The organism is Sulfitobacter sp. F26169L (assembly GCF_026410285.1).
Taxonomy (GTDB): domain Bacteria; phylum Pseudomonadota; class Alphaproteobacteria; order Rhodobacterales; family Rhodobacteraceae; genus Sulfitobacter.
In genome coordinates this window covers 173,015-228,577 of the sequence record NZ_JAPMLP010000004.1, presented here as the reverse complement: position 1 = coordinate 228,577, position 55,563 = coordinate 173,015, and the positions used below count along the sequence as shown (strand labels likewise).

General features: G+C 56.5%; 63 protein-coding genes, 1 tRNA gene and 1 other RNA gene (2 of these 65 only partly in view). 28 read left to right on the top strand and 37 right to left on the bottom strand.

From position 1 onward, the window contains the following. From smc to OS189_RS10305, 7 genes are all read right to left on the bottom strand, one after another. A protein-coding gene (smc, locus tag OS189_RS10335; RefSeq protein ID WP_267167234.1) for a chromosome segregation protein SMC crosses the window boundary here: on the bottom strand, positions 1-1,645 show its start. Its footprint begins 1,811 nt before the window's first position; only the first 1,645 of its 3,456 coding nucleotides appear in the window; its start codon is at positions 1,643-1,645; its stop codon lies beyond the left edge, outside the window. Between the two features lie 117 nt (positions 1,646-1,762). After that, a complete protein-coding gene (locus OS189_RS10330; protein ID WP_267167233.1) occupies positions 1,763-2,170 on the bottom strand; it encodes a hypothetical protein in 408 nt (135 codons plus the stop codon). Between the two features lie 213 nt (positions 2,171-2,383). After that, a complete protein-coding gene (locus tag OS189_RS10325) occupies positions 2,384-2,944 on the bottom strand; it encodes a F0F1 ATP synthase subunit B (RefSeq protein WP_267167232.1) in 561 nt (186 codons plus the stop codon). Positions 2,945-2,948: 4 nt separating this feature from the next. Then, positions 2,949-3,488: a F0F1 ATP synthase subunit B' gene (locus tag OS189_RS10320; RefSeq protein ID WP_267167231.1), complete on the bottom strand. Its 540-nt coding sequence runs from the start codon at positions 3,486-3,488 to the stop codon at positions 2,949-2,951. A gap of 111 nt (positions 3,489-3,599) precedes the next feature. Continuing rightward, complete coding sequence (locus OS189_RS10315; protein ID WP_011567586.1) at positions 3,600-3,824, bottom strand: F0F1 ATP synthase subunit C; 225 nt, start codon at positions 3,822-3,824, stop codon at positions 3,600-3,602. A gap of 66 nt (positions 3,825-3,890) precedes the next feature. Further along, on the bottom strand, positions 3,891-4,649 hold the full coding sequence (locus tag OS189_RS10310; protein WP_267167230.1) for a F0F1 ATP synthase subunit A: 759 nt from the start codon (positions 4,647-4,649) through the stop codon (positions 3,891-3,893). Between the two features lie 3 nt (positions 4,650-4,652). Beyond that, positions 4,653-5,036, bottom strand: a complete 384-nt coding sequence (locus OS189_RS10305; protein ID WP_267167229.1) for an AtpZ/AtpI family protein — start codon at positions 5,034-5,036, stop codon at positions 4,653-4,655. Positions 5,037-5,325: 289 nt separating this feature from the next. Here OS189_RS10305 and OS189_RS10300 point away from each other — a divergent pair, with 289 nt between their 5' ends. Then, positions 5,326-5,667, top strand: a complete 342-nt coding sequence (locus tag OS189_RS10300; protein WP_267167228.1) for an ArsR/SmtB family transcription factor — start codon at positions 5,326-5,328, stop codon at positions 5,665-5,667. A gap of 306 nt (positions 5,668-5,973) precedes the next feature. Here the strand turns inward: OS189_RS10300 and OS189_RS10295 are convergent, their stop codons facing one another. Then, positions 5,974-6,879, bottom strand: coding sequence for a DMT family transporter (locus tag OS189_RS10295; RefSeq protein ID WP_267167227.1), 906 nt, complete (start codon positions 6,877-6,879; stop codon positions 5,974-5,976). Beyond that, positions 6,879-7,757, bottom strand: a complete 879-nt coding sequence (locus tag OS189_RS10290) for a LysR family transcriptional regulator (protein WP_267167226.1) — start codon at positions 7,755-7,757, stop codon at positions 6,879-6,881. The genes OS189_RS10295 and OS189_RS10290 overlap by 1 nt, the downstream gene beginning before the upstream one ends. 291 nt (positions 7,758-8,048) lie before the next feature. On the opposite strand from OS189_RS10290, the gene ffh reads away from it, so the two are divergent. From ffh to OS189_RS10235, 11 genes are all read left to right on the top strand, one after another. Next, positions 8,049-9,542 (top strand): signal recognition particle protein, encoded by a 1,494-nt coding sequence (gene ffh / locus OS189_RS10285; protein ID WP_267167225.1) that lies wholly within the window; start codon positions 8,049-8,051, stop codon positions 9,540-9,542. After that, positions 9,539-10,048 (top strand): GNAT family N-acetyltransferase, encoded by a 510-nt coding sequence (locus tag OS189_RS10280; protein WP_267167224.1) that lies wholly within the window; start codon positions 9,539-9,541, stop codon positions 10,046-10,048. The genes ffh and OS189_RS10280 overlap by 4 nt, the downstream gene beginning before the upstream one ends. After that, the gene (locus OS189_RS10275) at positions 10,045-10,347 is read left to right on the top strand and encodes a chorismate mutase (RefSeq protein WP_267167223.1); all 303 of its coding nucleotides are present in this window, start codon (positions 10,045-10,047) and stop codon (positions 10,345-10,347) included. Before OS189_RS10280 ends, OS189_RS10275 begins: the two co-directional genes overlap by 4 nt. A 13-nt stretch (positions 10,348-10,360) precedes the next feature. After that, on the top strand, positions 10,361-10,762 hold the full coding sequence (gene rpsP, locus OS189_RS10270) for a 30S ribosomal protein S16 (RefSeq protein ID WP_267167222.1): 402 nt from the start codon (positions 10,361-10,363) through the stop codon (positions 10,760-10,762). Between the two features lie 19 nt (positions 10,763-10,781). Next, positions 10,782-11,411, top strand: a complete 630-nt coding sequence (bluB, locus tag OS189_RS10265; protein WP_267167221.1) for a 5,6-dimethylbenzimidazole synthase — start codon at positions 10,782-10,784, stop codon at positions 11,409-11,411. A 145-nt stretch (positions 11,412-11,556) separates the two neighbouring features. Beyond that, positions 11,557-12,093, top strand: coding sequence for a ribosome maturation factor RimM (gene rimM / locus OS189_RS10260; protein ID WP_267167220.1), 537 nt, complete (start codon positions 11,557-11,559; stop codon positions 12,091-12,093). A 2-nt stretch (positions 12,094-12,095) separates the two neighbouring features. After that, entirely contained in the window at positions 12,096-12,887 is a 792-nt protein-coding gene (locus OS189_RS10255) for a hypothetical protein (RefSeq protein ID WP_267167219.1), read from the top strand. Continuing rightward, on the top strand, positions 12,877-13,665 hold the full coding sequence (locus OS189_RS10250; protein WP_267167218.1) for a hypothetical protein: 789 nt from the start codon (positions 12,877-12,879) through the stop codon (positions 13,663-13,665). The genes OS189_RS10255 and OS189_RS10250 overlap by 11 nt, the downstream gene beginning before the upstream one ends. After that, positions 13,662-14,459, top strand: coding sequence for a tRNA (guanosine(37)-N1)-methyltransferase TrmD (trmD, locus tag OS189_RS10245; protein WP_267167217.1), 798 nt, complete (start codon positions 13,662-13,664; stop codon positions 14,457-14,459). Before OS189_RS10250 ends, trmD begins: the two co-directional genes overlap by 4 nt. Beyond that, a complete protein-coding gene (locus tag OS189_RS10240) occupies positions 14,452-15,198 on the top strand; it encodes a polysaccharide deacetylase family protein (RefSeq protein WP_267167216.1) in 747 nt (248 codons plus the stop codon). The genes trmD and OS189_RS10240 overlap by 8 nt, the downstream gene beginning before the upstream one ends. A gap of 3 nt (positions 15,199-15,201) precedes the next feature. Next, complete coding sequence (locus OS189_RS10235) at positions 15,202-16,050, top strand: GNAT family N-acetyltransferase (RefSeq protein WP_267167215.1); 849 nt, start codon at positions 15,202-15,204, stop codon at positions 16,048-16,050. A 53-nt stretch (positions 16,051-16,103) separates the two neighbouring features. Here OS189_RS10235 and OS189_RS10230 read toward each other — a convergent pair whose 3' ends face one another. Both OS189_RS10230 and ppk2 read right to left on the bottom strand, forming a co-directional pair. After that, positions 16,104-16,346 carry an HP1242/YdcH family protein gene (locus OS189_RS10230; RefSeq protein ID WP_267167214.1) on the bottom strand — a complete coding sequence of 81 codons (243 nt, stop codon included), beginning with the start codon at positions 16,344-16,346 and terminating at the stop codon, positions 16,104-16,106. Then, on the bottom strand, positions 16,346-17,233 hold the full coding sequence (ppk2, locus tag OS189_RS10225) for a polyphosphate kinase 2 (RefSeq protein ID WP_267167213.1): 888 nt from the start codon (positions 17,231-17,233) through the stop codon (positions 16,346-16,348). The genes OS189_RS10230 and ppk2 overlap by 1 nt, the downstream gene beginning before the upstream one ends. 298 nt (positions 17,234-17,531) lie before the next feature. Here ppk2 and rplS point away from each other — a divergent pair, with 298 nt between their 5' ends. The 4 genes from rplS to OS189_RS10205 all read left to right on the top strand — a co-directional run bounded on the left by rplS (position 17,532) and on the right by OS189_RS10205 (position 21,176). Beyond that, positions 17,532-17,906 carry a 50S ribosomal protein L19 gene (gene rplS, locus OS189_RS10220; protein WP_267167212.1) on the top strand — a complete coding sequence of 125 codons (375 nt, stop codon included), beginning with the start codon at positions 17,532-17,534 and terminating at the stop codon, positions 17,904-17,906. A gap of 5 nt (positions 17,907-17,911) precedes the next feature. Beyond that, positions 17,912-18,133, top strand: coding sequence for a 50S ribosomal protein L31 (gene rpmE / locus OS189_RS10215; protein WP_267167211.1), 222 nt, complete (start codon positions 17,912-17,914; stop codon positions 18,131-18,133). A 216-nt stretch (positions 18,134-18,349) separates the two neighbouring features. Further along, positions 18,350-19,159, top strand: coding sequence for a division plane positioning ATPase MipZ (locus tag OS189_RS10210; RefSeq protein WP_267167585.1), 810 nt, complete (start codon positions 18,350-18,352; stop codon positions 19,157-19,159). A 340-nt stretch (positions 19,160-19,499) separates the two neighbouring features. Next, complete coding sequence (locus tag OS189_RS10205) at positions 19,500-21,176, top strand: ABC transporter substrate-binding protein (RefSeq protein WP_267167210.1); 1,677 nt, start codon at positions 19,500-19,502, stop codon at positions 21,174-21,176. 102 nt (positions 21,177-21,278) lie between these two features. Here OS189_RS10205 and OS189_RS10200 read toward each other — a convergent pair whose 3' ends face one another. From OS189_RS10200 to clpS, 8 genes are all read right to left on the bottom strand, one after another. Beyond that, complete coding sequence (locus OS189_RS10200) at positions 21,279-22,595, bottom strand: TRAP transporter large permease (protein WP_267167209.1); 1,317 nt, start codon at positions 22,593-22,595, stop codon at positions 21,279-21,281. A 3-nt stretch (positions 22,596-22,598) separates the two neighbouring features. Beyond that, entirely contained in the window at positions 22,599-23,180 is a 582-nt protein-coding gene (locus tag OS189_RS10195) for a TRAP transporter small permease (RefSeq protein ID WP_267167208.1), read from the bottom strand. A gap of 58 nt (positions 23,181-23,238) precedes the next feature. After that, complete coding sequence (locus tag OS189_RS10190) at positions 23,239-24,246, bottom strand: TRAP transporter substrate-binding protein (RefSeq protein ID WP_416237479.1); 1,008 nt, start codon at positions 24,244-24,246, stop codon at positions 23,239-23,241. A gap of 286 nt (positions 24,247-24,532) precedes the next feature. Then, positions 24,533-24,609 (bottom strand) — tRNA-Met (locus OS189_RS10185). A 73-nt stretch (positions 24,610-24,682) separates the two neighbouring features. Beyond that, complete coding sequence (gene hemF / locus OS189_RS10180; protein WP_267167206.1) at positions 24,683-25,573, bottom strand: oxygen-dependent coproporphyrinogen oxidase; 891 nt, start codon at positions 25,571-25,573, stop codon at positions 24,683-24,685. Positions 25,574-25,648: 75 nt separating this feature from the next. Continuing rightward, positions 25,649-26,449: an SDR family NAD(P)-dependent oxidoreductase gene (locus tag OS189_RS10175; RefSeq protein ID WP_267167205.1), complete on the bottom strand. Its 801-nt coding sequence runs from the start codon at positions 26,447-26,449 to the stop codon at positions 25,649-25,651. A 20-nt stretch (positions 26,450-26,469) separates the two neighbouring features. Then, positions 26,470-27,462, bottom strand: a complete 993-nt coding sequence (locus tag OS189_RS10170; RefSeq protein WP_267167204.1) for a class I SAM-dependent methyltransferase — start codon at positions 27,460-27,462, stop codon at positions 26,470-26,472. A 3-nt stretch (positions 27,463-27,465) separates the two neighbouring features. Continuing rightward, entirely contained in the window at positions 27,466-27,804 is a 339-nt protein-coding gene (gene clpS / locus OS189_RS10165; RefSeq protein WP_267167203.1) for an ATP-dependent Clp protease adapter ClpS, read from the bottom strand. Between the two features lie 107 nt (positions 27,805-27,911). On the opposite strand from clpS, the gene OS189_RS10160 reads away from it, so the two are divergent. The 3 genes from OS189_RS10160 to OS189_RS10150 all read left to right on the top strand — a co-directional run bounded on the left by OS189_RS10160 (position 27,912) and on the right by OS189_RS10150 (position 30,679). Next, positions 27,912-28,634 carry an HAD family hydrolase gene (locus tag OS189_RS10160; RefSeq protein WP_267167202.1) on the top strand — a complete coding sequence of 241 codons (723 nt, stop codon included), beginning with the start codon at positions 27,912-27,914 and terminating at the stop codon, positions 28,632-28,634. Further along, a complete protein-coding gene (locus OS189_RS10155) occupies positions 28,621-28,956 on the top strand; it encodes a hypothetical protein (protein WP_267167201.1) in 336 nt (111 codons plus the stop codon). The genes OS189_RS10160 and OS189_RS10155 overlap by 14 nt, the downstream gene beginning before the upstream one ends. A gap of 226 nt (positions 28,957-29,182) precedes the next feature. Further along, positions 29,183-30,679, top strand: coding sequence for a D-alanyl-D-alanine carboxypeptidase family protein (locus OS189_RS10150; protein ID WP_267167200.1), 1,497 nt, complete (start codon positions 29,183-29,185; stop codon positions 30,677-30,679). Here the strand turns inward: OS189_RS10150 and OS189_RS10145 are convergent. The 6 genes from OS189_RS10145 to OS189_RS10120 all read right to left on the bottom strand — a co-directional run bounded on the left by OS189_RS10145 (position 30,676) and on the right by OS189_RS10120 (position 38,261). After that, positions 30,676-31,551, bottom strand: coding sequence for a LysR family transcriptional regulator (locus tag OS189_RS10145; protein ID WP_267167199.1), 876 nt, complete (start codon positions 31,549-31,551; stop codon positions 30,676-30,678). The two genes, OS189_RS10150 and OS189_RS10145, sit on opposite strands and share 4 nt — an antisense overlap. 268 nt (positions 31,552-31,819) lie before the next feature. Beyond that, entirely contained in the window at positions 31,820-33,400 is a 1,581-nt protein-coding gene (locus tag OS189_RS10140; RefSeq protein WP_267167198.1) for an ABC transporter ATP-binding protein, read from the bottom strand. Then, positions 33,400-34,506, bottom strand: coding sequence for an ABC transporter permease (locus OS189_RS10135; RefSeq protein ID WP_267167197.1), 1,107 nt, complete (start codon positions 34,504-34,506; stop codon positions 33,400-33,402). Before OS189_RS10135 ends, OS189_RS10140 begins: the two co-directional genes overlap by 1 nt. After that, positions 34,506-35,651, bottom strand: a complete 1,146-nt coding sequence (locus OS189_RS10130) for a microcin C ABC transporter permease YejB (protein ID WP_267167196.1) — start codon at positions 35,649-35,651, stop codon at positions 34,506-34,508. Before OS189_RS10130 ends, OS189_RS10135 begins: the two co-directional genes overlap by 1 nt. A 3-nt stretch (positions 35,652-35,654) precedes the next feature. Then, complete coding sequence (locus OS189_RS10125) at positions 35,655-37,589, bottom strand: extracellular solute-binding protein (RefSeq protein WP_267167195.1); 1,935 nt, start codon at positions 37,587-37,589, stop codon at positions 35,655-35,657. A gap of 171 nt (positions 37,590-37,760) precedes the next feature. Beyond that, entirely contained in the window at positions 37,761-38,261 is a 501-nt protein-coding gene (locus OS189_RS10120; protein ID WP_267167194.1) for a c-type cytochrome, read from the bottom strand. 129 nt (positions 38,262-38,390) lie between these two features. Here OS189_RS10120 and OS189_RS10115 point away from each other — a divergent pair, with 129 nt between their 5' ends. Further along, a complete protein-coding gene (locus OS189_RS10115) occupies positions 38,391-39,245 on the top strand; it encodes a prephenate dehydratase (RefSeq protein ID WP_267167193.1) in 855 nt (284 codons plus the stop codon). On the opposite strand, the gene OS189_RS10110 is transcribed toward OS189_RS10115, so the two are convergent. Continuing rightward, entirely contained in the window at positions 39,242-39,706 is a 465-nt protein-coding gene (locus OS189_RS10110; RefSeq protein WP_267167192.1) for an SRPBCC family protein, read from the bottom strand. The two genes, OS189_RS10115 and OS189_RS10110, sit on opposite strands and share 4 nt — an antisense overlap. A 107-nt stretch (positions 39,707-39,813) precedes the next feature. Beyond that, positions 39,814-40,782 carry an NAD(+) diphosphatase gene (nudC, locus tag OS189_RS10105; protein ID WP_267167191.1) on the bottom strand — a complete coding sequence of 323 codons (969 nt, stop codon included), beginning with the start codon at positions 40,780-40,782 and terminating at the stop codon, positions 39,814-39,816. A 117-nt stretch (positions 40,783-40,899) separates the two neighbouring features. Between nudC and OS189_RS10100 the strand changes: the two genes are divergently transcribed. Both OS189_RS10100 and ffs read left to right on the top strand, forming a co-directional pair. Further along, a complete protein-coding gene (locus OS189_RS10100; protein ID WP_267167190.1) occupies positions 40,900-42,729 on the top strand; it encodes a bifunctional metallophosphatase/5'-nucleotidase in 1,830 nt (609 codons plus the stop codon). Between the two features lie 37 nt (positions 42,730-42,766). Continuing rightward, positions 42,767-42,864: signal recognition particle sRNA small type (ffs, locus tag OS189_RS10095), an RNA gene on the top strand. A gap of 101 nt (positions 42,865-42,965) precedes the next feature. Here the strand turns inward: ffs and ypfJ are convergent. Then, positions 42,966-43,802 (bottom strand): KPN_02809 family neutral zinc metallopeptidase, encoded by an 837-nt coding sequence (gene ypfJ / locus OS189_RS10090; RefSeq protein WP_267167189.1) that lies wholly within the window; start codon positions 43,800-43,802, stop codon positions 42,966-42,968. A gap of 60 nt (positions 43,803-43,862) precedes the next feature. Between ypfJ and OS189_RS10085 the strand changes: the two genes are divergently transcribed. From OS189_RS10085 to recR, 4 genes are all read left to right on the top strand, one after another. Beyond that, complete coding sequence (locus OS189_RS10085; RefSeq protein ID WP_267167188.1) at positions 43,863-44,225, top strand: DUF202 domain-containing protein; 363 nt, start codon at positions 43,863-43,865, stop codon at positions 44,223-44,225. 67 nt (positions 44,226-44,292) lie between these two features. Next, entirely contained in the window at positions 44,293-46,041 is a 1,749-nt protein-coding gene (locus OS189_RS10080) for a DNA polymerase III subunit gamma/tau (RefSeq protein ID WP_267167187.1), read from the top strand. A 64-nt stretch (positions 46,042-46,105) separates the two neighbouring features. Continuing rightward, positions 46,106-46,450 (top strand): YbaB/EbfC family nucleoid-associated protein, encoded by a 345-nt coding sequence (locus OS189_RS10075; protein ID WP_267167186.1) that lies wholly within the window; start codon positions 46,106-46,108, stop codon positions 46,448-46,450. A gap of 60 nt (positions 46,451-46,510) precedes the next feature. Then, the gene (recR, locus tag OS189_RS10070; RefSeq protein WP_267167185.1) at positions 46,511-47,104 is read left to right on the top strand and encodes a recombination mediator RecR; all 594 of its coding nucleotides are present in this window, start codon (positions 46,511-46,513) and stop codon (positions 47,102-47,104) included. Between the two features lie 79 nt (positions 47,105-47,183). Here recR and OS189_RS10065 read toward each other — a convergent pair whose 3' ends face one another. The 3 genes from OS189_RS10065 to OS189_RS10055 all read right to left on the bottom strand — a co-directional run bounded on the left by OS189_RS10065 (position 47,184) and on the right by OS189_RS10055 (position 50,568). Continuing rightward, the gene (locus tag OS189_RS10065) at positions 47,184-48,362 is read right to left on the bottom strand and encodes a type III PLP-dependent enzyme (RefSeq protein ID WP_267167184.1); all 1,179 of its coding nucleotides are present in this window, start codon (positions 48,360-48,362) and stop codon (positions 47,184-47,186) included. A 238-nt stretch (positions 48,363-48,600) separates the two neighbouring features. After that, entirely contained in the window at positions 48,601-49,692 is a 1,092-nt protein-coding gene (locus OS189_RS10060; protein WP_267167183.1) for an endonuclease/exonuclease/phosphatase family protein, read from the bottom strand. A 111-nt stretch (positions 49,693-49,803) separates the two neighbouring features. Next, complete coding sequence (locus OS189_RS10055; RefSeq protein WP_267167182.1) at positions 49,804-50,568, bottom strand: DUF1013 domain-containing protein; 765 nt, start codon at positions 50,566-50,568, stop codon at positions 49,804-49,806. 127 nt (positions 50,569-50,695) lie between these two features. Here OS189_RS10055 and OS189_RS10050 point away from each other — a divergent pair, with 127 nt between their 5' ends. Next, positions 50,696-51,334 carry a ribonuclease T2 family protein gene (locus OS189_RS10050; protein WP_267167181.1) on the top strand — a complete coding sequence of 213 codons (639 nt, stop codon included), beginning with the start codon at positions 50,696-50,698 and terminating at the stop codon, positions 51,332-51,334. 59 nt (positions 51,335-51,393) lie between these two features. Here OS189_RS10050 and OS189_RS10045 read toward each other — a convergent pair whose 3' ends face one another. From OS189_RS10045 to OS189_RS10025, 5 genes are all read right to left on the bottom strand, one after another. Further along, positions 51,394-52,380, bottom strand: coding sequence for an NAD(P)H-quinone oxidoreductase (locus OS189_RS10045; protein WP_267167180.1), 987 nt, complete (start codon positions 52,378-52,380; stop codon positions 51,394-51,396). A 95-nt stretch (positions 52,381-52,475) separates the two neighbouring features. Then, positions 52,476-53,021, bottom strand: coding sequence for a biotin transporter BioY (locus OS189_RS10040; RefSeq protein WP_267167584.1), 546 nt, complete (start codon positions 53,019-53,021; stop codon positions 52,476-52,478). Positions 53,022-53,023: 2 nt separating this feature from the next. Continuing rightward, entirely contained in the window at positions 53,024-53,638 is a 615-nt protein-coding gene (locus OS189_RS10035) for a CbiQ family ECF transporter T component (protein WP_267167179.1), read from the bottom strand. Then, positions 53,613-54,344 (bottom strand): energy-coupling factor ABC transporter ATP-binding protein, encoded by a 732-nt coding sequence (locus OS189_RS10030; protein WP_267167178.1) that lies wholly within the window; start codon positions 54,342-54,344, stop codon positions 53,613-53,615. Before OS189_RS10030 ends, OS189_RS10035 begins: the two co-directional genes overlap by 26 nt. A 107-nt stretch (positions 54,345-54,451) precedes the next feature. Further along, positions 54,452-55,156 carry a COQ9 family protein gene (locus OS189_RS10025; protein WP_267167177.1) on the bottom strand — a complete coding sequence of 235 codons (705 nt, stop codon included), beginning with the start codon at positions 55,154-55,156 and terminating at the stop codon, positions 54,452-54,454. A 109-nt stretch (positions 55,157-55,265) separates the two neighbouring features. Here OS189_RS10025 and rpsU point away from each other — a divergent pair, with 109 nt between their 5' ends. Then, entirely contained in the window at positions 55,266-55,472 is a 207-nt protein-coding gene (rpsU, locus tag OS189_RS10020) for a 30S ribosomal protein S21 (RefSeq protein WP_109564695.1), read from the top strand. A 78-nt stretch (positions 55,473-55,550) separates the two neighbouring features. On the opposite strand, the gene OS189_RS10015 is transcribed toward rpsU, so the two are convergent. Beyond that, positions 55,551-55,563: the 3' end of a DUF2165 family protein gene (locus OS189_RS10015; RefSeq protein ID WP_267167176.1), read on the bottom strand. It continues 479 nt past the right edge of the window; 13 of the gene's 492 nt are visible here — the last part of the coding sequence; its start codon lies off the right edge, out of view; the stop codon is at positions 55,551-55,553.

The window sequence follows — 55,563 nt, the reverse complement described above, 5'->3', positions numbered from 1 at the left end:
ACCAACCTGACGGGCCGTCCGCCTCTACCTCCGGCGCGCGAAGATCATCCGCCAGCGCAGCACCAAGCGCTTTTTCAAACCCGTGCTCTACCTGAAGGCGGTCAAGTATCTGGCCCCCTTCTGCCGTGTCCCGCTCTACCAGTTTAGCCAATGCCCCCGCCTCGGCGCGCAAGGCATTCATTTCTCCTTCGGCTTCAGAGCGCTCCGCGCGCGCTTCGGCTTCGCGGGTTTGTGTCTCCGCACGCATTTCCTCGGCATTCAGCAGCGCTTCATCCGCAGCCTCTGCCGCAGCAACCGCCGCCACTTCCGCTGTCGATGCCGTTTCAAAATCACTTGCAGCTTTTTCCAGCGCCGCCTCACTGGCCTGCACCGCCTCTTGCGCACGCAAAGCTTCCGCTTCCGATCGTGCCTGCGTCTTGCGGCTGTCATCCAGCAAACGCTCGGCAGAGCTGTATCGCGCGGCCAGCCGTGCCACATCTTCGGTCTGCTGACTCAGATCGCCTTCGCGTTCCTGCAATACTGCGGCGGCTTCGCGGGCCACTTCGGACGCAAGCTCAAGCGCTTCGGCATGCCCCTCACCGGCTTTGGCAAGTTCACGGGCTTCCCATTCCAGACGTTCGATTGTATCGCCTGCATCGCGGTTAAGTCCGCCCTCACGCTCGATGTCGCGTGCCAGCTGCGCAATCCGCCCTTGGAGCGTTTCAATCGTTGCGTTGGCGCGGTTCTCCTGATCGCTCAACGTATCGCGCTGCACCACCAACCGCTGCACAACCGCCGCTGCAATAGCATCTTCTTCACGCAATTCAGGCATTACATCTTCGGCGTCCTGCCGCGCCTGGGCGCAAGCGCGCACGTGGCCTTCGGCCTGCATGGCCGCCAACACCCGGCTGCGCAATTCTTCTTCGGCACGCGCGCGCGCGTCATCCGCCTCGCGCCAGCGGCGGTACAGTAACGTGCCTTCGGTCCGGCGCAATTGCTCTCCGATGTCGCGATACCGCGCGGCTTGTCGTGCCTGCCGCCCCAGCTGCGCCAGTTGAGTGGCCAGTTGCTCAATCACATCATCTACGCGCGCCAGATTTGTTTCCGCGCCGTTCAGCTTTAGCTCTGCCTCGTGGCGGCGGGCATAAAGACCCGAAATGCCAGCAGCTTCTTCCAGTATCCTGCGGCGGCTTTTGGGTTTTGCGTTGATCAATTCGCTGATCTGGCCCTGCCGTACCAACGCGGGGGAGTGTGCCCCCGTTGAGGCATCGGCAAACAACATCTGCACATCACGCGCGCGCACATCCTTGCCTGCCGCCTTATACGCACTGCCTGCATCCCGTGTGATGCGGCGTATGATTTCAAGGGAGTCGCTGTCGTTGAAACCCGCAGGGGCCAAACGCTCGCTGTTGTCGATCTGCAAAGACACTTCGGCAAAATTGCGTGCGGGGCGTGTCGCGGCACCCGCAAAAATCACATCTTCCATGCCACCGCCCCGCATCGCGGTCGGGCGGTTCTCCCCCATGACCCAGCGCAGCGCTTCCAGCAGGTTCGACTTTCCACACCCGTTCGGCCCCACAACACCCGTCAGACCATCCGCAATGATCAGATCGGTGGGGTCGACAAAGCTTTTGAAGCCAGTCAGCCTGAGTTTCGAAAAGCGCATATGCCGCCTGTGTGGTGATTCCGAACCGTTACGCAAGTGACGGCGTTCGCCGCTACCTGTCAACAGGCACACCCTATCTACAGGCGGATTCCCGCAGTTATCCACAAGATATCGTGGTTAGAACACTGTTACACAGTCAACCTCAACCGAGGTGGCGCCCAATTGCGTCAACTCACTTCCCCTGATTGGCACACACTCCAGCCCGACAGGCAGCACCGGTTTTTTGCGGCGTTTACCCTTGCCGCAGCGCAAAAGGCCTGTCGCCTGCGCCTGATCCCCACGAACCTCTTTCACCTCGCAGCCGCTGACCATTGCCATGGCTCGCCCCGCCCGTTCACGGATTACACCAAAGCGGGGCGCGTATTCCGTTGAAGTCCGGATCGCTTCGGCTAATTCATTCCGCACACGCACGTCAAACGTGGACCCGTCAACCGTAACGGTGGTTGCAGGTAGCCCGCGAAAATGGGGGCCAGCAGTGTTGCACGCCCCAAGCGCAAGGATGAGGGGGATTAAACATCGGATCATATCAACCAAAAAGCCACATGTCCCGTTAACAAGACGTTAAGATGCGTAAGCTTTCCGGGACAGCTTCGCCGTGCCCTGCGGTACGATGATAATGCGCTTTATTGGCGGCACTACGGACCGTCGTCCAATTTCTGTGCAGAGCTTCGGATAGCCCGCCAAAACAAAAAGCCCCGATCTTTCGATCAGGGCTTCGTTATCTTATTAGGCAGAGTTTTAGTGGAGCTTTGCATCCACCTGCGCAATACCTTCGTCGATCAACTTGTTCGCTTCCGCGGCTGTCATCTGTTTGCCGATGATCTCACGCGATGCAGCGATCGCAATGACAATGGCCTGATCGCGTACTTCCTTGATCGCAGCGGCCTCGGCAGAACCGATTTGCTCTTCGGCAGCGGCCAGACGGCGCTCGACTGAAACCGCAAGATCGGCGCGTGCCTGCTCTCCTGCTGCAGCGGCTTCATCCTTGGCTGCAGCCACAATACGATCGGCCTGCTCGTGCACCTCTTTTTGCTTGCGCTCGTAGGAGGCGAGAAGCGTTTGTGCGTCTTCGCGCAGCTTGCGGGCCTCTTCGAGTTCGGTTTTGATTCCCTCGGCACGGCCATCAAGCATTTTGCCAATCAGTGATGGGACTTTGAAATAGAACAGCACCGCGATGAACAGCAGGAAAGCAAGCAGCACCACAAAATCTGTGTTGCCCAGCGAAAAGAACGGGCCAGACGCTGCAAAGGCCGGTGTAGCCCCCAGCAGCGCGATGACGGATGTGAGCGTGAAACGCATGACGTTATCCTTTCATCCGTGAGTTAACTGCTGCGGTGACGGTTTTGGCATCTGCCTTGCCACCCATTGCAGCAACAATTTCTTTGGCCGTGTCTTTGGCAACCGCTTTCACGTTCTCCAAAGCACCGGCACGAATTTCCGAAATGGCTTTTTCGGATTCCGCAGATTTCGCAGCAATCTGTTCGTCGGCTTTAGCAATCGCCTTGTCCAGATCCGCCTGCATGTCTGCTTTTGCCTCTGCGATGATGCGCTGTGCTTCTGCACGGGCATCTACCAGCGCCTTGTCATAGGCAGCCTCGGCCTCAACCGCTTTGGCCTTCAGGTCCTCGGCGGCGGCAATGTCGTTTGTAATTGTGCCCTGACGCTCTGCCAGAACAGCGGCAATGCGCGGCAGTGCCACGCGCGACAGGATCAGATAAATTGCGATAAGCGCAAGTACCAGCCAGAAAATCTGGTTTCCCCATGTGGCGAAATCCAGTTGCGGCATGCCGGGGCCTGCTGCTTCCGCAGTACCAACGGCGTCTGTTGCGATTTCAGTTGCCATCATGGCCTCCTGTCAAAACATCGTTCTCTAAGGGACGTAGTAAAGTCCTGTGTCCAGAGGGCGGTACAGCGTACCACACCGCCCCCAGCATAGGGATTAAACGTCTGTCGCTTATACAGCGAACATCAGCAGAAGTGCTACGAGGAACGCGAAGATCCCCAGCGCTTCGGCGAACGCGATGCCGATAAAGAGTGTTGCAGTCTGCGATGCAGCTGCGGATGGGTTGCGCAATGCGCCTGCCAGATAGTTACCAGCTACGTTACCAACACCGATTGCGGCTGCGCCGGAACCGATTGCTGCCAGACCTGCGCCGATGTGTGCGAGTTCGCCTTCCATGAGTATTCTCCTATGCGTTGGAAGTTTGGATAGTGATGGAGACAGGCAAGACCTGCCCCCAAGTCGTTAGTGTGCGGGGTGCAGTGCATCTTTGAGATACACGCATGTCAGGATGGTGAAAACATAGGCCTGAATGAAGGACACGAGGACCTCCAGGCCATACATCGCCGTGATCCCGAGGATCGCGATAGGCGATACAGCAACCAGTGCCGCAAAACCCGCGAATACTTTGATAACCGCGTGGCCGGCCATGACGTTGCCAGCCAGACGAATGGAGTGGCTAACGGGGCGCACGAAGTATGAAATAAGCTCGATCACTGCCAACACGGGGCGCAAAGCCAATGGTGCGGAAGCAACCCAGAACAAGCTCAGGAATGCTGTGCCGTTTTTCACAAAGCCAAGAACCGTGACAACAATGAACACTGCCAAAGCCAACACAACCGTCACAGCAAAGTGTGAAGTAGGCGTGAAGGCTGTCGGGATCAGGCCAAGGAAGTTGGCGCAGACAATGAACATGAACAGTGTCATTATATAGGGGAAGTATTTCACCCCTTCTTTACCGCAGATGTCTTCGACCATTTTGTAAACGAAGCCATACGCCAGTTCGGCAACCGATTGCATCCGACCCGGAACAACTGCGCGCTTGGACGTGCCTACAACCAGTAGCAGGAAAACCGCTGCGACTGCAAAGCTGGTCCAGAGGGCCGCATTGGTAAACGTGTACCAGTTTACAGCACCATCGCCACCGAGCGGTGACACGATGAACTGATCCATCGGATGAAAGACCAGACCGCCTTCTTCCGCGCCTTGTGCTTCTGTTGCCATCTTCTAGGCCCCTTTATCCTGCTCACCCTCTTGGGGTGGTTTCGCCGTTCCGCCCCTCGGAAGGGGATATTCATCTCCGGCCTCTTCGGCCATCTTTTTGTCCTGCATCTCCTGCGCGGAGCGGAGCATTGTTTTTACTCCGGCCGCGAGGCCCAACATGACAAACAGCACCATAAATACAGGCAGTGTTCCAAAGAACAGGTCCAACCCGTATCCGATGCCAAAGCCGATCCCCAGACCGGCCACTAGCTCTATTACCATCCGCCAAGCCATCTGGGCCTGTGAATGATGCTCCTCAACGCGGGACTGGGGTGCTTTCGCACCTTTGGCCGCTGCGATCCGCGCCTCAATCGCGGCCATTTCCGCCTTACGATCTTGGTCTTCCATGCACACTGCCCCGCTGGGATGTCTTGCGCAGTAGCTAATGCGCACGGCGATCCGAGTCAACGACATCTGGATAGCATGTAAGCCCTTGAAATATATTAGGTTACAAAACTTCGCCCACAACCACACCGGTTCAAGATCCTGGATTCAGGGCCATTCCGGGGACTTCCCTCATTCAACCGAAAGGTTGACCTTTGCCATTGGGAACCATTGAAGGTAAGGATATGCCCCAAGGCACAACACCCCTTCAGTAGGGTATTCTCAACCGCGATTCTGGACACATATTACCGACATGGCCCCGACACTGGACAGCACATTTTCCGCACTGGCTGATCCGACGCGCCGCGCGATCCTTGCTATGTTGCTAGAGGATGATATGGCCGTGACCGACGTGGCAGAGCCGTTTGACGTCTCGCTTGCAGCAATTTCAAAACATCTGGGTGTACTGACGGCTGCGGGACTGATTACCCAGGAAAAACGGGGACGTGTAAAGTGGTGCAAGCTGGAACCCGACGCAATGCGCGCAGCATCGGTGTGGATGCAGGGTTTTGGCCAGTTCGAACCGGTCAACCTTGACGCATTCGAGCGGTTCCTGAAACACGAACTGCCCGACGCCGCGGAAAATGGCAGCTAAAAAAGAAAAAAGGGAGCATTGCCCCCTTTTTTCATCAAAATTTCTTTTCAGTCGTTACAAAACAAACTGGACAATCGCCAATACGATTACAACAAGTCCGACAAGATAAATAATTCCACGCATGGTGAATTCCCTTCCTTAAAGTTTCGAGAGATTGGTTTAGTAGACACCCAGCAGGCTCAGGATAACGAGCACAACAACGACGAGGCCGACGAGATAGATAATGTTTCGCATGGGTGTTTTCCTTCAATGAACTAAAAACAGAACGTCAGGCTAAGGCATACGGTTCCACAAAATCGAATTTTTTTAGTTTAGTGATGCAGGTTTGGGCACATCTTCATCCCGCAGAAGCAACAATAATGCCAGTATCGTTAAGACAAGACCCGTGCCAATCATCAAATGTGGCAGGCCTCTGCCCAGCGCGATTTCCCAACAGATCACCCAACTGGGTACCAGATAGGTATAGGCCATCACCTTGGCCGAGGGCAGGCGTAAGGTGGCGAACTGTACCAACACGAAGGAGATCGCGCTTGCAAAAAACGCGACATACAGGATTGTGATCCAGACCATAGGGCGCAAGGCGGTCCAATCGGTTGCACGGATGTCGCCGGCCCCGACCAGCGCCATCAGAATTGCTCCGGCCACCAGTGTGCCAAACGAAAATACTACCGCGCTTTCACCTCGGTTAAGCCGTCGGATCAGTGGCGTATAGATGGCATGGGCGACACAGCCGAAGAAAAAGATCACTTCCCCCCGCCCGATATCAAATGCCAGAAGTGCCGATATATCCGCGCGAAATATCACCCAAAGCGCGCCAGCCGCGCCAATGCACAATGCGGCAAGCATACGGGGCGTGGTGCGCTGGCGCAGCATAAACCACGCAAAAACTCCCGACATCGCAGGCACCAGTGTGAAAACAGCCGCCGAACTGACAGGTGCAGATGTTTTCAGCCCCTCGAACATCAGCACAAAATAGATTGCGAACAGCCCGCCCAGCACCAGATAGCGCCACGGTGCGGCAAATGCCGTGCGTGGAATACCCGTTGTAGCTGATGCAAAGATCCCCACCACGACCCCGGCAATCACAAACCGCACCGTATTCAACGCCAGCGGCGCGATCTCGTTCGCAACCAATGACCCCAGTGAAAATGACCCCGCCACCAGTGCGGAGAATAGCAACATCGCCAGATGCCCCTGCGCCTGCGGCGTCATCAAAGCGCACCGTCCTTGATGCGGGACTTCAGAAACTGCAGCAGCGCCTGCACTTTGCTTGTCCGGTGCAAATCCATATGAGTCACCAGCCAGAGTGACGTTGACCATTCCGGAAGCGGCTTCATGACCTCTACCAGTTCAGGGTACGTCGCTGCTTCTTGCGGAGTTAAAAAACCGATCCCCGCGCCACTGACAACAGCAAGCGAAAGCGCCTGCACATCATTACTGCGGAAGGTTACATTTTCACGTGCCACGTTGTTTGACAGCCATCGAAAGCAGGGTGCGCGGCTTTCACTATCTTCGTGGCCGACAAATTTATGGCTCCCGAAGCTCTGCGGTCCCTTGGGCAAACCATACGCGGCAACATAGCCGTTAGATGCATACAGTCCCATCGGCTGCTCTGTCAGCGCTTGGGCCACGTTGTCGGGCTGTTCCGGTGCAGGGCCTGCACGTATCGCCACATGCGCTTCTCCATATTCAAGCCGGAACAGGCGGTCATCTGTCAAATACCGCATGACCACGCCGGGATATTCCGCCTGAAACGCCACCAGCACTGGTGCGATCCGCGGCGCAAGCGAATTTAGCGAGGTCACAACCAGATCACCGGACACCTTGGTGCCGCTCCCCTTGATCCGGCTTAACAACTGGCTGAACTGGTCCTCGGTTGCTTGCGCAACACGCAAAAGGTCTTCGCCCACCTCGGTTGGGGTATAGCCGCGTGCATGACGCTGGAATAGCTTGACACCCAGACGTTGCTCCAGCGCGTCGATATGACGGATAACCGTGGCATGGTGCACGCCCAGCACTTCAGCAGCGCCGCTTACTGTGCCCTTGCGCGCCACCTGATAGGCGGTTCTGACCTCATCCCAGTTTTCCATGCGTGAATCCTTGGTACACTGGCAAACAACAACCCGCCTACCTTCCTTCATTCACACAAAAGTGCAAGTGCCGCACCGCTTGACTCAGCCGCGTCTTGGGCCTAAACGCAACCCAAATCTCCGGAAGCAATGCCTTCCGGTCCTGGATATTTTCAGGATCGCCCCCAGTCAGCGTGTTACGCCCACTGGGGTAAAACCTATTGTCCCGCAACGATGGGGCATTTGTGAATTCCGGCGGTCGTTCCTACATCGGGAACCAAACCGCAACCGATCGTAAAGGGGCACCCGCCCATGTTTGAGAATCTCAGTGAACGCCTGTCCGGTGTTTTTGACCGCCTGACCAAACAGGGCGCATTGTCTGAAGAAGACGTAAAAACCGCCCTGCGCGAAGTACGCGTGGCCCTGTTAGAGGCGGACGTTTCCCTGCCCGTTGCACGTGACTTTGTGAACGCTGTGCAGGAGAAGGCCACCGGTCAGGCCGTGACCAAATCCATCACGCCCGGTCAGCAGGTTGTTAAAATCGTGCATGACGCGCTGGTTGACGTGCTGCGCGGCGAGGGCGAACCGGGTGCGTTGAAGATTGACAACCCGCCGGCCCCGATCCTGATGGTCGGCCTTCAGGGTGGCGGTAAAACCACCACCACCGCAAAACTTGCAAAGCGCCTGAAAGAAAAAGACGGCAAGCGCGTGTTGATGGCATCGCTTGACGTGAACCGCCCCGCCGCGATGGAGCAGTTGGCGATCCTTGGTGTGCAGATCGGCGTCGATACGCTGCCAATCGTAAAGGGTGAAAACCCCGTTCAGATCGCCAAACGCACCAAAACGCAGGCAAGTCTTGGCGGCTATGATGTCTATATGCTCGATACAGCGGGCCGCCTGTCAATCGATGATGAACTGATGGCGCAGGTTGAGGCCGTCCGCGATGTCGTAACCCCGCGCGAAACGCTGCTGGTGGTGGATGGTCTGACGGGTCAGGACGCGGTGCAAACCGCTGAAAACTTCAACCAGCGTATCGGCATCACCGGTGTCGTCCTCACCCGCATGGATGGTGACGGGCGCGGCGGTGCCGCCCTGTCCATGCGCGCCGTGACAGGCCGCCCGATCAAATATGTCGGACTTGGCGAAAAGATGGACGCGCTTGAAACATTCGAGCCGGAGCGCATCGCGGGCCGTATCCTTGGCATGGGCGACATTGTCGCGCTTGTCGAAAAAGCACAGGAAACCATCGAGGCCGAACAGGCCGAAAAGATGATGAAGCGCATGGCGAAGGGTCAGTTCAACATGAACGACCTCAAGATGCAGCTTGAACAGATGATCAAGATGGGCGGCATGCAGGGCATGATGGGCATGATGCCCGGCATGGGCAAAATGGCCAAACAGGTCGAGGATGCGGGCCTTGATGACAAGATCCTCAAACAGCAGATCGCCCTCATCAACTCTATGACCAAGAAAGAGCGCGCAAACCCCGCGATCCTTCAGGCCAGCCGGAAAAAGCGTATCGCCAAAGGTGCCGGTATGCAGGTCAGTGACCTGAACAAATTGATGAAGATGCAGCGCCAGATGTCCGACATGATGAAAAAGATGGGCAAAGGCAAAGGCGGCATGATGAAAGCCGCGATGAAACAGATGATGGGCAAAGGCGGCATGGACCCCGCCGCAATGGCCCAAGGCATGGACCCCAAAGCACTGGAAGCCGCCGCCAAACAAATGGGCGGAAAGCTTCCCGGTATGGGCGGTGGCATGGGCCTGCCCTCCGGCCTGTCAGGTTTCGGGAAGAAAAAGTGACCAGCGTTCCTGTCATCACAACAGATCGTTTGATCCTGCGCGGTCCGCGTGAAAGCGACTTTGAGGCGTTCGCAGCCTTCGGCGCATCCGAGCGTTCCAAGTGGGTCGGCGGCCCCTATCCGCGCATCCGCAACTGGGGCGGATTTCTGGCGACCTACGGCCATTGGGCAATGCGCGGCTTTGGCATGTGGATGCTTGAACACCGAGAAACCGGCGGAACAGCAGGGCGGGTCGGCATGATCTTTAACGATGGCTGGGACGAGCCCGAACTGGGCTGGAGCGTTTTTGAAGGCTTTGAAGGTCAGGGCATCGCTTTCGAGGCGGCAAGTGCAGCGCGGCGTTATGCGGCACAGCATCAGAACCTTGATGGCGTCATCAGCTATATCAATCCTGAAAACACTCGCTCTATCGCATTGGCAGAGCGCCTTGGCGCGCACCACGAGCGTGACAGCGAGCTTCTCGGCAATACCACCCGTATCTACCGCCACCCCAAGGAGGCATCATGACCGACACTGTCAAACTTGCCGCCGAAATCCTGAAAGGCCACCGTGCCAGCATTGATCGTCTGGACGCGATCCTTGTTTATACACTGGGCGAGCGGTTCAAACACACGCAGGCTGTGGGGAAACTCAAAGCCGAACACGACCTTCCCCCGTCCGACCCTGCCCGTGAAAGCGCGCAGATCGAGCGGCTAGAAGATTTGGCGAAACGGGCCGATCTGGACCCCGAATTCGCCAAGAAGTTTCTCAACTTCATCATCGCTGAAGTCATTCAGCATCACCACGAACACAAAGATAACTTGTAAGGAAACCAATCTCATGGCTATGAAAATTCGCCTCGCCCGCGGTGGCTCCAAAAAGCGTCCGTTTTACCGTATCGTTGCAGCAGACAGCCGCATGCCACGCGATGGCCGCTACATCGAACGTCTGGGCACCTATGCGCCCCTGCTGCCAAAAGACAGCGAAGACCGCGTCAAGCTGAACATGGAGCGGATCGAGTACTGGCTGGGTGAAGGCGCACAGCCGACAGACCGTATCCAGCGCATGCTGGAAGCCGCAGGCGCACGCCCCAAGACCGAGCGCAGCAACCCCAAGAAGGGTACACCGGGCAAGAAAGCGCAAGAGCGCGCGCAGGAGAAAGCCGACAAGGCAGCCGCCGCAGCAGAAGCCGCAGCAGCACCTGCACCCGAAGCAGCAGCCGACGAAGCGGCCGCTGAATAAGACCGGAGGCCGGTCCGGCATGTATGCGTTTTCGGATGATTTCCGTGCCGGACTGACCGACCTGATGCGCTGGCGCCGCGATGTGCGCCAGTTCCGCTCAGATCCAGTGGAGGAGGCACTTGTACAAGAGTGCCTTGCCACGTTTTCCCTCGCCCCTTCTGTTGGCCTTTCAGAGCCATGGCGTATCATCCGCGTCCGCGCGGCCCCCGCCCGTGCCGCGATGCTGGCCAATTTCCAGGACGCCAACGCCCGCGCGCTTGCCGGATATGATGGCGAACAGGCAGAACGATACGCCTCGCTCAAGCTTTCGGGGATGAGCGAAGCACCTGAACAATTCGCGGTATTCTGCGACGAGGAAACCGGAAAGGGAGCGGGCCTTGGCACGGCATCAATGCCGGAGATGCGCCGCTATTCGGTTGTGGGAGCGATCACTTTGATGTGGCTTCATGCGCGCACGCGTGGACTCGGCATCGGATGGGTATCTGTACTGGATCCCGCGCTAGTGTGCCGTGATCTTGATGTGCCAAAGGGCTGGTCCCTTGTGGCATATCTTTGCCTTGGCTGGCCGCGCGATGTATCCCTGACACCAGAGCTTGAAACAAAAGGCTGGGAAGCGCGCGCCGCATCCCTGCATATCGAGGACCGTTGATGCTGAGACTGCTAAAATTTTTCATTGTCCTCGGCATCGGCGCCTTTTTGGGTGTTCGGTTTAACAGCGCCTTGATGAAGGCAGAATGCGCCGCGGGCGAGGGCCAGTGGACAGGTACAATTTGTGTAAATTCGGAGTTACTGCAATGAGCGACAGCCATATCTGCGTCGGTGTTATCTCGGGTTCTTATGGCGTGAAGGGCGAATTGCGGGTCAAAAGCTTTTGCGCGGTCCCCGAGGACATCCAGAACTATTCACCGCTAAGCGACGAGACAGGCAAGCGCGCGTTTGCGCTGGCCATTTTGCGCCCCATCAAAGGCGGCTATGCGGCACGTCTGCCGGAAGTTGCAAACAAGGAAGATGCTGACGCCCTGCGCGGTACCAAACTGTTTGCGAAGCGCACGCAGCTGCCCTCCCTGCCCGATGACGAGTTTTATCACGCCGACCTGATCGGCCTGGACGTTTTCGATACCGGGGGTGCGCTGCTGGGGCGTGTAAAAACCGTGCAGAATCACGGCGCGGACGACCTCCTCGAACTGCAACTGAGCGGATCATCCACCACGACGTTTCTGCCCTTTACCAAGGCCGCCGTTCCGACCGTCGATCTGGCGTCGGGCCGGATTGTGGCCGACCCGCCCGAAGGTATCCTGCCCGTGACAAAGCCCGACACCAGCGAGGGCTAAGGATGCGGCGGATAATCGTTCACGCCGGATTTCACAGAACAGGCACCACCAGCCTGCAACAGACACTACGCGCCAATCGTGCAGCGTTGCGCCCCGATATTCGCCTGGTTCTGCGCCCCGGCATGACCGCCCTGTGCGAGTCCGCGCGCGGCTACAGCCGCTCGCGTGAGGATTACGATCTGGGACTGGTCAAATATGAGGCCGCCCTGCTGGCCGAATCGCTACAGCAAGAAGACGCATCAACGATCATAATCTCCTCCGAAGACCTGAGCGGCCATATGCCCGGCCGCCACGGTTTGCACGGCTACGGGGCAGCACCCGATTTGATGCATGCGCTGTCTGTCGCGTTTCAGTCGGTCCTGCCCGAAGATAAACTCGAATTCTATTTTACTACCCGCACACCCGATGCATGGTTGCGCAGCTGTTATGCCCAGCACTTACGCGCATCGCGCATGATCTGGGACGAAGCGGATTATATGAAACGGCTGAAATCCTCTGCGGATCATAAAAACATCATTGATCTGATCACGCGCGAACTGCCTGACCATCAAATACGCACGGCGGCACTGGAAGACCACGCAAACCGCCGTTTGGGCATTGTCGAGGCGTTGCTGGATTATCTGGCGCTGTCTGATGATCGCCGTCTGATGCTGAAGGGCGCAAACGCCAAAAACACGGCCCCGAACGAGGCGGTAAAACAACAGCTTCTCGCCCTGAACCGCTCCGCACTTGCACCCGATGATCTGCGCGCGGCCAAACACGCTTTGCTGTCAGGAGGACAGGATGCCGCGTAAAATTGTTATTCATGCAGGGTTCCACAAGACCGGAACATCTACGGTGCAGGCCGTATTGCGTGCCAACCGCAAGGCATTGATGCCCGCCCTTGCCATCCGCCTGAAAGGGCAGATGAAGGAACTGGTCAGCGCCACACGGGGCTATTCCACTTACGGCACAGATGATGCACTGGACAAAGTCAGCCGCCGCTTTGACGCACTGCTTGCCGATCTTCCCGGAATGCCGCGCCGCACCCTGCTGCTGAGTGGTGAAGAACTGTCAGGCCATATGCCCGGACGTGGTGCGCTGGCCGATTATAGCGCCGCACCTGTGCTGATGTATCTGTATTGGCAACGCGCGCAGGCGGCTTTTCCTAATGCGCCCGTTTCGTTCTGCTTTGCCACCCGCGCGCCTGATCAATGGCTGCGATCCGCATGGGCAGAGCATGTAAAATCATCGGGCATGACGCTTGATTTTGCGGATTTCTGCGCAAAATACCCGCACGCAGCAGGTCTGCCCGATATCATTCAGGATATCACCCGCCGCGTCCCTGCGCCTGTCCACAGCTACGCACTTGAAGATTGCGCAGGCCTGCCGCTTGGCCCCGCAGATCCGGTGCTGGACCTGTGTGAAATTCCCGATGGTATTCGCGCAAGCCTTTTGCCACAGCCGCCGCAGAATACACGCCTTGGTGATGAGATGCTGGCGGCCTTGTTAGATATCAACCGAAGCCATAAAGACACCGGTGCCCGTAACGCCGCAAAGGCCACATTGCTGGGCAAAGGACTGGATACATGACGCCGCCCAACCGATCACATGGCAAACAACGCGTAACGCCAACAGCTAAGCCGCGCGAACTGATGCGCGATGCACCCGATTATGCTCACGTCTGGCAGGCCCGCATCATTACCTTGTTCCCCGAACTGTTTCCCGGCGTACTGGGGGCGAGCCTTACGGGCCGCGCACTGCAGGAAGGACGATGGCAGCTACAGGCCCACGACCTGCGCGAATACGGCCTGACCAAACACCGCAATGTCGATGATACTCCGGCAGGCGGTGGGGCCGGTATGGTGCTGCGCGCAGATGTTGTCGGCCCTGCCATCGAAGCGGTCCAGACACACGCAAAAGGGCGCTGGCCGATCCTCTATATGTCGCCGCGCGGCAAACGGTTTGATCAGGCGATGGCACGCGATCTGGCAAAATGCGACGGGGTTACCATCCTGTGCGGCCGTTTCGAGGGCGTCGATGAGCGTGTCATCGAACATTACGACGTTACCGAAGTGTCGCTGGGTGATTTTGTAATGACTGGCGGTGAACTGGCCGCGCAGGCGATGATCGATGCCACCGTTCGCCTGTTGCCCGGTGTGCTGGGAAATGCTGAAAGTACAGTCGAGGAAAGCCATTCTGCCGGCCTTCTGGAACATCCCCAATACACAAAACCCGCCGAGTGGCAGGGCCGCGAAATCCCTCCTGTGCTGATGTCCGGTAATCACGGTGAAATTGAAAAATGGCGCCGCGAGATGTCGCACAAGCTGACGCGCGAACGCAGGCCCGATCTGTGGGCGCAACACGAAAGCGCAAAAGATGACTGATTGGAAGCCGCTGGAAGACGAATTGGAACAATGGCGCAACGCAGGGATAATGCCGCGCCTGTGGTGGCGTGATGATGATGCGCAGACCGTCACCCCCGCGCTTGAGCGGCTGCTGGCGCTTTCGCAAAACCACGCCGTGCCTGCGCATCTGTCGGTGATCCCTGACGGGCTTGGCCCCGATCTGGCACCGCGTTTGCGCGACACAGATTACGCTTTTGTGCTGCAACACGGGCTGCGTCACATAAACCACGAACCAAAGGGCAAGCCCGCGTCAGAGGTGGGTGATACCCGCGATCTTGCATTGCAAAAAGATGATCTGCAACGCGGCTGGGAGATGTTGAAAACCGCAAACATGCCGCACCTGCTACCCGCATTTGTACCCCCTTGGAACCGGATCGGTGATGCAACCCGCCTGCGCCTTCCCGAATGGGGGTATTCCTTTTTGTCCGCTTACGAGGGCCGCGGCGATGCAGCACCAGTGGCAGGACTGACCCATACCGATGCGCATCTTGATCCAATCCGCTGGAAACATAACCGCGTGTTTCGGGGCGGCGACAAAATGCTGGCAATGCTGCTGGCGCATCTGCAAGAGCGCCGCCAAAGCGATCCGACCGGGCCAATCGGCTATGTCACCCACCACCTGCAAACGGGCGATGACATCTGGGATTTCACCGATGAGCTGTTTCGCCGCACACAAGGCATGTGGACGACTGTGCCGCAGATGCAAAGGGAGCGTTAAGCCATGGTCGATATCAAATTCGCTACACCCGAACAACGCGAAGAGGTTGAGGCGTTTATGCACGGCGCGTTCCCGCGCGCCAAATGGGGCGCCGATGGCTGGACCCGCCTGCTTGCCAATCGCTGGGGCGGACCGCAGGGCGAATTTGCCGTCACTGCCTGGGATGGCGCAAAACTGGTGGGCGTGATGGGCATGAACGACAGCCTACGTCACACCCCGCGCGGCCCGCAACGCTACCGCAACCTTACATCTTGGTATGTATTGAAAACCCACCGTGGTATAGGACTTGGTGAAAAGTTGATGCATCTTGCCATGGCTGATCCGCAGATCACTGCCACAAACCTCACAAGCGCCAAGGGCGCGCTGAAGCTGGTGGACCGGATCGGTTTCAAAGTACTGGACGCACAGCGCCTTGTCTGGCGCGATTCCGGCACTGCGCCTTTGTCCCACACTCTTTCCCCCTTGGCCGATGCGACGCTGAACAGCGTTGACGCCCAAGTACTCAAGGACCACGCCGATCTGAACCTGAAACAGGTTGTGATTGAAACACCGGACGGTCCGGTCACGCTGGTGTTGTCAATCAAACAAAAGGTCGATGAATACATCACCCACGAAGTTGTTTACGTGGGGCAGCCCGATCTGTTGGCACGCTACGGCAGCGCTATCGCTGACACTCTGCTGCCACCCCAAGGTGCTGTATTCAGCGTAGATAGCCGCCTTGCCAACGGGGCCAGTGCGGATGCTGTCGAAGCAATTGAAGTGCCCCGTTTTTACAAAGGCACCATGATGCTGCCCGCAGAGATTGATCACATGTATTCAGAAATCGTTTTGATGGACATGAAGCTTTACTAACGTCAGCGGACAAACCGGGGCATTGATGCAATCGCATAATCCCCCGGTTTCGCTTATGCGTTTTCGCGCAAATAGGCGTATATCTCGTCCTTCAAAACCATCCGCTCACGGCGCATTTTGATCATGTTATCATCACTGGTCGGCTCAACATCGGTTTCGGCGCGGTGAATTGCGCGGTTTACGGTGTGGTAACGATCGGCAAGGTTATCAAAGTGCGCGTCAGACTGGCGCAGTGCGGTGATCTGTTCGGCCTGCTGTGGAAATTCTTCGAGCAGTTCATGCGGGGTGTGTGACATCACGTTTTTCCTTTTTCGGATTCAGGGTGTAGCGAAGGCGACAGGATATGACGGCTGTTTTCAAAAAGCGTGTTCGCCTGATGGAAAATCTTGGAGTCAGGTGCCTGCACCACTTCGGGGTCTTTACCCGGATAATCCCGTTGGGACAGGAAGTGGCGCATACAAGTCAGACGCGCGCGCTTTTTGTCGTTGGAGCGTATCACCGTCCACGGTGCATCGGCGGTATCTGTGTAAAAGAACATTGCCTCTTTTGCTTCGGTGTAGTCATCCCATTTGCCCAGACTGGCGCGGTCGATCGGTGACAGTTTCCATCGTTTGAGCGGGTCTGTCTCACGTGCAATAAACCGCTGTTTTTGCTCTTCTTGCGTGACAGAGAACCAGTATTTGAACAGATGTATCCCGCTTCGCGTCAGCATCCGCTCGAATTCGGGCGTCTGGCGCATGAATTCAAGGTATTCTGCGGGCGCGCAAAAGTTCATGACGCGCTCGACGCCTGCGCGGTTGTACCACGAGCGGTCGTACAGAACCATTTCACCTGACGTTGGCAAATGCTTGATGTATCTTTGAAAATACCACTGGCCGCGCTCTTCATCGGTTGGTTTGCTCAGGGCCACAACGCGCGCGGTGCGGGGATTGAGGTGTTCGGTAAAGCGCTTGATCGTGCCGCCCTTACCTGCCGCATCACGTCCCTCAAACAGCAAAACAAACTTTTGCCCAGTTTCCTGAACCCAGTGCTGAACCTTCAACAATTCCACCTGAAGCGCGGACTTTTCTTTCTCGTACGCGCTGCGCGAGAGTTTGTTTTTATAAGGATAATCGCCTTTCTCGAACCCGATGATTGGCGTTTCATTTCCGCTACGGGATGTGTTTTCTGGCGTATCGCTCATCCGCCGCCCCTTCCTGTCCTGATTGCACAATCACTATGGATATTGCTGGCAAAAGCGCATTGACCCAGATCAACAACTCAGCCCTTGATCCGCAGGGTCATCACGCCTATACGCGCATCATTCCCCAGTGGCCCAGTGCGACTCAGGGGTGTAGCGCTATGCGCAAACCAAGCAAAGACGATGCTACCTCCGGTGGGCTGCACCCTGATCCGATCAGGCCAGACCCGACAGACAGACCGAAGCTCTGGGATCATATCAAAAACTTCGTGGCATACCACGAGCATCATAGGAGCATCAGATGAACCTGATCGCACAAATCGAGGCGGAACATATCGCCGAACTCGGCAAGGAAATCCCAGATTTCCGCGCTGGTGACACAATCCGGGTCGGTTTCCGGGTTACAGAAGGCACACGCACCCGTGTGCAGAACTACGAAGGCGTCTGCATCAGCCGCAAGCACGGCAAAGGTATTGCCGGTGCATTCACAGTTCGCAAAATTTCCTTCGGCGAAGGTGTAGAGCGTGTATTCCCGCTGCACTCCACCAACATCGACAGCATCACCGTGGTTCGCCGTGGTCGCGTGCGTCGCGCCAAACTGTACTATCTGCGCTCGCGTCGTGGCAAATCCGCACGTATCGTCGAAAACGCAAACTACAAACCGCTTAAGGGGTAATTCCGATGAAAACCGATACACATCCCGATTATCACACCATCAACGTCAAAATGACCGACGGTACGATCCTGCAAATGAAATCAACATGGGGCAAGGAAGGCGACCAGCTGTCGCTTGACATCGATCCAACCGTTCACCCTGCGTGGACAGGCGCCTCTGGCCGTCTGATGGACACCGGCGGCCGCGTGTCCAAGTTCAAGAACAAATACGCAGGTCTGGGCTTCTAAACCCGTTTCGCATTTATCTGCAAAAGGCGTGCCCGATGGGTGCGCCTTTTTTCGTTTACCTCGCCCGACAACTGGTGCGCCTAAACATATGTGGCCTGCAGGCCTACGTGATGGCGCAATAGGGCGTTCAACGCTTTCCAAAGGCTGGATCCCTACATATAGTGCCCCAAACAATATCCTGCACAGGCAGCAGGCATGGCAAAAAGGGCATCGGGCATGGCGCATATTATCGTCGTCGGAAACGAAAAAGGTGGCGCGGGGAAATCGACAGTTTCCATGCATGTGGCCACCGCCTTGGCACGGATGGGCCACAAGGTCAGTGCGCTTGATCTGGACCTGCGTCAGCGGACTTTCGGCCGCTACTCCGACAACCGGCAATCGTTTCTTAAGGAATCCGGCCTCGACCTTCCCAGCCCCCGCTGCCACGAACTGCCCGAAGTAAACGCCGCCGATCTCCAGCCCGGTGAAAACGTTTATGACCATCGTCTGTCCGCCGCCGTTGCCGAGCTTGAACCAAACAACGACTTCATCCTGATCGACTGCCCCGGATCACACACCCGTCTTAGTCAGGTCGCACACAGTCTGGCCGACACACTGATCACGCCACTGAACGACAGTTTTATCGACTTTGATCTGCTGGCGCACATTGATGCATCCGGCGACAAGATCACTGGCCCGTCAGTATACTCCGAAATGGTCTGGAGCGCGCGCCAGCTTCGTGCGCAGGCGGGTTTGCCGCCGATTGACTGGGTAGTCGTACGTAACCGAATGGGCGCACAGCGCATGGTCAACAAGGATAAAATGGAACGCGCCATCAAAAACCTCAGCAAACGCATCGGTTTTCGTATTGCGCCGGGCTTCAACGAGCGGGTGATTTTTCGCGAGCTTTTCCCGCGTGGTCTCACATTACTTGACCTCAAGGATATCGGCGTCAAGCAGCTGAATATCTCCAACATTGCTGCACGGCAGGAATTGCGCGATCTAATCAAGGCACTCAAGCTGCCGGGTGTTGATCCGGACTTCTAAATCGTTTGAGTCAGAACGGTCGCGCCAGCTTCAGGCCGGAGTAAACAGATTTATTCGTAAGACGTCGCAGAGCAGCAAATATCCGGCGCTTCGTGCTGCTGCATGCAAATCCACCCCCCTGACAACTGTTTAACATTGCCGCGCTTCTCACGCACAGTTTTCAACGTTGGGGTTGACGGATAGGCCATATCCCACAATCATTGCCGAACTTAGCTCCCGCGGACACACGCAAGGGCCGTAAAAAGCAGGGACAACCTGTCATCACCAGACCCGAAAATCGGGCATTATGTGGCTGCACACCCGATCTTGTGCTGCCGCTTGTACAACAGAGAGGAAGAACATGACATTCACCACACGCACCGGCACGCCACTGCCCCAGAGCATTCTGGACAGCGCAGAGCATGCAAAAGCCGATCCGGTAAATCGTCGCGAGTTTCTGGCGCTCGCCAGTACCTTCGGCGCGTCGGCGGCGACGGCCTATGCCATGATCGGCATGGCCGCACCCGCACAGGCGGCATCGCACGCAAACAAGGAAATGGGCGGTACGGTACGTATCCAGATGGAAGTGCGCGCGCTCAAAGATCCGCGCACATACGACTGGTCACAAATCGCGAACTTTTCGCGCGGATGGCTTGAATACCTCGCCATTTATGAAAACGACGGTACATTCACACCCGGCCTGCTGGAAAGCTGGGAAATCAATGATGATGCAACCGAATATACCCTGAACGTCCGTAAGGGCGTGAAATGGAACAACGGTGATGATTTCACCGCCGAAGATGTGGCACGCAACATCACGGGCTGGTGCGATAAATCTGTTGAAGGTAACTCCATGGCGGGGCGTTTCTCGACATTGATCGACGCAGACTCAGGAAAAGCAGTTGATGGCGCGATCGAAGTGGTCGACAGCCACACCGTAAAACTGAACCTGCCTGCCCCCGACATCACCCTGATTGCCGGCATGGCCGATTATCCTGCCGCTATTGTGCACAGCTCTTTCAGCGTTGACACCATGACCGATAACCCCATCGGCACGGGCCCCTATCTGCCTGAATCCCTTGAGGTTGGTGTAAAAAGCGTCTTGGTCAAAAACGCTGATCATACGTGGTGGGGGACAGACGTGTTCGGCGGTCCCTACATCGACCGGCTGGAGTACATCGACTATGGCACCGACCCATCAGCCTGGATCGCCGCTGCCGAAGCTGACGAAGTTGACGCATTCTATGACATGGAAGGCGATTTCATTGATATCCTGTCCAGTCTTGATGGCTGGGTAGAGCATTCGATTGCCACTGCAGCGACGATCGTTATCCGCCCGAACCAACTGGCCGAAGTGGATGGCAAGCGCCCTTACGAGGATGTTCGCGTGCGTAAAGCCATTTCAATGGCGGTCGACAACAACGTTTTGTTGGAGCTTGGCTATTCAGGTCGCGGCCTGACTGCCGAAAACCACCATGTGGGGCCTATGCATCCTGAATATGCAGAACTGCCCGTGCGCAAGGCGGACCCCGCCGCAGCAAAGGCGCTGATGGAAGAAGCAGGTATGCTTGATTTCGAACACGAGCTGTTTTCAATCGACGACGCCTACCGGAAAGACACAACAGATGCCGTTGCCGCACAGTTGCGTGACGCGGGTATCAAGGTAAAGCGGACCGTTCTTCCCGGATCGACCTTCTGGAACGACTGGACAAAGTACCCGTTCTCTTCAACCAACTGGAACCCGCGTCCTTTGGGGGTACAGATCTGGGCCCTTGCATACCGTTCGGGAGAGGCGTGGAACGAATTCGGCTGGGCAAACGAAGAATTCGATGCCCTGCTGACCGAAGCGTTGGCTACACCGGATGTTGAAAAGCGCCGCGCGATTATGGCGAAGGGTGAAAAGCTCATCCAGGACGAAGGCGTAACGATCCAGCCTTACTGGCGGTCACTCTACAACCACACAAAGGAAGGTCTCGAAGGTGCAGCGCACCATATCTCGTTCGAGTTCCATCCCGCGCGGATGGCGTGGACTTCCTGAGGCCGGCTTACACCATATGACGAAAAAAGGGCTGCGCATTGTGCGGCCCTTTTCATTCTCTATGGCTGCTAAAAACGCTGACTGCCCGAACAGCCCTTCGGATCACCCCAGAAGGAACAGGGTGATCGACGGGAAGGCCACCAAGATGGCAACACGAATTATATCAGAACCGACGAAATAGAGGATGGTCTTGTAGGTGTCCGTCATCGGTGTGTCACGATCCATGGAATTGATGATAAACAGGTTCATCCCCACAGGCGGCGTGATCAGCCCGACCTCCACAACAATCAGAACAAGAATCCCGAACCAGATCGCCACATGCTCGGCGCTCATCCCGAAATCCATTGCAGAGATCACGGGAAAGAAAATCGGCACTGTCAGCAGGATCATTGAAAGACTGTCCATCAGACAACCGAAGATCAGATAGAACACCAGAATGATGCACAGGACCAGCCACGGGCTGAGGCCCTGGGTCACAACCCAATCCGCCATAAATTGCGGAACGCCCGACAGCGCCAGAAATCCGTTATAAAATCCGGCCCCCAGCACGATGAAAAAGATCATCGCCGTTGTGCGCGCCGTGCCAATCAGGCTTTGCCCAAGAACACCCCACCCCAGTGAGCCAGACACAAGAGCGACAAGGCCGGTTCCGGCAGCCCCTACGGCGGCTGCTTCGGTTGGGGTGAACCACCCCAGATATATGCCGCCAACCACCAGAAAGAAGATCGCTATGACAGGCCATGTTTTGCCAAGCGCCGCAAATCGCTCTCCCATCGGAACGGGCGGGCGTGTGCCTGCTGCCGCCGGGTGCAGCCGCACGTAGATCGAGATCGTCAGCACATAGCCCAGTGCCGCCAGAATTCCAGGAATGAACGCTGCAAGAAACAGTTTGGCGATGTTCTGTTCTGTCAGGATTGCATAGATCACAAGGATCACCGACGGCGGGATCAGGATGCCTAAAGTACCACCTGCTGCTAGTGTCGCCGTTGAAAATCCGCCCGAATACCCATAGCGTTTCAGCTCAGGCAGAGCGACCTTTGACATCGTCGCAGCAGTCGCAAGGGAGGACCCGCAAATCGCCCCAAACCCTGCACAGGCACCAACAGCAGCCATCGCGACACCGCCCCGCCGATGGCCCAGAAAGCTTTCCGCGGCACGGAACAGCGCCTGTGACATTCCTGATAGCGTGGCAAACTGCCCCATCAACAAGAACAGCGGAATGATCGTGAGGGAGTAGCTGGAGAAAGTTGTATATGTCTCCGACTTCAACTTGGCCAGCAGCGGCGCTGGGTTGCCACCCATCGCTATGTACCAGCCGCCAAATCCGCACAGCAGCATGGCAAGGCCGATCGGCGCGCGTAAAAACACCATCAGCAGCAAAACGGGAAAGGACCAGAAACCCAGTTCGAGATTGCTCATGGTCTAGTGTTCCCCATGCTCGGACGGCAGCAGATCGTACCCGCCCGACGCCTCGACGATGCGCGCAAAAGCGCAGTAAACAGACACGATGCACGCAACCACACCCGCAGCAAAGCTGAACGCATAAGACCACCACACCGGAAATTGCAGGAAGATTGTTGTTTCACCGTTACCGTAATAGCGCTCCAGTCCGCCATAAAGCCGCCAGACGATCAACAGGATCACAGCTGTCAGAACAATTTCCCAAAAGGCAACGATCCACCGGTTAATCGCTTTGGGCAGCACCGAGGTGAATACATCAACTGAAGCGTGCGCGCCGTAAAACTGGCAGACCGGAAGAAAAGAAAAGATCGCAAACGCAACGCCAGCTTCCAGCAGTTCGTAATTGCCGTTAATTTCGCCCACGCCCAGATCGAGCAGAAACTGTGAAAATCCGGTAAGCTGCGTTTCGAAGAACTCCCGATGCAGGAATTTATTTATAGAGCGCCCGAGAATGGAGAGCGTTGTCATTACAACCAAAGCAATAAGCACAGCGCCCCCGATCAACGCAGTGACACGGGAAAGAGTTTTGATCAATTGGTGCATGCATGGCCTTTGGGAAAAGAGTCACTGCGCCCCCTTGCGGCGCGCAGTGACCGGTCGCTTATTTGTCGTAGGCATCCATCAGCGCGCGGGCTTCGTCGATCAGTGCCTGACCATCAATGCCTTTGCTTTCCATATCAGCCAGCCATTTGTCATAAACTGGCTGTGACGCGTCTTTCCAAGTCTGCACATCATCCCCGGAAACCGTGATAATTGTATTGCCCGCATCCACTGCCGCCTGACGGGCGGGTCCATCGGAATCAGCCTGTGTGCCACCTGCAAGGATCGAAAATTCCAAACCCGAATTATCATCGATGATTTTCTGCAAGTCGGGATCGAGGCTGTCATAGCGGTCTTTGTTCATTGCCAGAACAAACCCCAATGTATAAAGCGCCCTGCCCTCGAATTCAGTATGGTTTTTGACAAGTTCCGGCACCTTCAGCGCGCCGGTAACTTCCCAAGGGATTGTTGTGCCATCAACAACTCCCTTGCTGAGCGCTTCGGGGATTGAAGGAACAGGCATGCCGACTGGCGTTGCGCCCAGTTCTTGAAGCAATACGCTGGCCAGACGTGATCCGCCACGCATTTTCAGCCCTTCCATGTCCGCAGGCGTTTCAACTGGTTTGTTGGAGTGGATAACGCCTGGACCGTGAACCCAAGTTGCCAGAATTTTCAGATCCTTGAATTCGGTATCTTTCATACTCTTTTCAAACATCTGCCAATAAGCAGAAGATGCCGCGCGTGCGTTGGTCATCATAAACGGCAATTCAAAAACTTCGGTGCTGGGGTAACGACCGGGGGTGTATCCCACAACCGTCCATACGATATCCGCCACACCGTCAATCGCCTGATCCATCAATTCCGGCGGTGATCCTCCCAGTTGCATGGAGGCGTAACGTTCGATCTTGATGCGCCCTTCGCTGGCCGCTTCGATACGGTCGGCCCATGGATACAGGATCAGGTTCGGCACATTTGCCTGCTCCGGCAGGAATTGGTGCAAACGTAATGTCACATCTTGCGCCATGACTGGTATTGCCGTCGCGCATCCAATCGCAACAGCACCCAACATGCCAAAAACGGCTTTGCGTGTGAAAGTCATATTTATCTCCCCGTGGTAACTGCCTTTGCGGCAGGTTTTATAATTATGCAAAGGCTATGAATTCTCCCTGCTTTTGTCACGTAACAATTTTCCACGGAAAGAATTTTGTATGTAACGGATCAAAGAGAATGTCGTGAGCATATCCACGGCCAGTCAGCGCAGTGAGCAACCAGAATCAGCGGATTGTCCTGCGCCGGAAAATATGAATACAGACATCCTGCAGATGCGCATTAACACATTGATAATATGAGGTATTTGGTGGCGTTACCTGGATTTGAACCAGGGACCTAACGATTATGAGTCGTTCGCTCTAACCAACTGAGCTATAACGCCGTGCGCCGTGAACTATGATAGCAGTCAACCTACGTCAAGGCAGAAACCGCAAGAAAGCTATGGCTATTTTGGGTCAGACCCACTTCGCCATCGGCGGCAGGCTCATCAACACGGCATTTGCATCATGTCCTGTCTCCAGTCCGAATTTGGTGCCACGGTCGTAAACCAGATTATATTCGGCATAAAGCCCACGGTGAATCAGTTGCGCATCCTTGTCAGCGTCTGTCCAGACCTGCGACCTCCGCTTCTCCACCAGCGGCAGGTAAGAAGGCAGAAAGGCGCGGCCGATGTCCTGGGTCAAGGCAAAATCCGCCTCCCAATTGCCACTGTTCTGATCATCCATAAAAATACCGCCAACTCCGCGCGCACGTTTGCGATGGGGAATGTAGAAGTACGCGTCAGCCCACTTCTTCAGCCTTGGATAAATATCGCTTCCGTGCGGGTCGAGATGTTGCTTCTGAGTGTCATGGAAATGCGCCGTGTCTTCATTGTATTCAATGCAGGGGTTCAGGTCTGATCCACCGCCAAACCACCACGCACCCGGAGTCCAGAACATACGCGTGTTCATGTGAACGGCAGGCGCATGGGGATTCTGCATATGGGCGACAAGGCTGATTCCGGACGCCCAGAACCGCGGGTCATCCGCCATCCCCGGAACACCGCGAGCGGCCATCGCCTTTTGTGCACGCTCGCCCAACGTGCCATAGACGGTCGAGATATTCACACCGACCTTTTCAAACACGCGGCCGCCACGCATCACGCTCATCAATCCGCCACCGGCGTCAGAGCCGTCATCGGATGTGCGGGTGGTATTCGTAACCTCGAAGCGGCCTGCACCCAAATCGCTCAACGGTCCTTCGGCATGGGTATCTTCCAGCTTTTCAAAAGCGGCGACGATATCGTCCCGAAGGCTGCGAAACCATCCGCTTGCGCGGTCTTTTTCCGCCTGAAAAGATGCTGTCATTGTCTTGCCCTCTGTCAGAATATCTGCGCGCTATAGACCATACTCGCGCACGCGTGAACAGGGCAGCCGGTGCTGTTAATGGGCCGGTACGCTCACTGCGTCCAGCAGCGACCTGCCACCGTCAACGACCATCACCTCACCGGTCATAAAGCTGGAGCTTTCCGCCGCCAGAAATTGTATCGCCTCGACCAGCTCGGAAGGAGACGCAATGCGCCCGAGCGGCGTGTGGCTGCGGATATCATCCCGCCACTCACGGTTTTCGGCAACCGATGCTTTCAGCGATGCCGACATCACGGAACCAAACGCCACCGCATTCACACGGATGCGGTGTGGTGCCAATGCCAGCGCCATAGAACGTGTCATCTGATCGAGAGCCGCCGAAGCGATGGAATATCCCATCAGGTCGGGATGGGTGTGGTGCGCTGCAACCGAACTCAGGTTAATGATAGAGCCGATCTGCCCGTCTGGCTGGCCCTCGGCCTGTTTCATCATCCGTTTGGCCACTTGCTGCGTCAGGCGCATCGCTGTGATCAGGTTCTGGTCCAGCAACGTCTCGACAGAGGTATCCTCGACATCAAGCGCGTTGGTCGGCATCACCTGCCGTGACGCATTGACCAGAATATCGACCTGATCGAAAGCATCGATAGTCGCGGACACCAGATTGGCAATGGTCAGGCGCTGGCGCAGATCGCCTTTGAAAAAACGGATACTGCCTTCGTCACGCGCCTCGCCCAACTCGTCCTTGAGCCGTTTTTCATCCATATCGGCACACATGACATTGGCACCTTTATCAGCAAAGCCTCGCGCAATGGCGAGGCCAATACCATTGGCCGCACCCGTGACGATCGCGGTCTTGCCTGAAATTGAGAATGACATGGCGTATCCTTTAGCCGCAATCAGCGGCGCTTGCGCAGTGGCCGCGCGGCGTGAAATAGCTTGAACCGCGCATCACCGCCGATTTCCTCGACCTGGATAAAACGGGTTTTCAGCTCCGCTTCATAGGGCAAATGACGGTTCGCTACCATCCAAAGATGCCCCTGCGGAGCGAGCAACCGCGCAGCGGATGCGACAAAAGCCTGTCCGATCTGCGGCTCTGATGCGCGGCCTACATGGAACGGCGGGTTCATGACAACTGTATCCATCTTGTGCGCAGGCGACCAATCGGTGCCATCTGCCCAATGGAATTGCGCGCGCGGGTCGGTCACGTTGCGGCGGGCACATTCCAGCGCCATATAATTTGCCTCAACCAGATGAATGGCTTCGACCCCCTCGCTCTGCAGAATATGCGCTGACAGAAACCCCCAACCAGCGCCCAGATCACAGACCTGCTTGCCCAGTTTTTCCGGCAATGCATCCGCCAGCAGTGCCGATGCCAAATCAACACCGTCCGCCGAAAAAACACCGGGCGCGGTCCAGAAACCGCCCTCGGTCAATTCGGGGCCAGCGGCCCAATCGGCAAAACAATCAGCCGCAGGCGGATCAATCCAGAACAGTTTGCCGTGGGCCTTGGTGACAGGCCCATGCACGGTTACACGGCTTTTCATTGCTTTCAGGATGCCTTCGATGCCGTCGGTCTTCTGACCATCAATGACAACAACGCCCCCACTCACCTCGCAGGCCTGCTGGATCAGCGCACGCGCCTCGCGTTTGGCGCGGGGCAGACATACAATCGCTGCGGCGTATGGCCCCTCGCTCATCGTGCTGACACTGTACCCGCGCGCAGACCATGCGGCGTAGGCGGGGTAAAAATCATGAATGATTTTCACACGCTCTTTGGCTATTCCGTCAATGTCAATTTCGGCTGTAGGGGCAAAAACGGCGATATCGCCTTCATCGGGCCAAATCAGGCCGCCACTATCCAGTGCCAGTGGCAATCGCGAATCGAGCATCGCTTATTCTTCTTTTTCCATAGTGCATTGCAACGGGTGCTGATGGCGCCGCGCAAAATCCATAACCTGGGCCACCTTGGTTTCTGCAATCTCGTGGCTGAACACACCCACAACAGCCAGCCCCTTTTTATGCACGACCAGCATTATTTCAAACGCCTGCGCATGGTTCAGCCCGAAAAAGCGTTCCAAAACATGCACAACGAATTCCATCGGCGTGAAATCATCATTCAACAGCATCACCTTGTACAACGGTGGCCGCTTGGTTTTTGGCTTCACCTTTGTCAGCAATTCGGTGTCATCACCGTCCTGCGGACCTGCCATATACGTGGGATCAAGGTGCATTGCTGCTCCTGCGGTGGTTACATGTTACTCAGGGTATTATCCCGTCTATATAACGTGACGCTATCGTTATAAAAGAGGTGCGGCGCAGAAAAGGAAGTATCTCCCTTATGTCGGACAGACTTACCACAATCGCTTTCGACGCAGATGATACACTGTGGCATAACGAGCGCTTCTTCACTCTCACCCAGAAACAATTTGCCGACCTGCTGTCTGACTATACAGACCGTGACACATTGATGGCCCGTCTGCTGGAAGCGGAGCGGCGTAATTTACCCCACTACGGGTTTGGCATCAAAGGGTTCACCCTGTCGATGATCGAAACCGCGATCGAAGTAACCGAAGGCCGTGTACCTTCATCGGTGATATCGCAATTGCTGAATGCAGGTCGCGACATGCTGAGCCATTCCGTCGATCTTCTACCGCATGTTGAAGACACCATCAAATGCCTTCAGGGCAATTTCAAGATACTGGTAATCACCAAAGGCGATCTAATGGATCAGGAGCGTAAACTGACCCAATCCGGCCTGCGCGATCTGTTTGACGGGATCGAAATCGTATCTGCCAAAACACCGCCCGTTTATACACGTATTTTCGAGCAATACGGGACCGGGGCCGATCAGGGCCTGATGGTCGGCAACTCAATGGCGTCGGATGTCGTGCCGATGATCAATGCTGGTGGATGGGGCGTGTATGTGCCCCACGGTCTGCCGTGGGAGATTGAACACGCTGCGCCCCCGCAGCATCCAAAATATCACGAAATTAACGATTTAGGCGACCTTCCCCGCCTGATCCAGACCCTGACCAAAGGAAGATATCATGCCTCAAGCTGACCTGAGCTATTCATCCGAAATACAACTGGACCCCAGGACCATATTGGCCACAATCGAATCGGTCATCGCATCGCACGACGATACCGCGGGCGCGTGTAAAGGCCGTGCGCATCCGCTGGCGCAGACACACCACAAGCACGTGCTGCTTCGTGTGCGACTGCTCGACAAACCGCACCGCGACGAGGCATTCATGCAACGCCTGACAGACGCGCTGGGGAACGCGATCACACCCCTTATCCCCCCGCCTGCGGTTCTGGGGATCGAGCTGGGCTTTCTGGAACGTAATTATGCCTCTTGGTCGCTGCCTGAATCACCTGATTGAAAATGGGGCAAGCCGTGCCTAATTGCCGCCACATTGTTGCCACAATGGCCTGTGTAGTGGTTTACGCCTAAATGCCCCCAAGATATGCGATGCTGCGCTGCAGAATGAGGCGTAAATCCGCACAAAATAAGGGTTATCAGCGGCAAAAATCCATGCTACATTTTAGTTAACAAAAACACGGTCACCCGAAAAATCGGGGACCAGAGGCAGAATTAGGCAGGTTATCATGAAGGTGCGGCGCTCACAGCCGGCCCGTTTCGGGCTATTCATTCTTGCGGCTATTTGGCTGTTTGTTCTTGTCCCGATGAGCGCAAAGGCGGCGCCCTACGCGGCGTATGTCATTGACGCGAGAACGGGCGAAGTGCTGCATGCTCGTAATGCCGAAACGCGCCTGCACCCCGCATCCCTGACCAAAATGATGACACTATATATCGCATTCCAAGCGATCGAACGCGGTGAAATCTCGCTCGATACGAAGGTGAAAATCAGCCAGAATGCCGCAGCGGAGCCACCTAGCAAGCTGGGCCTGAAAACCGGCCAGACCATCGCCCTGCGCTATCTGATCCGTGCTGCCGCTGTGAAATCAGCCAACGACGCCGCAACGGCCATTGGCGAGGCGATATCGGGTTCTGAGGCGAAGTTTGCCCGCCGCATGAACCGCACCGCCAAACAGCTGGGCATGACCCGCACCACGTTCAAAAACGCCCACGGGCTGACGGAATCGGGGCACCAATCAACCGCGCGTGATATGACGGTGATGGGGCGCCACCTACTGTATGATTATCCGCAATACTACAATCTGTTCTCGCGCATCACCGCGGATGCCGGTGTGCGTAAGGTGAGCCATACCAACCGCCGCTTTCTGAATTCGTACAAAGGTGCAGACGGGATCAAAACAGGCTATACACGCGCAGCAGGTTTCAATCTGACTGCCTCTGCCGAACGCGGCAACGAGCGTGTAATCGTAACCGTATTTGGCGGGAAATCCACAACATCGCGAAACGCCAAAGTTGCCGAATTGATGGATCTGGGCTTTCGCCGCTCCCCCTCCAGCGCGCCACTTCGCAAACCCCAAGCGCCAGCATATGTGGCCGAAGCCAAGCCGGAAGCGGCACCCGGCGCAAAAGGGAAGACAATTCGCCTGATCCGCGCTGTGAAAACGTCCCATCGCCCCAAACTGCGCCCGACAACCGAAGAATCGCCTGTTTTGGTTGCAAGCGCTGATGACGGCATAAGTGACGTTCTCAGCTCTGCCATTGCCGAGGCGGTTGCGCAGGCGGTGGAAACACCGGAAGCACCCGTCGAGGTCGCCGTTGCATCCGCAGCCTCTATCGTGTCACAACCATCACAGGTTGTTCTTGCCGCCGCGAAAGCGTCTGTCCGTCCCACCTTGCGTCCAAAGGGTCTGGTCCTGATAGGCGAGCAGCCGAAATCCAACAAAGCCGCAGCGCCACAAGAAGTGATCACCCGCGTCTCAACCTCTGGTGGGCGGCAATGGGGAGTGAATGTTGGTCGTTACGGCAGCCGCTATGCCGCGGAAAAAGTGCTCATCAAAACCGCACTGGCAGAGATGGCCACGCTCGACGGATCGCTCAGGAAAGTCATTCGCAAACCACAGGGATTTGATGCAAACTTTCTGGGGATGACGCGCGAAACTGCTGATCTGGCTTGCCGCAGGCTGAAAGCACGCAATGTCAGCTGCTTTATGATTGGGCCAGGTTAAGGCGTTTGCGCCTGACGCTTTAGCCACGCCACAAACGCTTTCAACGGTGCGCGCATAACGCCCTTGCGCGTGACAATGTAATATCCTGACGCTTCGGCATGTTCTTCGTGCAGCACGCGCAGGCGGCCTGCTTCGATATCACGTTCGACAAAGCGGCGCACTGTAACCGCGATCCCCTGTCCGTCCCGTGCACCATCCAGCATCAGGTTTCCGGGCACCCGCAGCATCCCCGCAGCACCCTTCTTCAGCCCATGTTTTCGCAGCCAGCTTGTCGATTCAGATGTGCCTGCTTCTTCGATCCACGGCACGCCTCCTAGCGCGCCGAGATCGGTATAGGTGCGATCACCGAAAAGCGCAGGCGCGCCAACCACCACCATCGTGCTTTCCCACAATATTGACGCTTCGACGCCTGCCCAGCCACCACGCCCGAACCGGATCGCAAGGTCGATCCCGTCCGGTTCCAGTGTGACAAGTTCCGCCGTGGGATCAATCATCAGATCAATTTCGGGATGCGCGGCGCGAAATCCGCCAAGACGCGGCATCAACCATGATGCGGCAAAGGTTGGCGTTACCGAGATATGAAGCGCGCGTGCATCACGAGCATCGGTTACCGCACTGACCCCCTCCCCTATCAGGGCAAAGCCGCCAGCCAGCGCCCGCGCAAGTCGCTCTCCTTTGTCGGTCAGCACCAACGCACGACCCGACCGGTCCAGCAGCGCAACGTTCAGATGCGCCTCCAGCGCGCGCAACTGCTGGCTGATGGCTGCGTGTGACACCCCCAATGCATCGCCGGCCGCAACAACATTCCCGCAGTGCGCGAACGCTGCAAATGCACGCAGCGCCGAAAGCGGCGGAAGGCTACGCCACTCCATATGTTACCTGAACTTACATGTGGTCATAAACCATGACTCGCATCGCGCGCCGTCTGCGTCAAGAATAAGTACACCTTAGAGGAGAACGACGATGATCAATATCTACGCTCAGGCCTTTATGCATGCGACAAGAACGGGATGTATTAGGGTAAGGGATGTTCCGCCTGTCACAAAATCCAGGCGTCATCGCTGGTCCGCGCCGCGCAAGACACGTTGTATAAACCCCGGCAACTTGTAAGTTTTTAAAGGAACGCAGGTCGCATCCGCCCTACGTTGCGGCCTGCAGCAATGTGCGCGTATATTCCGTTTGTGGATTATCATAGAGCGCGTCAACATCGCCATATTCCACGATATCGCCGCGTTTCATTACCATCACACGGTGCGACATGGCGCGCACCACCCGTAAATCGTGGCTGATAAACAGATAGGCGAGGCCATATTTCACCTGCAACTTGCGCAACAGATCGACAATTTGCACCTGCACTGTCATATCCAGCGCGCTTGTCGGCTCGTCCAGCACCAGTAATCGGGGGCGCAGTACCATCGCGCGGGCAATGGCGATGCGCTGACGCTGGCCGCCGGAAAATTCATGCGGGTAACGGTCCATCGTGGCAGGGTCCAGTCCGACCTCGACCATCACATCATGCACCAATTCGCGCTTGTTGCGATCAGGATCAACCTTATGAATGCCGAGCCCCTCGGCGATGATCTGCATACATGTCATGCGGGGTGACAGGCTGCCAAACGGGTCCTGAAACACAATCTGCATATCTTTGCGAAGACGGCGTAGTTGCCTGGTGGACCACTGACGCACATCGTCGCCCATAAAGGTAATTCCGCCCTCGGACGCGATCAATCGCATAATCGCAAGCGCCAGCGTGGTCTTGCCAGAGCCGCTTTCGCCCACAATGCCGATCGTTTCCCCTGCGCGCACGCTGATCGTGGCGTCGTTGACCGCCTTCACATGGCCTACGGTACGCCGCAGCAGACCTTTCTGGATCGGAAACCACACTTTCAGGTTTTGCGTTTCCGCTATTGTTTTCGCGTCATCGGCCACAGGGGCCGGACTGCCGCTTGGCTCGGCACTCAACAGTTTTTGGGTGTAGGGATGCTTGGGCGTGTCAAAGATTTCAGCAGTCGGCCCCTGCTCTACGATTTCGCCGTGCTGCATGACACAGACACGGTCGGCAATCCGGCGCACCACGCCAAGGTCGTGGGTAATGAACAGCAGCCCCATGCCTTCGCTGTCCTTCAAATCTTTTAACAGATCAAGAATTTGCGCCTGAATGGTTACATCCAGCGCCGTTGTCGGCTCGTCCGCGATTAACACGTCAGGCTTATTAGCTAGGGCCATCGCGATCATCACACGCTGGCGCTGCCCGCCTGATAATTGGTGCGGGTATGATCCCAGACGGCTTTCGGCGTCGTGGATGCCCACTTTTTCCAACAGTTCAAGAATACGCTGTTTCAGGGCATCGCCTGTCAGCCCCTGATGCAGGGTCAGCGATTCCGCGAGCTGCTTGTCGATGGTGTGCAGCGGGTTGAGCGAGGTCATCGGCTCTTGAAAAATAAAGCTGATGTCGTTGCCGCGCACCTTGCGCAGCAATGCATCGTTGGCACCGATCATTTGCTGCCCGTCATAGGTGACAGAACCCTCAACAACAGCCGTATCCCCCAACAAACTTACAGTGCTGAGCGCGGATACGGACTTGCCCGATCCGCTCTCGCCCACCAGCGCAACGGTTTCCCCCCGCTCGACATGAAACGAGATACCTTTGACCGCCTGCGTCAGCTTGCCGTCCTGCCGGAACGACACGGACAGGTTTTGTACATCCAAAAGCGCAGCCATCAGGAAAACGTCTTTCTGGGATCGAACGCGTCACGTATCCCTTCAAAGATAAAGACCAGTAGCGACAGCATGATCGCAAAAGTGAAAAACGCTGTGAACGCCAGCCATGGGGCTTGCAGGTTCTGTTTGGCTTGCAACGTCAACTCCCCCAATGACGGGGCAGAGGACGGCAGGCCAAAGCCCAGAAAATCAAGCACAGCAAGCGACGAAATCGTGCCGGTGATCAGAAACGGCAGCATCGTCAATGTCGCCACCATGGCATTGGGCAGCATGTGACGGAACATGATAGTCATGTTCCCCACCCCCAGCGCCCGCGCCGCGCGCACGTATTCCAGATTGCGCGCGCGCAAAAACTCGGCCCGCACCACGCCCACCAGAGCGGTCCAGCTGAACAACACCAATAAAAACACCAACAGCCAAAAGCTGCGCCCCAATATCGCAAACATGATAATGATCACGTAGAGCGATGGCGTAGAGGTCCAGATTTCGATCACCCGCTGGAAGATCAGGTCAAGCCAGCCGCCAAAAAATCCCTGCACGGCCCCTGCGGCAATCCCGATGATTGTAGACAGGCCCGTTACCAAAAGCGTGAAGACGATAGACAATCGAAACCCGTGGATGACACGCGCCAGCACATCGCGTTTGGTGCCATCGGTGCCCAAAAGGTTCTCGCGGTTGGGCGGCAGCGGTGCCGCCCCGGGGCGGTCAACAGCGGTATCATAGCTGTAGGGGATCGGCGGCCAGATCGCCCAACCTTTTGCAATCGTTTCGCCTTCGATCACACCATCAGCGGCATCTTCGATATACCCCTCAGGATCATCAAAACACAGTTCCGACCCGCCGGTTGCAATCAGGCACTTCACCTCTGGATCGCGATACGCCGCTTCGGTCTGGAAATCACCACCGAAGGCAGTTTCGGGGTAGAATTTGAATATCGGCGTATAATACTCACCGCGATAATTCACGAGGATCGGCTTGTCGTTGGCCAGAAACTCCGCAAACAGCGACAGCGTGAACACCACAGCAAAAATCCACAGCGACCAATAGGCCCGTCTGTTGCGTGTAAACGTACGCCAGCGGCGTTGATTCAGTGGAGAGAGCGCCATCAGCCTTCCCTCTTTTCAAAATCAATACGCGGGTCAACCAGAACGTACATCAGATCAGAAATGATCCCGACCACCAGCCCGATCAGGCCGAATATAAACAACGTTCCGAACACAATCGGGTAGTCCCTTGCAACCGCCGCCTCAAACCCCAAACGGCCCAAACCGTCGAGCGAGAATATCGTTTCGATAATCAGGCTGGAGCCGAAGAACACACCGATAAACACCGCCGGAAAGCCAGCGATCACAATCAACATCGCATTACGGAAAACGTGACCGTAGAGCACTTTGCGCTCTGACAGCCCTTTTGCACGGGCTGTCATCACATAGTGCTTTTTGATCTCGTCCAGAAAACTGTTTTTCGTCAGCAGCGTCAGGGTGGCAAAAGCCGAAATGGTTGAAGCCAGCACAGGCAATGTGATGTGCCATACGTAGTCCTTTACCTTGCCCCATGCGCTGAGTTGATCAAAGTTGTCAGAGGTCAGGCCACGCAGGGGGAACAGCTCGTAACATGTCGGGTTGAAGGTGGCGCCACCGGGCCAGATATCGGCCAGACCGGGGATGCGGAAACAATTTGCCGGCACAAAAAGCACGAGCAACAGGATCGCAAACAAAAAGCCCGGAATGGCATAGGCCGCAATAATTGCACCCGAAGTCCACGTATCAAAGCGCGATCCGTCTTTTACTGCCTTCCTGATGCCCAGCGGTATCGAAACCATATAGGCGATCAGCGTCGACCACAGGCCAAGCGTAATTGAAACGGGCAACTTTTCCTTGATCAAATCAATGACAGATATCGAGCGGAAATAGCTCTCTCCGAAATCGAACATCATATAATTGCCCAGCATCCTGAAGAACCGCTCGACCGGCGGTTTATCAAAACCGAATTCTCTTTCCAGCTCCGCAATAAATTCAGGTGGCAATCCACGTGATCCGACATAATTGTCAGACCCGCCCATATCGACGGTGTTGGCATCCGTGCCCGATCCGGCAAAGCCGCCGAAAACATCGCCACCGCCCTGAATCCGCGCAATCGCCTGCTCAACAGGTCCGCCCGGCACAAACTGCACCAACGCGAAATTGACCAGCATGATGCCGAACAACGTCACCGGAATCAGCAACAACCGTCTGAGAATATAGGCGCCCATGAATTACCTCAGCGCGCCTGCCGCACGCAATTTTTCTGCTTTTTCTGCGTCATACCACCAGAAATCAAGGTAGCCCAGCGCATAGGCAGGTTGATCTTCGGGGTGATCGTACTGATCGTAATAGGCAGTCCAGTAAACATCGTTGTACCACGTTGGAATCATGAAAAATTCATGGCGTAATGCGCGGTCCAGCGCGGTCATCGCGGCCTGTTCTTCCTCGCGGGTTTCGGCCCGCAATGACGCTTCGATGATTGCATCTACCATCGGGCTGGCCAGCCCTGCGGGGTTGAACAGCGAAAAACTGGCCGCCTCGGACCCGTAGCGCTGCGACAGGCCTGTACCTGTCCCCAAGAAGGCCGCGTATTGATCGTAAACCAGATCATAATCACGGTCCCGTTCGCGTGCGGTGTATTGCGAGCTGTCTACCTTCTCCAGTACAGCCTCTATTCCGAAGCTTTCCAGATTGGACATGAAGTTTTCGATAACGGCCGACAATGTCGCCGAGCCGGACGAGTCGTGCAGGAAGGTCAGGCGCAACGGCGCGCCATTGGCGTTACGGCGCTTGCCATCACTTCCAACCAACCAACCTGCTTCATCCAGCAACTTCATCGCCTTGCGGGCATTGCGACGGTCAAACAACCGCGCCGCGCCGGAGGTATGCGGCATGCGTACTTCCTCTGTCAGCATGTCAGGCGCGATCACATCGCCCAGACGTTGCAGCAACGCCAGTTCGGTGCCTTCCGGCACGCCGGTTGCCATCAGGGGCGTGTCTTGCGTGAATGACGCCCGCTGTTTGAACAAGCCGTATTGCAGCGATTCGTTGATCCATTCAAAGTTGAACGCGAGCGATACAGCCTCGCGCACGCGTTTGTCCTGCAACACCTCACGCCCCAGATTAAACACGATCCCCGACGGCGTGGGGGGCGACCCGTCTTCAATTTCCTCTTTCACGACAAAACCTTCAGCAACCTTGGGAAAATCATACGCGGTCGCCCATTGTTTCGAGTTTCCTTCATTGCGGAAAGTATATTCACCGGATTTAAACGCCTCGAAGGCCGAGTTTTCGTCGCCGAAGTACTCCACGCGAATACTGTCGAAGTTGTTGCGCCCGACGTTGAACGGCAGATCATTCCCCCAGTAATCAGGGTTACGCTTGTAAACGATGCGACGATTCACATCGACATCGCTGATCATGTACGGACCAGACCCCGGCGAAACTTCAAGACGGCTTTCATCCAGTCGCGCGCCGGTTTCCTCGTACCACTTTTTCGACCACGCAGGCACGCCGCCGACCTGTTCGATCAGGCTGCGGCGTGATATGCCTTTGGTGAAATAGAATTTGATCGTGTGATCATCAATGACTTCGACTTTGGGGATTTGTTTGCGCACATAATCAGCATAGGATTTCAGCCCCTGTTCCAGCAAAAGGTTGTGAGAAAAGGCTATGTCATGCGCCGTGACCGGATCACCGTTTGAAAAACGTGCCTCGGGACGCATGTGAAAAATCACCCAATCCTTGCTTTCGGGGTACTCAAGGCTTTCGCACAGCAGGCAATAGGACTCAGAATATACGTCCGCAGGCGCCGGCTCACGGCCAACCCCCTCGCCCAGCAGACTTTCGTACATGACAGTGCTCAGCGCGCCACCACGGCCCTTGCGTGAATAGGGATTCATCGAATCAAACGTGCCCAACGTCGCGATCGAAATCTCGCCGCCCTTGGGGGCATCGGGATTTACGTAGTCAAAATGCGGATAATCCGCGGGATAGGTCAGATCACCATAGAAGGAATAGCCGTGGCTTTTGATTATTTCACCTTCCTCCCCGGCTTGCAGGCCATCGCCCCAAACCGCGATACACACCGATACTGCAAGCGCAGACCAAAGCTGCACCTTACGCAGGCGGTTTTTCTGAACACGTGCGTGTACGGATGAGATCATGGAAAGGCTCCTCGGGGCAATCTGCATAGGTCGTCGGAAACATAGGCTAATGGGGCGACAAGCCAAGATACAAGTTGCAAGTCTGTGATTTGGCAGAAATCTGGCACCAAACATGAAAAAGGCCGCCCCGAGGCGACCTTTTTCAAATTTCCAGACATCCCTAAAACAGGATCATTCATCAAGACTGTCGAGATACGCAATCACGGCGGCGCGATCTTCCGGCTTTTTCAAACCTGCAAAACCCATTGTTGTGCCCGGCGCCCATGCACTCGGCTTTTCCAAAAATGCGCTCAGGTTCTCGGGCGTCCATACATCCGCGCTCTGCTCAAGCGCACCAGAATATTCGAATCCCTCCACCGCATCAATGTTACGGCCCACAACACCATACAGATAAGGGCCGGTTGCATTCGCACCCTCCTCTACCTTGTGACATGCTGTGCATTTGCGGAACACTTTTGCGCCGTCGTCAGGCGAGGCTGCTGCAAGCAGGTCCGCAAACGGCACCAGATCTTCTTCCTCGGCAGGCTCTGCGCCTTCGACTTCGATCACATAGGAAGGCTCGCCGTGCAGAGAGGTATGGTACAACTCTTCGCTGCCCCATTTGCCCAGCAATAGCACCAGCCATGCGCCCAGCACACCGGCAGCAACTTTCGTAAGGGTCATTGTATCCATGGGTCCGTCCATCGCTTTGAGTTGTTCTATTGTTTGACGGGTTATCTATTGCTTTCCCTCGCTGCAAGCAAGGTGTAGTTAGCGCGACCAATCGACCAACTGTGCATGTTTTTACGAAGGACCGGTGTGATGACCACAAACAATCCGCCCCGCATCGCATTTCAGGGGGCCCTTGGCGCCTATAGCCATGAAGCATGCCTGCAGGCGCGCCCCGATGGAGTTCCCGTGCCATGCACTACTTTTGAGGGTGTTCTGCGCGCGGTACGCGAAGGCCGCGCCGATCTGGCGATGCTGCCTGTTGAAAACACCACGTATGGCCGCGTCGCCGATATTCACCGTCTGCTTCCCGAAAGCGGTATGCACATTATCGAAGAAGCTTTTGTGCGCGTGCGCATCGCCCTGATGGCGCAAGAAGGCGTGTCTCTTGAGCAAATCAAGCATGTGCGCGCCCATCTTGTGCTGCTGCCACAGGCGCGCAGTTATCTTGACGCACGTGGAATCACCTCCGAACCTGCCGCCGACAGCGCAGGTGCAGCCGAGGAACTGGCCGCAGGAGGACCCGCAGACGAGGGTGTTCTGGCCAGTGCGGTTGCCGCCGACATTCACGGCCTGAATGTTTTGGCAGACGGAATCGAGGATCTGGACCACAACACAACCCGCTTCCTCTTGATGGCTCCCGAGGCAGATATGACGCGACGTGGCAAGCGGATGATGACGACATTTGTGTTCGAAGTGCGCAACATTCCCGCCGCCCTTTACAAGGCGATGGGAGGGTTTGCCACCAATGGCGTCAACATGACAAAGCTGGAAAGCTACATGATCGGCGGCTCGTTCACCGCGACACAGTTTTACGCCGACATCGAAGGCCACCCCGAAGACCCGCCGGTAAAACGCGCGCTGGACGAGCTGGCCTACTTCACCAATATGCTGGAAATTCTTGGCGTATATCCCGCCCATCCGGGCCGTTGGGATATCGAGAGCTAGGCGCGGCTGTAGCGTTCTTCCAGCGATTTCGCAAAATTTGCCACGCGCAGTTTGTACTTTTTCGTAAGCGAGGTCTTTGCCAGCTTCAGTGATTGCACCAGCAGGCGCGCGGACAGGTTCAGCGGCTTGATATCAAAAGACAGCATGATTCGCGTCCGGCTTTTGGACAACGCCACCAGCTCGACCGTCATCAGCGTCAACAGACCCTGGGAGCGGCACTCCAGCACCATTTCTTCGGGGCGCTCAAATGTGATCACCTCGATTTCGACCTGACGCCGCTTGCCGCGCATGTTGAAAGCTGCCCGCCAGCCCATCCCGACACCGGGAGTGGTCATTGTGTCGATCCGCTGCACTTCGGACCCGCGCCGCATCGCCGCACGCTCAAACGTTTCAAAATCGCACAACATCTCGAAAACAGCATCAATCGGGGCTTCGATATCTTCTTTGGTCGAAAATTTCATGTCAGTTCCATGTTACTGCCCCGTGCCGGATTTCGCCACCTTAGAGAGAGGCTAAGTCCGGTCAACAGGCCGAATGTTCTAAATCTTAACAAGTTGTCAAATAGCCCCTAATCGAGCGTATCTTCCAGCCAGCGTTCCAGCAGGAAATGCGCGATTGCGCCCTTTCGTGCGGGCATTACTTCGGGGTGATACCCTTGCGATACCGCCATCATCTCCTCGCGCGTCATCCATCGCGCGTCCTCTATCTCGACCGGATCGATCTTGATGTCACTGCTGGTTGCCTGCCCCCAGCAACCAAACATCAACGATGCAGGGAACGGCCACGGCTGGCTTGCCAGATATCCCACATCCCCAACCTGCACGCCCGCTTCCTCATACACTTCACGCCGCACTGCCGCTTCCAGCGTTTCACCGGGTTCGACAAACCCCGCCAGCAGCGAATACATCCCCTTCGGCCACCCCGGAGAGCGGCCCATAAGAACCGAATTTCCATGCGTGATCAGCATGATGACGACAGGATCAGTGCGCGGAAAATGGGCCGCGTTGCACGAAGCACACTTACGCTGCCATCCCCCTTGGACCATCTGCGTTTCAACCCCGCAACACGCGCAAAAGCGATGGGTCTGGTGCCAGCCGAACACAGCTTTGCCAGACGTTGCCAGTTCTGCATCGCGCGGGCTGAGCCACGTCATAACGCGCCGCAACTCGGCAAAAACCATCCAGTCGGGCAAGGCCGGATGCCGCTGTTCGGTCGGGTCCAGAAACCCGCCAAGACTGTTCTCGTCAAAACTGGCTGGTGACCACGACGACAGATCGACAGCAAACACCGGCATCCCGTCCTCGCGGCCTAGTAAAATCGGCGGCTCGGTCGCGTCGCGCAAAACCGCATGATCCATCCCCAACCGGATCAACCCCGCCGGACGTTCGGGAGAGATCAACGGCTTGCCGCGCCAGAACACGATCGCACGCGCCGACGGATCGGCCGCTGCATCCGCCAGTCCCTGAGGATTGCCCCGCAATTCTCCCGCACGGTCCAAACCCGATCCGCCGAATGTCACCTGCTCTGCATTTTTCATCTATTCACCCTTAGATACACATTGGCACTTTTGCCTATATTAACCACTTTGCCAATTAGCTGATGCCATTCATCACAATGCGATTTACCCTTTCAACCAGGGGTGGTAATTCAAATTATGGCCGCAAAATTAACCAACATTTCGTTCGATCGTCAGCGGCCCGCCGCGCGGCTTCGTATTTTGGTTACAACCGATCTGCACGGCCACTTGCAACCTTATGATTATATCATGGATCAGCGCAGCCGTGGCGGCGGCCTTGCCGGTTTGTCGCACCTGATCGCGCAAGCGCGCGACGAAGCAAAAGCAGCAGAAATACCGGTGATTTTGCTGGACAACGGCGATACGTTTCAAGGAACGCCTTTAGCCAGCTATCTGGCCCAACAAAAGGTCACCCGTGATAACCCGATAATCGCCAGCCTCAATCATCTAAAGTACGATGCGATTGGTATTGGCAATCACGATCTGGATCACGGATTGCCGTATCTGAAAGCCGTAGCTGAGGCGCTTGAGATGCCTGTGCTGAATTCAAACCTGTCGGGCATCGACGTGGAGCCGCTAAAAAGCGATTTGATTTTGACGGTTCCGTTGGGCCCAGATGCACCCACGCCCCTCCAGGTCGGCCTGTTGTCTGTTCTACCTGCGCAAAGTGCAGCTTGGTATAGGCACCACCTTTCGTCCACGGCAACACTCCAAGATCCGGCGCAATGTGTACAAACCGCAGCAGATAATCTTCGCGCGGCGGGTGCCGATCTGATTGTCGTGCTCGCGCACTTGGGCGTCGGGCACGTTGATGGCAGCGACAGTGATATTCAGGCCGCACATGCATTGGTAAAATCCAGCCGGATTGATGCGTTGATTCTGGGGCACACCCACCGTCGCCTGCCTTCGGGTGAATACATCGACCGCGCAGACGTTGACCTTGCCAACAGCACTGTGGGCGGTGTTCCGGCAATCATGGCGGGGCATGCGGGGTCTGATCTGGGGGTGATGGACCTGTCTTTTTCTCACGATCCGGCGCAGGGATGGACCGTGACGGAACATGAATGTTCGCTTCGCCAGAACGGCGCAGAGGTACCCGCTGATCCCGCAATCATTGCTTACGCCAGCACTGCGCACAACTCTGTCAGAAATAATCTTGCCCAGCAGGTCGCGACGATCACTCGCGATGCACACAGCTATTTTTCACTAGCCATGCCAACGCAAACGCAGCTTCTGACAGCGCGGGCGCAACACCGCTTGATCCGGCAAACACTGGGCGCGTCATCCTGTGCCGACCTCCCCCTGCTTGCGACAGCACCTGCGCATGGCGCTGGCGGCAGGGACGGGATCGGCAATTTTATACACATCGCGAAAGGTCCGGTGCTGCGCCGCCATATCGCCGGCCTGACTCCATTCGAGAACCACAGCGTCGGCATACGCATCAACGGGACAGGCCTGCACAACTGGCTTGAACACGCAGCACTATTTTTCAACACTCTACGCATTGGCGTTGATGATCAGATGCTCGCTAACGATGATGTACCGGCCTTCCAGTTCGATACCATATTCGGGCTGACCTACCTGATTGACCCGACCGCCCCGCCATATGCCCGCATATCCGCAATTAGATACGCAGGAAATGCCGTCACACCCGAGCAGGAATTCATTCTGGCCACCAGCCAGTTCAGGACAGCCGGCGGTGGCGGCTATGGGCCTATCGCCCCTGAACAGATTGTGGCAACCAATGCTACACCTTTGCGCGACAGCATGATCGCGGTATTACACAGACCCGAGCCGGAGGCATGGGACCAGCAGCCACCCTGGCAATTTAATTTGACAGGTCAGACCCGAGCAGCCTTTCTCACACACCCCGATGCAGTGAATTATCTAGACGATATCGCCAGTCTGCATCCCCGTCTGACAGGAACCACAGAAGACGGATTTTTGAAAATATCTATCGCGCTCTAGCCTTGCAGCGGCGGGGCGAATTGCCTATATCAGAAATTGAGAGGTTGGTGCGGGCAAGCGCCTCGCCAACCTGGTCAGAGCCGGAAGGCAGCAGCCACAACGAGTCCCGCTTGGGTCGTTATCAATCTCTCACCTCAGCGTAGTTTGCGGAGGAAACAGCGCGAAAGTCCGGAAGGAGCATCCAAAGGATGCCTCAACAGGATCACTAGAAAGTTCGCTGCCTCTCCGCATCCCATTCACAGCCGCGCTGCCGCGAATGTATCGCATTGCCCGACATCCCCGCTGTCATAACCCCGCGCAAACCATCCCGCGCGCTGTTCTGATGTGCCATGTGTAAACGTATGTGGCTGGGGCACGCGGCCCGCCTGTTTCTGCAGGTAATCATCTCCGATTTTTCGTGCGGCATTAAGCGCCTCTTGCAGATCGCCGCGCTCCATCAAGCCCCTGACGTTGCGCGCCCAGATACCGGACAGACAATCCGCCATCAGTTCCAAACGCACGGTAAGGGCATTTGCCTCGGTTTCGGATGCCCGCTGGCGCGCTGCATTCACCTTGGGCAATATCCCAAGCTGGTTTTGCACGTGATGCGCAACTTCATGTGCGATAACGTAAGCTGCAGCAAAATCGCCACCGGCGCCCATTTGTCGCTCAAGCGCCTGAAAGAACTGTGTATCCAGATAAGCCTTGCTGTCGGCAGGACAGTAAAACGGGCCCGTCGCACCGCTTGCCCCGCCACAGGGACTTTGAGTTACACCGTCAAAGATCACCAACTTGGGCGGCACATATTCACGCCCCATCTGGTCGCGAAAAACGTTGGTCCAGACCTCCTCGGTGGTGGTCAGGACCTGTGCGCTGAAAACTGTGGCAGCATCATCAGCACCGACCGAACGGCTACTTTCCTGCCGGACATCGCCGCCCTGCAACAGAGGGGATACATCGATGCCAGTGAAGTAACCGATCGCAAGTACCGCCAGAACACCGGCAACCCCCAAACTGCTTTTGCCGCCTATGCGACGCCGGCCGCCCCCGCGCCGCTCAACATTGCTGCTGCGTTTTATCCCCCTAAGTCGCATGGCACTCCCCTTCGGATATTTTCCCTTGTCAGACTAACACCATTGCCCCACATAAGTTCAATGTCTGAAAAAAATGAACTTGCCGAAGATCGCACCAAATGGGCCGAGGACCGGACCATTCTGGCCAATGAACGTACGTTTGCGGGGTGGATGCGCACCGGCATGGCATCACTGGCGGTCGCAATCGGGCTAAAAGCGGTATTCGGCGACTTTGATCCGACGTGGGCTGCAAAAGGTGTCGCGACGATTTTTGTCGTCGCAGCAATCTATATCTTTTGGGCCGCACATGACACGGCCACCAAGACGCTTGAACGGCTTGAGGACCACCATGCAAACGCCCAGCCCAACGCGCGCATGAAAATGCTCGCGATCATCTTCAGCTTTGCATCGGTTGCCGTTGGCGCGATCCTGTGGGCGCTGTGAGAATGGTTTACGATCGCAGGCCAAAGGCATACCTTATGGCTCTGACCGAATCCGGAATGGACCCTTCATGACCGACGCTACCGCATATCGCGTGCTTGCCCGAAAATACCGACCCGAAACCTTTGCCGATCTGGTCGGGCAAGAGGCAATGGTGCGCACGCTGAAAAACGCGTTCGAGGCTGACCGCATTGCGCAGGCATTTATTATGACGGGCATCCGCGGCACCGGCAAAACAACCACCGCGCGCATCATCGCCAAAGGCATGAATTGCATCGGCACCGACGGTACATCAGGCCCCACAACAGACCCCTGCGGCACCTGCGAACATTGCAGTGCTATCATGGAAGGCCGCCATGTCGACGTGATCGAGATGGATGCCGCCTCCAACACAGGCGTGGGCAACATCCGTGAGATCATCGACAGCGTCCACTATCGCGCGGCCTCTGCGCGCTACAAGGTCTATATAATCGACGAAGTGCACATGCTGTCCACAGGTGCGTTTAACGCGCTGCTCAAAACGCTCGAAGAACCGCCCGAGCATGTAAAATTTATCTTTGCAACAACCGAAATACGCAAGGTGCCCGTCACGGTCCTGTCGCGTTGCCAGCGTTTTGACCTGCGGCGGATCGAACCAGAGGTCATGATTGCCCTGTTGCAAAAAATCGCCAAAAGCGAAAATGCGCAAATCGCCGATGACGCGCTGGCGCTGATCACCCGCGCTGCCGAAGGGTCTGCGCGCGATGCAACTTCGCTGCTGGATCAGGCCATCAGTCACGGCGCTGGCGAAACAACAGCCTTGCAGGTTCGCGCCATGCTGGGTCTGGCAGACCGCTCCCGCGTGCTGGACCTGCTTGAAATGATCCTGCGCGGCGATGCAGCCGGCGCACTGACCGAAATCGGCGCGCAATACGCCGAAGGTGCAGACCCGATGGCGGTCTTGCGCGATCTGGCAGAAATCACGCACTGGATCAGTGTTGTGAAAATCACGCCCGATGCCGCCGAGGATCCCACCATCTCGCCCGAAGAGCGTGACCGTGGCCGCGCCATGGCCGACGCCCTGCCGATCCGTGTGCTGACGCGTCTGTGGCAAATGCTGCTCAAGGCGCTGGAAGAGGTAGCAAGCGCGCCAAACGCAATGATGGCTGCAGAAATGGCAATCATTCGTCTCACGCATGTGGCCGATCTGCCCTCTCCCGACGAGCTGGTGCGCACGCTACAAAATACGCCCGCTCCCAGTGGCAATCCACTGCCAACTTCGGGGGGCGGCGCGCCTCAAGGGGGCGGCGCACAAATGGTGCAACAGGCACAGGCACGCATGGCCTCAAATCCTAATGCCTCAGGCCAGACAACCGCTTTGGCGCGTGATCCGGCGGCGGCTCTTGCCCACTACCCCACATTCGAACATGTGCTGGAACTGATCCGCCATAACCGCGATGTAAAGCTGCTGGTAGAGGTGGAAACGACCCTTCAACTGGCGGCGTACCAGCCCGGCCGGATTGAGTTCACCCCCACCGACGCGGCGCCGCGCGATCTGGCCCAGCGCCTCGGCGCGAAACTGCAACTCTGGACAGGAAACCGCTGGGCAGTAACCGTGGTAAATTCAGGCGGCGCACCCACCATCGCCTCATTGCGCGATGCAAAAGAAAACGCCATGCGCGAAGATGCTCAAGCACACCCCCTGATGCAGGCCGTGATGGCACAATTCCCGCAAGCGAAAATCACCTCCATCAGAACCGCCCAGGAAATTGCCGCTGACGCCGTCGAAAACGCCTTGCCAGAGGTTGAGGATGAATGGGATCCTTTCGAGGACACCTGAACACACCTTGTCCGGCACGACCGGAGACAACATATACACATCAAGCAAACAACAGGAGAACATCATGTTTAAAGGATTAGGCGCCCTCGGCGATATGGCCGGAATGATGAAGAAGGCACAGGAAATGCAGGGCAAGATGGCCGAAATGCAGGAAGAAATGGAAAACATCATGGTAGAGGGCGAAGCCGGCGCAGGCCTTGTGAAAGCCACCTGCACTGCCAAGGGTGAGCTAAAAGCGCTCGACATTGATCCGTCCATCTTTAACGGTGATGATAAGGAAGTTGTCGAAGACCTGATCCTCGCTGCGATCAAGGACGCCCAAAGTAAAGCGACAGAACGCGCCGCCGAGGAAATGGGCAAGCTCACCGAAGGCATGGGTCTTCCGGCGGGCATGAAGCTGCCGTTTTAACGCCCTGTTTCTTCATTTTCCCTATAAACGCAAATCCACAGATGCCGCGGGTGTAAACAGATGAGTTCAACCCGCGACATTGATGCCCTGATTGAGCTGATGGCGAAACTACCCGGTCTCGGGCCACGCTCTGCGCGGCGCGCTGTATTGCATCTGATCCGCAAACGCGCGCTGCTGCTCACCCCCCTGGCGGACACCATGCAACAGGTCGCCGCCACGGCGCGTGAATGTCTGAACTGCGGCAATGTCGGGACGTCCGACATCTGCGATATATGCGAAAGCGAAAAACGCGCCAACGGCGAACTCTGCGTGGTTGAGGATGTGGCAGACCTGTGGGCGATGGAACGGTCCGGCGTGTTCAAGGGGCGCTATCACATATTGGGCGGTACGCTCTCCGCGCTTGACGCGATCGGCCCGCAAGAGCTGCGCATTCCTCGCCTGCTAGACCGTGTCCAGAGTGAAGGCATAACCGAGGTCATTCTTGCTCTGAATGCTACAATCGACGGCCAGACAACCGCCCATTACATCGCCGACCAGCTTGACGGGCAGGTAAAGCTCACCTCACTCGCCCAAGGTGTCCCCATCGGAGGTGAGCTTGATTACCTCGATGACGGTACAATCACCGCAGCAATGCGCGCGCGCAAGAATATCTGACCCCTATCGGAAATGAAATCAGGCCGCCCGCCCCTCCCAAAGCGGACGGCCTTGTTCCGTCGTCAGCGATCCAATCCTGTTAAAGGACAATCACATCCAGCGGCGGAAAGCCGTTGAAACCAACCGAGCTGTACGAGCTGGTATAGGCACCACAGTTCCGGATCATCACCTTATCCCCATGTCGCAGCGCCAGCGGCAGGTTGATAGGGCGCTTTTCATACAGAATATCCGCACTGTCACAGCTTGGCCCTGCCAACACACAAGGGCCGGTTTCCTCACCGTCATGCGGCGTCACGATCTGGTAGCGGATTGCTTCACCTTCGGTTTCGGCAAGGCCCGAAAACCGACCGATATCCAAGTACACCCAGCGGTGCATGTCATCAGCCGATTTACGGCTCACCAGCATCACTTCGGCCGCGATATGGCCTGCCTCGGCCACCAGACCACGGCCCGGCTCTGCCATCAGGTGCGGCACATCGCCAAAGCGTTCTGCAACTGCTGCAACCACAGCAGCGGCATAGCTGCGGGGCGCTTGCACATGCTCATTGTAATAAGCGGGGAAACCGCCACCAAGGTTCAGCAATTGCAGATCATGCCCGGCTGCGCGTGCGCGGTGCCATAGAACGGCAACATCATCCAGCACGGGATTCCAGAACTCCGCGCGGCGGGTTTGAGAACCGACATGGAACGACAGCCCATAGGCAATCAACCCAAGTGCGCGGGCATAATCCAACAACCCCAACATCGAGGACGGAGAGCATCCGAATTTGCGTGTCAACGGCCAGTCCGCCAGCGAATTTTCAACGATCAACCGAATATAAACCTTCGCACCGGGGGCGTTCTGGGCGATCTTGTCCAGCTCTGCCTCGCTGTCGGCCGCAAACAACTGCACACCTGCCTGATGGGCGAACGCGATATCAGCGCCACGTTTGATGGTATTTCCGAAAGAGATATTCTCGGGGCGTGCGCCTTGCGACAGGCAAAGTTCGATTTCTTGACGCGATGCCGCATCAAAGCCGGAGCCTTTGCGCACAAGCGTGCGGATGATTTCAGGTGTCGGGTTCGCCTTCACCGCATAGTGAATATGCGCATCGCCCAGACCGGATTTCAGCGCATCATATGCAGACGCCACTTTCGCACGGCTAACCACAAGCGTCGGCTTGTCAAAATCATTCGCAGCAATGAAAACAGCGGCGGGATCGGCATAGATCGGGGCTGCGGCGCGCAGGGCACCGGGGACGGTAGCGTTCATGGTCATCTCCAAAGAGCAAAAGGGGGTGGGAGTACCCCAGAAGTCGTTTCAAGAGACGTTACCGTCGCTGCATAAACGCGGGTCAGTCAGGATGTGCTGACCGGCCAGAGGCGCGTGCGTTGGCGTCTGTAAAACGCCATTTAGGCGGTTTTCGGATTCGTACAAGATAGAAAATGCAGGCCGCGAAAAATTTCAGATCGCCGGGATCCGTAGCGCTAAATTTGCCACAAGCCGCAGTGTCTCTTCAGTCCTCCCAATCGCTGCCGATCGGGCCACGATCGCGCCGCTTTTCCTCCGCAATCATGTCTTCAATATCTTCCTGCTCGGCCTCATCGGCCACACCCGTGTCACTTCCTTGAACAGGCAGTTCGGCAAGCGCCAGCTTGAACAGCATCGGAAAGTGATCGGACCCGATCTTTTCCAGACGCGATATCCCCAACAGCCGGAACTGCGGATCATGGAACAAGTGGTCCAGCGGCCAACGTGCCCACCAGTGAAATGCGTTGAAGGTATTGTAAAACCCCCGCCCGACCCGCGGGTCCAGCAACCCTGACAACCGCTGAAAACTGCGGGTGGTGGTAGACCACGCCACATCGTTCAGATCGCCTGTTACAATTGCAGGCAACGGGTCTTGCGCCGCCTCCAACCCTACATGTGCGATTTCGCTGTCACGCCCTTTCGTATCGTGATCAATCACCGGTGGTTCAGGGTGCACAACATACAGCCGCACCTTTGCCCCGCTACGCAACGTAACCGCCGTACGGATCGACGGCACGCCTTCGGTAACAATCTCACGCACTGTTGTATCCGACAATTCCAATCGCGACATAACGCAGATACCATAACCGGTGTCTTTGGGTACTTTGACCCAATGCGCGTAGTCGCCCTCCAATTCCTTGACCAGCGCTGAAATCCAGTCGTCATCAACCTCGATTGCCATAACGATATCCGGCAACTGATCACGCACTAGCGAAACAAGAGCGTCATAATCACGATTGGACTTTTTCACATTCGCAGCCAGCAGCGAAATATGACGCCGGTCATCGGCGCGCAACGCTTCATCAACATCCAGCGACTGGCGCACCCAGATAGGTGTAAACTTTGCAATATAGATTGCCTGAACAATCGCGGTCGCAGCCAGCACCATCGCCACGTACACGCCGTTCGGCAGCATCAGTGCAACCACCGCAAGAGCCAATGCAATCCAGAACATCTGCAATCTGAAAAACGCCGGTCCCCGCACAATTCCGAAACGAAGTTTACTCAGCGGCAGCAACGTCAACACCACCAGAAATGCTGCGAACCCGTAAACTAGCCATTCAAGATAAGGTGTCATGTGAAGTTGGTCCTATGCGAAAACATCGAAGGGCGCCCGCGACCGGACGCCCCTTTGTTTATAAACGCCGAACACACCAAACCAGTTCCCTGATCGGTCTGTCAAACCAATTCACTTGGCGTCTTCGTCCTCGTCGTCATTGTCATCCGGCAGATTGAAGAAGCTTTCCGCATCTGCAAAATCGCTATCTTTTTTCTGATCTTCGTCGTCATCTGCCACATCGCCCGACAAGGTAAATGTCTCAAGGCCTTCAATCGCGGATGGTATCTTGGGCTCTGTATCCATCCCGAGACTCTGCTCGGTGCTGACCAGTTTGCGACGCTCGTCATCCGACATCACGCCACCGGCGGCGGCTTTCTTGGCGGCCGCTTTTTGCACGGCCGCGTCCAATTCGGACTGTTTGCACAGGCCCAGCGCCACAGGATCAATCGGCTGGATGTTGGAGATGTTCCAGTGTGTGCGCTCACGGATCGCCTGAATGGTCGGTTTGGTGGTGCCAACCAGCTTGCTGATCTGCGAATCCGCCAATTCGGGGTGGAATTTTACCAACCACAGGATTGATGCAGGACGGTCCTGACGTTTGGATAACGGCGTGTAACGCGGGCCACGGCGCTTTTCTTCCCCTTGCGCAGAAGCGAGAAATTTCAGCGTCAGCTTGTGCAACGGATTATTCTGCGCTTTGTCGATTTCTTCCTGCGTCAGCTGATTGTTCGACACGGGGTCAAACCCCTTCACGCCAGTCGCAACATCGCCATCGGCGATGCCTTGCACTTCCAGCTCGTGCATGCCCACAAAATCAGCGATCTGTTTGAAACTGATCGTTGTGTTATCCACCAGCCATACGGCGGTGGCTTTTGCCATAATCGGTTTACCCATGTGTCTCTCCTTAAAACGCACCTTCCCCGTCGCCTGAAATAGGCTGTCCCGGAGGCCGGAACCGTTTCCAATTTTGGGGAACTTGTGGCTTATATAGAGAATGACCGTTCATAAGGAAAGACCCGAGATGCGCCGTATTTGTCTTGTTCTGCTGATATACCTGACGACTCTGCCCGCATTTGCAAAAGGAGAGCGCGCGGGCGAGTTTGACTACTACGTAATGGCCCTCAGTTGGTCAGCAAACTGGTGTGCCCTTGAAGGTGACGCGCGGAAGGCTCCGCAATGTCATGCGCGTGAAGATCACGGATGGATTTTACATGGCCTCTGGCCACAGTTCCATCGCGGATATCCGTCTTTTTGCCAGACCGCCAAACGCCCGCCCTCACGCGGCATGACAGCGAACATGGCTGATATCATGGGCAGCGGCGGCCTTGCGTGGCATCAGTGGAAAAAGCACGGAAGTTGCACAAATCTCAGCGCAGAAGCCTATTACGGGCTCTCCCGCCGCGCCTATTCTACCATCATCCGGCCTGCTGTTTTCCGCAAACTTGATCGCGCGGTTAAACTGCCCGCCTCGGTGGTCGAGGAAGCTTTTCTCAAAGAAAATCCGCATCTCACACCGGACAGCATCACAATCACCTGCCGCCAAGGCTACATTCAGGAGGCCCGCATTTGCCTTTCCCGCAATCTGGCTCCGGTTCCTTGCGGTCGCGACGTGATCAAGGATTGCACCCTGAAAGACGCCCTGTTCACGCCACTACGCTAGGTCTACAGGGAACATGCTCGTAAACACTTCTGTTACCGCCGTTTCGGCAATACAGTGTTTTATCCGCCAACTTTCAAGACAATTTTCCCGATATGGCCACTCGCTTCCATTCGGGCGTGTGCGCCTGCCGCATCTTCAAAGGCGAATTCGCTGTCCATAACCGGTGCAACACGGCCCGAATCAAGCAGCGGCCAGACTGCCTCGCGAAGTTCGGTCGCGATGCGCGCTTTGGCCAGGTCCGACTGAGGCCGCAGGGTGGACCCGGTGATCGTCAGGCGGCGCGTCATCAGGGGCGCAAAATTTATCTCTGCTTTCGGACCTCCCAGAAACGCAATTTGTACCAGTCGGCCATCCAGATCCAGTGATTTCAGGTTGCGCGCAATGTAATCGCCCCCCACCATATCAAGGATCAGGTCTGCCCCGCCTTCGGCTTGCATAATCGCGACAAAATCCTCTTCACGATAGTTGATTGCACGCTCTGCCCCCAGCTTCACACAGGCTTCGCACTTCTCGGCATTTCCTGCCGTGATGAACACTCTTGCACCAAATGCATCGGCCAACTGGATCGCGGTTGTGCCGATGCCTGACGATCCGCCGTGGATCAGAATCCGCTCTCCTGCTTTCAACCCGCCGCGCATAAAGACGTTGGACCAGACGGTAAAAAATGTTTCCGGCAGGCACGCTGCTTCTTTCAGATCCATACCCTTGGGGACCGGCAGGCAATGGGCGGCAGGCGTGGCGACATATTCGGCATAGCCACCACCCGGCAACAGGGCGCAAACAAGATCACCCAGCGCGACACCCGACACACCTGCACCCACCGCGACAACTTCGCCGGAGGCTTCCAGCCCCGGCAAATCGCTTGCGGTGGGCGGAGGCGCATATGCCCCTGCGCGCTGCAACGCATCGGGGCGGTTAACACCTGCCCAAGCAACTTTGATAACGACCTGTCCGTGCCCTGCTTCGGGCATAGGCCGCTCTGTCACCTTCAACACGTCCGGCCCACCTGCGGTGGTGATTTCAACTGCGCGCATCATTTGTGACATCGGGTGTTCCTCTCTGATCATTCGGTTCGGCATCAGCATAAACTTGTGTGGGCCGGAGTACACCCCATGCGAACGCACCTGCCGCCTGTTTCGCTCTATCTGCGGGAAGGCACGCTATTGGGCCGCGCACGGTACAGCGCTGCCGTGATCAGCGCCGCCAGAACCGCCTTTATGATATCGCCAGGAATAAACGCGGTAACCAGCAAAGCCGCCTGCCCGACAGGACGATCCAGCGCAATCGCAAGACCTGCGATACCAAAGACGTACAGCACCACAACGCCGCCCAGAATTGCGGCAATACCCGCCGCCCAAACGACAGCGAATTTGCCCAACCGCTCCATCGCGTATCCCGTCACAAACGCGGCCACAGGAAACCCGATCAAAAAGCCTGATGTTGGCACTACAAACTGGCCGAGGCCACCGCGACCGCCTGACAACAGCGGCAAACCAATCGCAACCAGCCCCACGAACAGCAGCACAGCCAGTGCTCCGCGCCGCGCCCCCAAAACCGTGCCACATAACATCACACCAAGGCTCTGCGCCGTGATCGGCACGCCAAACGCCAGTGTAAGCTGTGGGATCAACCCCAAGGCGGCAATCAGGGCCGTGAACAGTGCAATCTGCGTTACGTTTCGTTCCATCGTCATAAATCTTTATCCAATTCAAACCCGCCGCGCGCACGCAGCGCTTCGGCTACGTGGTCGGCATCATCCAGTGCTAAAACCATGAATGGTACAATCACCCGCCAACTTGCCCTTCGGCGCGACCGCGCACGCCATGCAAGCGCCAGTGCAGCACCCTTCTGTGACAGGATGGGGGTAAAGCGGATCACCATCGCTGCTGCAAGTTCAATCGCACGTATATTCAGACCAAACCGCGAAAACGGGCCAAGCAGGCGATGCACAACCGCCATCATCGCATCGAGTTTTGTCGTCATGGTCACCAGATTGGCAAGGGCTACAGCACTCAGCATCCGCAGGGCAATCACTACCCCCGCTTCCGTCACGCCAGTTGCAACATGCCAGATCAGCACCAGCACCACGAAAGGCCATAACGGCCAAATCCGCCGCAGCCCGTAGCGCAAGAATATCCCCCCCGGAAGCGCGTAAAGTATCAGCACCGACAACGCTGCGATGACCTGAAACCAGAGGTATGGCGCGGCAAACAGCACAACAGACGCCAAACAGAGCGCAGCCAGTTTACCCCCCGCGGACCAGCCGTGCGCGCGGGTTTTAACCGGCGAGGTCAGTGAGATCATCACGCGCTCCTAGTTGCCGCATGGCATCTTCAAACGTCTTGCCAACCTGCGCGGCAGGCCCTTGCACCTCTATCGCACCGCCCTCGATCCAGAGTGCGTGATCGTAATCCAGAACGGTGCGGGGATCGTGGGTGATGTGAACCAGTGCGGCATCGGTACTGTCCAGTACCCGCGTCAGATGCATCGCTGTCGGGATATCAAGACCGGCAAAGGGTTCATCCAGAATGATAACCTCGGGGGCCATCGCCAGGATCGCCATAAGACAAACAAGCTGGCGCTGGCCCTGCGAGAGTTGATGGATTGCCGCATCATGCCACGCGGCCTTGCCAAAGCGCGATAACGTTTCGGACACGCGTTCCACCACGGCCCGCTTGCTTAGCCCCATCTGTTTCAGGCCAAAGGCCAGCTCTTCACCGACCGTCGGAAAGATAATCTGGTGATCGGGATTCTGAAACAGAATACCCACCGCACCCAACGCCCCGCGCCTGTCGCGCGTAACATCCACGCCCGCAACCTGAACTGCCCCCTCACTGGGCGTTTGCAGCCCCGCAATGACCCGCGCCAGTGTTGTCTTGCCTGATCCGTTCCGGCCCAGTACCGCGATACGCCGTGCGTCCGTCGCGAACGAGATACCGCGCAAAATATCCCTGCCGTCGATCCGCAGACCAACGGCATCCAGCGCCAGTAACTTCACAGGATTCGCCATGCATCGGCCCTTGCGACAAAAAGATCAAACGCGATCTAGCAGCGGCGCCGCTGTGCTAACAGCAAAAAAGGCGAACCAGATTCGCAATTTGCAAAAAGAAGACCGGATCAGGGTCTGTTCCACCGCCCCGGCAAGCCAGCTTGCGGCTTGTGCTGGGGTGCTTTGACATGGCTCATCAGCCACACGGGACCAGCCATGACCTTGCTGAGGACTGGGTTGGCGTTAACCTGCGCTTTTAGTTTTTCAAACTGCATTACATTTTCAATGCGGCGATCCAGAAACGCCCATGTGTTAGCGTGGTCCTCACTGGTGTCCCCCAGCCAATAGAGAACTGTGGCCGAATAGACGCCGCTCAGCGTAGCGCGTTTTGTGTACCAGTTCACGTCTTCTGACGTGTCGCCCAAAGCGTTCCAAATTGCGTCTGCCGTACCCCAGATCGCCTTGGCGCCGTCTGCGGCATACATGGGCAATGCAAACAGGGCCGTACCACGGCGCACAACCTCTTTGTCCTCGACAATCTCCAACCGGAACCGCACTGCCGCCGCAATACGATCACGAAACTTCATGTCATCCAGATCTGCCTGCGCCAGCTTCTCCAACATCATAGTGTCGCCACGGGTGTGGTAATAAATCGCCAAATCAACCGCGCCGCGGGGGCATATGCTGTGTGCGACAACTTCATCCACCCCCGAATCGATAATCGCGGCATCAAAGGTATCTTTTGACCATCCGTCAAAAGGCACATGCATCAGCGCCGCGTCTAACAGCAGATCTTTTGGCCCTGTTTTCGGCGCAGCTTGGGCTGTGGTCATGGCATTTATCCTCTTAAGGCGTAACACTGGACAATATAGCACAGATTTGCTAGAGAGCCACTTCCTGCAAATCCTTGCAACTTCAAACTAGAAAGGTGGTGAAAACCACATGCAGGTTAGTGTTCGCGATAATAACGTCGATCAAGCGCTGCGCGCCCTGAAGAAGAAACTTCAGCGCGAGGGTGTGTTTCGTGAAATGAAGCTTAAGCAGCATTTCGAGAAGCCGTCCGAGAAAAAAGCACGCCAGAAAGCCGAAGCGATCCGCCGTGCCCGTAAATTGGCACGTAAAAAGGCACAGCGCGAAGGTATGATGTAAATCACACCCAACGTACTGTAACACAAGTTCAAACCCCCGCGGCTGTCCGGCTGCGGGGGTTTCTTTTTTTTGCGTGATCTATATTTCGTCG

Bases quoted from the DNA above. Each gene is read 5' to 3' on its own strand.
- OS189_RS10255 (WP_267167219.1), top strand. From the start codon at position 12,096: ATGCGGCGGATAATCGTTCACGCCGGATTTCACAGAACAGGCACCACC.
- clpS (WP_267167203.1), bottom strand. From the start codon at position 27,804: ATGCACCTTGATCCCACGTATATGGCAGGTCCGCAGGACGGTGATGAC.
- OS189_RS10045 (WP_267167180.1), bottom strand. From the start codon at position 52,380: ATGTCACAAATGATGCGCGCAGTTGAAATCACCACCGCAGGTGGGCCG.
- OS189_RS10300 (WP_267167228.1), top strand. From the start codon at position 5,326: ATGGCCCCGACACTGGACAGCACATTTTCCGCACTGGCTGATCCGACG.
- OS189_RS10075 (WP_267167186.1), top strand. From the start codon at position 46,106: ATGTTTAAAGGATTAGGCGCCCTCGGCGATATGGCCGGAATGATGAAG.
- OS189_RS10115 (WP_267167193.1), top strand. From the start codon at position 38,391: ATGACCACAAACAATCCGCCCCGCATCGCATTTCAGGGGGCCCTTGGC.
- OS189_RS10145 (WP_267167199.1), bottom strand. From the start codon at position 31,551: ATGGAGTGGCGTAGCCTTCCGCCGCTTTCGGCGCTGCGTGCATTTGCA.
- ypfJ (WP_267167189.1), bottom strand. From the start codon at position 43,802: ATGCGACTTAGGGGGATAAAACGCAGCAGCAATGTTGAGCGGCGCGGG.
- nudC (WP_267167191.1), bottom strand. From the start codon at position 40,782: ATGAAAAATGCAGAGCAGGTGACATTCGGCGGATCGGGTTTGGACCGT.
- OS189_RS10085 (WP_267167188.1), top strand. From the start codon at position 43,863: ATGTCTGAAAAAAATGAACTTGCCGAAGATCGCACCAAATGGGCCGAG.
- ffh (WP_267167225.1), top strand. From the start codon at position 8,049: ATGTTTGAGAATCTCAGTGAACGCCTGTCCGGTGTTTTTGACCGCCTG.
- OS189_RS10110 (WP_267167192.1), bottom strand. From the start codon at position 39,706: ATGAAATTTTCGACCAAAGAAGATATCGAAGCCCCGATTGATGCTGTT.
- OS189_RS10190 (WP_416237479.1), bottom strand. From the start codon at position 24,246: ATGTTGGGTGCTGTTGCGATTGGATGCGCGACGGCAATACCAGTCATG.
- OS189_RS10065 (WP_267167184.1), bottom strand. From the start codon at position 48,362: ATGACCATGAACGCTACCGTCCCCGGTGCCCTGCGCGCCGCAGCCCCG.
- OS189_RS10030 (WP_267167178.1), bottom strand. From the start codon at position 54,344: ATGGCGAATCCTGTGAAGTTACTGGCGCTGGATGCCGTTGGTCTGCGG.
- OS189_RS10175 (WP_267167205.1), bottom strand. From the start codon at position 26,449: ATGTCATTCTCAATTTCAGGCAAGACCGCGATCGTCACGGGTGCGGCC.
- ppk2 (WP_267167213.1), bottom strand. From the start codon at position 17,233: ATGAGCGATACGCCAGAAAACACATCCCGTAGCGGAAATGAAACGCCA.
- hemF (WP_267167206.1), bottom strand. From the start codon at position 25,573: ATGACAGCATCTTTTCAGGCGGAAAAAGACCGCGCAAGCGGATGGTTT.
- OS189_RS10155 (WP_267167201.1), top strand. From the start codon at position 28,621: ATGCCTCAAGCTGACCTGAGCTATTCATCCGAAATACAACTGGACCCC.
- OS189_RS10240 (WP_267167216.1), top strand. From the start codon at position 14,452: ATGACTGATTGGAAGCCGCTGGAAGACGAATTGGAACAATGGCGCAAC.
- rplS (WP_267167212.1), top strand. From the start codon at position 17,532: ATGAACCTGATCGCACAAATCGAGGCGGAACATATCGCCGAACTCGGC.
- OS189_RS10130 (WP_267167196.1), bottom strand. From the start codon at position 35,651: ATGGGCGCCTATATTCTCAGACGGTTGTTGCTGATTCCGGTGACGTTG.
- OS189_RS10140 (WP_267167198.1), bottom strand. From the start codon at position 33,400: ATGGCTGCGCTTTTGGATGTACAAAACCTGTCCGTGTCGTTCCGGCAG.
- OS189_RS10230 (WP_267167214.1), bottom strand. From the start codon at position 16,346: ATGTCACACACCCCGCATGAACTGCTCGAAGAATTTCCACAGCAGGCC.
- rpsP (WP_267167222.1), top strand. From the start codon at position 10,361: ATGGCTATGAAAATTCGCCTCGCCCGCGGTGGCTCCAAAAAGCGTCCG.
- OS189_RS10150 (WP_267167200.1), top strand. From the start codon at position 29,183: ATGAAGGTGCGGCGCTCACAGCCGGCCCGTTTCGGGCTATTCATTCTT.
- OS189_RS10170 (WP_267167204.1), bottom strand. From the start codon at position 27,462: ATGCTCGATTCGCGATTGCCACTGGCACTGGATAGTGGCGGCCTGATT.
- OS189_RS10310 (WP_267167230.1), bottom strand. From the start codon at position 4,649: ATGGCAACAGAAGCACAAGGCGCGGAAGAAGGCGGTCTGGTCTTTCAT.
- rimM (WP_267167220.1), top strand. From the start codon at position 11,557: ATGAGCGACAGCCATATCTGCGTCGGTGTTATCTCGGGTTCTTATGGC.
- OS189_RS10315 (WP_011567586.1), bottom strand. From the start codon at position 3,824: ATGGAAGGCGAACTCGCACACATCGGCGCAGGTCTGGCAGCAATCGGT.
- trmD (WP_267167217.1), top strand. From the start codon at position 13,662: ATGACGCCGCCCAACCGATCACATGGCAAACAACGCGTAACGCCAACA.
- OS189_RS10100 (WP_267167190.1), top strand. From the start codon at position 40,900: ATGGCCGCAAAATTAACCAACATTTCGTTCGATCGTCAGCGGCCCGCC.
- OS189_RS10295 (WP_267167227.1), bottom strand. From the start codon at position 6,879: ATGACGCCGCAGGCGCAGGGGCATCTGGCGATGTTGCTATTCTCCGCA.
- OS189_RS10050 (WP_267167181.1), top strand. From the start codon at position 50,696: ATGCGCCGTATTTGTCTTGTTCTGCTGATATACCTGACGACTCTGCCC.
- recR (WP_267167185.1), top strand. From the start codon at position 46,511: ATGAGTTCAACCCGCGACATTGATGCCCTGATTGAGCTGATGGCGAAA.
- OS189_RS10160 (WP_267167202.1), top strand. From the start codon at position 27,912: ATGTCGGACAGACTTACCACAATCGCTTTCGACGCAGATGATACACTG.
- OS189_RS10120 (WP_267167194.1), bottom strand. From the start codon at position 38,261: ATGGATACAATGACCCTTACGAAAGTTGCTGCCGGTGTGCTGGGCGCA.
- OS189_RS10235 (WP_267167215.1), top strand. From the start codon at position 15,202: ATGGTCGATATCAAATTCGCTACACCCGAACAACGCGAAGAGGTTGAG.
- rpsU (WP_109564695.1), top strand. From the start codon at position 55,266: ATGCAGGTTAGTGTTCGCGATAATAACGTCGATCAAGCGCTGCGCGCC.
- OS189_RS10305 (WP_267167229.1), bottom strand. From the start codon at position 5,036: ATGGAAGACCAAGATCGTAAGGCGGAAATGGCCGCGATTGAGGCGCGG.
- OS189_RS10290 (WP_267167226.1), bottom strand. From the start codon at position 7,757: ATGGAAAACTGGGATGAGGTCAGAACCGCCTATCAGGTGGCGCGCAAG.
- OS189_RS10210 (WP_267167585.1), top strand. From the start codon at position 18,350: ATGGCGCATATTATCGTCGTCGGAAACGAAAAAGGTGGCGCGGGGAAA.
- OS189_RS10040 (WP_267167584.1), bottom strand. From the start codon at position 53,021: ATGGAACGAAACGTAACGCAGATTGCACTGTTCACGGCCCTGATTGCC.
- rpmE (WP_267167211.1), top strand. From the start codon at position 17,912: ATGAAAACCGATACACATCCCGATTATCACACCATCAACGTCAAAATG.
- bluB (WP_267167221.1), top strand. From the start codon at position 10,782: ATGTATGCGTTTTCGGATGATTTCCGTGCCGGACTGACCGACCTGATG.
- OS189_RS10325 (WP_267167232.1), bottom strand. From the start codon at position 2,944: ATGCGTTTCACGCTCACATCCGTCATCGCGCTGCTGGGGGCTACACCG.
- OS189_RS10320 (WP_267167231.1), bottom strand. From the start codon at position 3,488: ATGGCAACTGAAATCGCAACAGACGCCGTTGGTACTGCGGAAGCAGCA.
- OS189_RS10250 (WP_267167218.1), top strand. From the start codon at position 12,877: ATGCCGCGTAAAATTGTTATTCATGCAGGGTTCCACAAGACCGGAACA.
- OS189_RS10060 (WP_267167183.1), bottom strand. From the start codon at position 49,692: ATGACACCTTATCTTGAATGGCTAGTTTACGGGTTCGCAGCATTTCTG.
- OS189_RS10135 (WP_267167197.1), bottom strand. From the start codon at position 34,506: ATGGCGCTCTCTCCACTGAATCAACGCCGCTGGCGTACGTTTACACGC.
- OS189_RS10025 (WP_267167177.1), bottom strand. From the start codon at position 55,156: ATGACCACAGCCCAAGCTGCGCCGAAAACAGGGCCAAAAGATCTGCTG.
- OS189_RS10275 (WP_267167223.1), top strand. From the start codon at position 10,045: ATGACCGACACTGTCAAACTTGCCGCCGAAATCCTGAAAGGCCACCGT.
- OS189_RS10125 (WP_267167195.1), bottom strand. From the start codon at position 37,589: ATGATCTCATCCGTACACGCACGTGTTCAGAAAAACCGCCTGCGTAAG.
- OS189_RS10330 (WP_267167233.1), bottom strand. From the start codon at position 2,170: ATGATCCGATGTTTAATCCCCCTCATCCTTGCGCTTGGGGCGTGCAAC.
- OS189_RS10055 (WP_267167182.1), bottom strand. From the start codon at position 50,568: ATGGGTAAACCGATTATGGCAAAAGCCACCGCCGTATGGCTGGTGGAT.
- OS189_RS10035 (WP_267167179.1), bottom strand. From the start codon at position 53,638: ATGATCTCACTGACCTCGCCGGTTAAAACCCGCGCGCACGGCTGGTCC.
- OS189_RS10200 (WP_267167209.1), bottom strand. From the start codon at position 22,595: ATGAGCAATCTCGAACTGGGTTTCTGGTCCTTTCCCGTTTTGCTGCTG.
- OS189_RS10205 (WP_267167210.1), top strand. From the start codon at position 19,500: ATGACATTCACCACACGCACCGGCACGCCACTGCCCCAGAGCATTCTG.
- OS189_RS10195 (WP_267167208.1), bottom strand. From the start codon at position 23,180: ATGCACCAATTGATCAAAACTCTTTCCCGTGTCACTGCGTTGATCGGG.
- OS189_RS10080 (WP_267167187.1), top strand. From the start codon at position 44,293: ATGACCGACGCTACCGCATATCGCGTGCTTGCCCGAAAATACCGACCC.